This window comes from Pseudomonas parasichuanensis, assembly GCF_021601385.1.
Classification (GTDB): domain Bacteria; phylum Pseudomonadota; class Gammaproteobacteria; order Pseudomonadales; family Pseudomonadaceae; genus Aquipseudomonas; species Aquipseudomonas parasichuanensis.
The window spans coordinates 56,538-111,340 of sequence record NZ_BQHO01000018.1; the positions used below are offsets into that span (position 1 = coordinate 56,538).

General features: G+C 64.5%; 58 protein-coding genes (2 of these 58 cut by a window edge). 25 read left to right on the forward strand and 33 right to left on the reverse strand.

Annotation, left to right across the window (positions count from 1 at the left end):
* The 3 genes in view from L6D77_RS15570 to L6D77_RS15580 are tightly spaced (at most 9 nt apart) and all read right to left on the reverse strand, a layout consistent with a single transcriptional unit that may run on beyond the window.
* Positions 1-498, reverse strand: partial view of a COX15/CtaA family protein gene (locus L6D77_RS15570; protein ID WP_232884371.1) — the start only. It extends 576 nt beyond the left edge of the window; the window shows 498 of its 1,074 coding nt (coding positions 1-498); it begins with the start codon at positions 496-498; its stop codon lies off the left edge, out of view.
* Positions 499-507: 9 nt separating this feature from the next.
* Positions 508-1,086, reverse strand: a complete 579-nt coding sequence (locus L6D77_RS15575; RefSeq protein WP_232884370.1) for a hypothetical protein — start codon at positions 1,084-1,086, stop codon at positions 508-510.
* The gene (locus tag L6D77_RS15580) at positions 1,052-1,795 is read right to left on the reverse strand and encodes an SURF1 family protein (protein WP_232884369.1); all 744 of its coding nucleotides are present in this window, start codon (positions 1,793-1,795) and stop codon (positions 1,052-1,054) included. The genes L6D77_RS15575 and L6D77_RS15580 overlap by 35 nt, the downstream gene beginning before the upstream one ends.
* Positions 1,796-1,858: 63 nt before the next feature.
* Between L6D77_RS15580 and L6D77_RS15585 the strand changes: the two genes are divergently transcribed.
* Positions 1,859-2,062, forward strand: a complete 204-nt coding sequence (locus L6D77_RS15585) for a twin transmembrane helix small protein (RefSeq protein ID WP_232884368.1) — start codon at positions 1,859-1,861, stop codon at positions 2,060-2,062.
* Positions 2,063-2,167: 105 nt separating this feature from the next.
* Here the strand turns inward: L6D77_RS15585 and L6D77_RS15590 are convergent, their stop codons facing one another.
* From L6D77_RS15590 to coxB, 4 genes are read right to left on the reverse strand one after another with little or no spacing between them, the layout of a single operon-like run.
* Positions 2,168-3,055 carry a cytochrome c oxidase subunit 3 gene (locus L6D77_RS15590; RefSeq protein ID WP_232884367.1) on the reverse strand — a complete coding sequence of 296 codons (888 nt, stop codon included), beginning with the start codon at positions 3,053-3,055 and terminating at the stop codon, positions 2,168-2,170.
* Positions 3,056-3,071: 16 nt separating this feature from the next.
* Positions 3,072-3,629: a cytochrome c oxidase assembly protein gene (locus L6D77_RS15595; protein WP_110995002.1), complete on the reverse strand. Its 558-nt coding sequence runs from the start codon at positions 3,627-3,629 to the stop codon at positions 3,072-3,074.
* Positions 3,630-3,639: 10 nt separating this feature from the next.
* Positions 3,640-5,229: a cytochrome c oxidase subunit I gene (gene ctaD / locus L6D77_RS15600; RefSeq protein ID WP_110995001.1), complete on the reverse strand. Its 1,590-nt coding sequence runs from the start codon at positions 5,227-5,229 to the stop codon at positions 3,640-3,642.
* Between the two features lie 43 nt (positions 5,230-5,272).
* Entirely contained in the window at positions 5,273-6,400 is a 1,128-nt protein-coding gene (gene coxB, locus L6D77_RS15605; protein WP_125857012.1) for a cytochrome c oxidase subunit II, read from the reverse strand.
* 380 nt (positions 6,401-6,780) lie between these two features.
* On the opposite strand from coxB, the gene L6D77_RS15610 reads away from it, so the two are divergent.
* Positions 6,781-7,422, forward strand: a complete 642-nt coding sequence (locus L6D77_RS15610) for a hypothetical protein (RefSeq protein ID WP_232884366.1) — start codon at positions 6,781-6,783, stop codon at positions 7,420-7,422.
* 129 nt (positions 7,423-7,551) lie between these two features.
* Here L6D77_RS15610 and L6D77_RS15615 read toward each other — a convergent pair whose 3' ends face one another.
* From L6D77_RS15615 to prlC, 5 genes are all read right to left on the reverse strand, one after another.
* On the reverse strand, positions 7,552-9,087 hold the full coding sequence (locus L6D77_RS15615; RefSeq protein WP_232884365.1) for a SulP family inorganic anion transporter: 1,536 nt from the start codon (positions 9,085-9,087) through the stop codon (positions 7,552-7,554).
* 188 nt (positions 9,088-9,275) lie between these two features.
* Complete coding sequence (locus tag L6D77_RS15620; RefSeq protein WP_232884364.1) at positions 9,276-9,995, reverse strand: carbonic anhydrase; 720 nt, start codon at positions 9,993-9,995, stop codon at positions 9,276-9,278.
* A gap of 388 nt (positions 9,996-10,383) precedes the next feature.
* Entirely contained in the window at positions 10,384-11,439 is a 1,056-nt protein-coding gene (locus tag L6D77_RS15625) for a PA0069 family radical SAM protein (RefSeq protein ID WP_269807615.1), read from the reverse strand.
* A 199-nt stretch (positions 11,440-11,638) separates the two neighbouring features.
* Positions 11,639-11,923 (reverse strand): YheV family putative zinc ribbon protein, encoded by a 285-nt coding sequence (locus tag L6D77_RS15630; protein WP_217867787.1) that lies wholly within the window; start codon positions 11,921-11,923, stop codon positions 11,639-11,641.
* On the reverse strand, positions 11,920-13,971 hold the full coding sequence (gene prlC, locus L6D77_RS15635; protein WP_236170090.1) for an oligopeptidase A: 2,052 nt from the start codon (positions 13,969-13,971) through the stop codon (positions 11,920-11,922). Before prlC ends, L6D77_RS15630 begins: the two co-directional genes overlap by 4 nt.
* 102 nt (positions 13,972-14,073) lie before the next feature.
* Here prlC and L6D77_RS15640 point away from each other — a divergent pair, with 102 nt between their 5' ends.
* Together L6D77_RS15640 and L6D77_RS15645 are read left to right on the forward strand one after the other, a co-directional pair.
* Positions 14,074-14,622 carry a gamma carbonic anhydrase family protein gene (locus L6D77_RS15640; protein WP_232884362.1) on the forward strand — a complete coding sequence of 183 codons (549 nt, stop codon included), beginning with the start codon at positions 14,074-14,076 and terminating at the stop codon, positions 14,620-14,622.
* Positions 14,623-14,685: 63 nt separating this feature from the next.
* Complete coding sequence (locus tag L6D77_RS15645) at positions 14,686-15,333, forward strand: HAD family hydrolase (RefSeq protein ID WP_232884361.1); 648 nt, start codon at positions 14,686-14,688, stop codon at positions 15,331-15,333.
* Positions 15,334-15,448: 115 nt separating this feature from the next.
* Here the strand turns inward: L6D77_RS15645 and L6D77_RS15650 are convergent, their stop codons facing one another.
* Positions 15,449-16,540: an aminopeptidase gene (locus L6D77_RS15650; RefSeq protein ID WP_232884360.1), complete on the reverse strand. Its 1,092-nt coding sequence runs from the start codon at positions 16,538-16,540 to the stop codon at positions 15,449-15,451.
* A gap of 67 nt (positions 16,541-16,607) precedes the next feature.
* Between L6D77_RS15650 and L6D77_RS15655 the strand changes: the two genes are divergently transcribed.
* Positions 16,608-17,021, forward strand: coding sequence for a PA0061/PA0062 family lipoprotein (locus L6D77_RS15655; protein ID WP_232884359.1), 414 nt, complete (start codon positions 16,608-16,610; stop codon positions 17,019-17,021).
* Between the two features lie 55 nt (positions 17,022-17,076).
* Positions 17,077-17,490 carry a PA0061/PA0062 family lipoprotein gene (locus L6D77_RS15660; protein ID WP_232884358.1) on the forward strand — a complete coding sequence of 138 codons (414 nt, stop codon included), beginning with the start codon at positions 17,077-17,079 and terminating at the stop codon, positions 17,488-17,490.
* A 32-nt stretch (positions 17,491-17,522) separates the two neighbouring features.
* On the opposite strand, the gene L6D77_RS15665 is transcribed toward L6D77_RS15660, so the two are convergent.
* Together L6D77_RS15665 and L6D77_RS15670 are read right to left on the reverse strand one after the other, a co-directional pair.
* A complete protein-coding gene (locus L6D77_RS15665) occupies positions 17,523-17,756 on the reverse strand; it encodes a DUF1161 domain-containing protein (protein WP_153789030.1) in 234 nt (77 codons plus the stop codon).
* 74 nt (positions 17,757-17,830) lie between these two features.
* Entirely contained in the window at positions 17,831-18,256 is a 426-nt protein-coding gene (locus L6D77_RS15670) for an OsmC family protein (protein WP_125462052.1), read from the reverse strand.
* A gap of 154 nt (positions 18,257-18,410) precedes the next feature.
* On the opposite strand from L6D77_RS15670, the gene L6D77_RS15675 reads away from it, so the two are divergent.
* Positions 18,411-19,415, forward strand: coding sequence for an LLM class flavin-dependent oxidoreductase (locus L6D77_RS15675; protein WP_232884357.1), 1,005 nt, complete (start codon positions 18,411-18,413; stop codon positions 19,413-19,415).
* Between the two features lie 80 nt (positions 19,416-19,495).
* Here L6D77_RS15675 and L6D77_RS15680 read toward each other — a convergent pair whose 3' ends face one another.
* On the reverse strand, positions 19,496-19,717 hold the full coding sequence (locus L6D77_RS15680; RefSeq protein ID WP_153789033.1) for a DUF1161 domain-containing protein: 222 nt from the start codon (positions 19,715-19,717) through the stop codon (positions 19,496-19,498).
* Between the two features lie 101 nt (positions 19,718-19,818).
* On the reverse strand, positions 19,819-20,034 hold the full coding sequence (locus tag L6D77_RS15685; RefSeq protein WP_003253076.1) for a dodecin: 216 nt from the start codon (positions 20,032-20,034) through the stop codon (positions 19,819-19,821).
* 152 nt (positions 20,035-20,186) lie between these two features.
* Here L6D77_RS15685 and L6D77_RS15690 point away from each other — a divergent pair, with 152 nt between their 5' ends.
* Positions 20,187-20,510, forward strand: a complete 324-nt coding sequence (locus L6D77_RS15690; RefSeq protein WP_232884356.1) for an ElaB/YgaM/YqjD family protein — start codon at positions 20,187-20,189, stop codon at positions 20,508-20,510.
* On the opposite strand, the gene L6D77_RS15695 is transcribed toward L6D77_RS15690, so the two are convergent.
* Positions 20,507-21,403: a LysR family transcriptional regulator gene (locus L6D77_RS15695; protein ID WP_232884355.1), complete on the reverse strand. Its 897-nt coding sequence runs from the start codon at positions 21,401-21,403 to the stop codon at positions 20,507-20,509. The genes L6D77_RS15690 and L6D77_RS15695 overlap by 4 nt on opposite strands.
* 206 nt (positions 21,404-21,609) lie before the next feature.
* On the opposite strand from L6D77_RS15695, the gene trpB reads away from it, so the two are divergent.
* Positions 21,610-22,827: a tryptophan synthase subunit beta gene (trpB, locus tag L6D77_RS15700; RefSeq protein WP_232884354.1), complete on the forward strand. Its 1,218-nt coding sequence runs from the start codon at positions 21,610-21,612 to the stop codon at positions 22,825-22,827.
* Positions 22,824-23,633: a tryptophan synthase subunit alpha gene (gene trpA / locus L6D77_RS15705; protein WP_232884353.1), complete on the forward strand. Its 810-nt coding sequence runs from the start codon at positions 22,824-22,826 to the stop codon at positions 23,631-23,633. Before trpB ends, trpA begins: the two co-directional genes overlap by 4 nt.
* A 99-nt stretch (positions 23,634-23,732) precedes the next feature.
* Here the strand turns inward: trpA and L6D77_RS15710 are convergent, their stop codons facing one another.
* Positions 23,733-24,065, reverse strand: coding sequence for a DOPA 4,5-dioxygenase family protein (locus L6D77_RS15710; RefSeq protein WP_232884352.1), 333 nt, complete (start codon positions 24,063-24,065; stop codon positions 23,733-23,735).
* Positions 24,066-24,237: 172 nt separating this feature from the next.
* Positions 24,238-25,137 (reverse strand): choline sulfate utilization transcriptional regulator, encoded by a 900-nt coding sequence (locus L6D77_RS15715; protein ID WP_232884351.1) that lies wholly within the window; start codon positions 25,135-25,137, stop codon positions 24,238-24,240.
* Between the two features lie 109 nt (positions 25,138-25,246).
* On the opposite strand from L6D77_RS15715, the gene betC reads away from it, so the two are divergent.
* From betC to L6D77_RS15730, 3 genes are all read left to right on the forward strand, one after another.
* Positions 25,247-26,764, forward strand: a complete 1,518-nt coding sequence (betC, locus tag L6D77_RS15720) for a choline-sulfatase (protein WP_232884350.1) — start codon at positions 25,247-25,249, stop codon at positions 26,762-26,764.
* A 14-nt stretch (positions 26,765-26,778) separates the two neighbouring features.
* Positions 26,779-27,702, forward strand: a complete 924-nt coding sequence (gene choX / locus L6D77_RS15725) for a choline ABC transporter substrate-binding protein (RefSeq protein ID WP_232884349.1) — start codon at positions 26,779-26,781, stop codon at positions 27,700-27,702.
* 155 nt (positions 27,703-27,857) lie between these two features.
* Complete coding sequence (locus L6D77_RS15730) at positions 27,858-29,423, forward strand: SulP family inorganic anion transporter (RefSeq protein WP_232884348.1); 1,566 nt, start codon at positions 27,858-27,860, stop codon at positions 29,421-29,423.
* A 127-nt stretch (positions 29,424-29,550) separates the two neighbouring features.
* Here the strand turns inward: L6D77_RS15730 and aroE are convergent, their stop codons facing one another.
* Both aroE and hemF read right to left on the reverse strand, forming a co-directional pair.
* Positions 29,551-30,375 (reverse strand): shikimate dehydrogenase, encoded by an 825-nt coding sequence (aroE, locus tag L6D77_RS15735; RefSeq protein WP_232884347.1) that lies wholly within the window; start codon positions 30,373-30,375, stop codon positions 29,551-29,553.
* A 25-nt stretch (positions 30,376-30,400) separates the two neighbouring features.
* Positions 30,401-31,312: an oxygen-dependent coproporphyrinogen oxidase gene (gene hemF, locus L6D77_RS15740; RefSeq protein ID WP_232884346.1), complete on the reverse strand. Its 912-nt coding sequence runs from the start codon at positions 31,310-31,312 to the stop codon at positions 30,401-30,403.
* A gap of 132 nt (positions 31,313-31,444) precedes the next feature.
* On the opposite strand from hemF, the gene L6D77_RS15745 reads away from it, so the two are divergent.
* Positions 31,445-32,422, forward strand: a complete 978-nt coding sequence (locus L6D77_RS15745; RefSeq protein WP_232884345.1) for an NADPH:quinone reductase — start codon at positions 31,445-31,447, stop codon at positions 32,420-32,422.
* 116 nt (positions 32,423-32,538) lie between these two features.
* On the opposite strand, the gene L6D77_RS15750 is transcribed toward L6D77_RS15745, so the two are convergent.
* From L6D77_RS15750 to dprA, 4 genes are all read right to left on the reverse strand, one after another.
* On the reverse strand, positions 32,539-32,850 hold the full coding sequence (locus tag L6D77_RS15750) for a DUF3077 domain-containing protein (protein WP_232884344.1): 312 nt from the start codon (positions 32,848-32,850) through the stop codon (positions 32,539-32,541).
* Positions 32,851-33,323: 473 nt separating this feature from the next.
* Positions 33,324-33,800, reverse strand: a complete 477-nt coding sequence (locus tag L6D77_RS15755) for a hypothetical protein (RefSeq protein WP_232884414.1) — start codon at positions 33,798-33,800, stop codon at positions 33,324-33,326.
* Positions 33,801-34,073: 273 nt separating this feature from the next.
* The gene (gene tsaC / locus L6D77_RS15760; RefSeq protein WP_232884343.1) at positions 34,074-34,631 is read right to left on the reverse strand and encodes an L-threonylcarbamoyladenylate synthase type 1 TsaC; all 558 of its coding nucleotides are present in this window, start codon (positions 34,629-34,631) and stop codon (positions 34,074-34,076) included.
* 39 nt (positions 34,632-34,670) lie between these two features.
* Positions 34,671-35,768, reverse strand: a complete 1,098-nt coding sequence (gene dprA / locus L6D77_RS15765) for a DNA-processing protein DprA (RefSeq protein ID WP_236170091.1) — start codon at positions 35,766-35,768, stop codon at positions 34,671-34,673.
* Positions 35,769-35,977: 209 nt separating this feature from the next.
* Between dprA and def the strand changes: the two genes are divergently transcribed.
* The 5 genes from def to L6D77_RS15790 are packed head-to-tail and all read left to right on the forward strand — an operon-like array spanning position 35,978 to position 40,499.
* Complete coding sequence (def, locus tag L6D77_RS15770) at positions 35,978-36,484, forward strand: peptide deformylase (RefSeq protein ID WP_110994080.1); 507 nt, start codon at positions 35,978-35,980, stop codon at positions 36,482-36,484.
* A gap of 60 nt (positions 36,485-36,544) precedes the next feature.
* Entirely contained in the window at positions 36,545-37,477 is a 933-nt protein-coding gene (fmt, locus tag L6D77_RS15775; RefSeq protein WP_232884341.1) for a methionyl-tRNA formyltransferase, read from the forward strand.
* The gene (rsmB, locus tag L6D77_RS15780; RefSeq protein ID WP_194788617.1) at positions 37,474-38,781 is read left to right on the forward strand and encodes a 16S rRNA (cytosine(967)-C(5))-methyltransferase RsmB; all 1,308 of its coding nucleotides are present in this window, start codon (positions 37,474-37,476) and stop codon (positions 38,779-38,781) included. Before fmt ends, rsmB begins: the two co-directional genes overlap by 4 nt.
* 24 nt (positions 38,782-38,805) lie before the next feature.
* Complete coding sequence (gene trkA / locus L6D77_RS15785) at positions 38,806-40,179, forward strand: Trk system potassium transporter TrkA (RefSeq protein ID WP_110994077.1); 1,374 nt, start codon at positions 38,806-38,808, stop codon at positions 40,177-40,179.
* Positions 40,180-40,190: 11 nt separating this feature from the next.
* A complete protein-coding gene (locus L6D77_RS15790) occupies positions 40,191-40,499 on the forward strand; it encodes a tetratricopeptide repeat protein (protein WP_151030133.1) in 309 nt (102 codons plus the stop codon).
* Between the two features lie 119 nt (positions 40,500-40,618).
* Here L6D77_RS15790 and L6D77_RS15795 read toward each other — a convergent pair whose 3' ends face one another.
* Positions 40,619-41,506: a lysophospholipid acyltransferase gene (locus tag L6D77_RS15795; protein ID WP_023629851.1), complete on the reverse strand. Its 888-nt coding sequence runs from the start codon at positions 41,504-41,506 to the stop codon at positions 40,619-40,621.
* Between the two features lie 41 nt (positions 41,507-41,547).
* Positions 41,548-42,099 carry a DNA-3-methyladenine glycosylase I gene (locus L6D77_RS15800; protein WP_232884340.1) on the reverse strand — a complete coding sequence of 184 codons (552 nt, stop codon included), beginning with the start codon at positions 42,097-42,099 and terminating at the stop codon, positions 41,548-41,550.
* An 83-nt stretch (positions 42,100-42,182) separates the two neighbouring features.
* Between L6D77_RS15800 and glyQ the strand changes: the two genes are divergently transcribed.
* The 4 genes from glyQ (at position 42,183) to L6D77_RS15820 (ending at position 46,543) form a co-directional block, all read left to right on the forward strand.
* Positions 42,183-43,130, forward strand: coding sequence for a glycine--tRNA ligase subunit alpha (gene glyQ / locus L6D77_RS15805; RefSeq protein WP_060507781.1), 948 nt, complete (start codon positions 42,183-42,185; stop codon positions 43,128-43,130).
* On the forward strand, positions 43,127-45,178 hold the full coding sequence (gene glyS, locus L6D77_RS15810; RefSeq protein WP_232884339.1) for a glycine--tRNA ligase subunit beta: 2,052 nt from the start codon (positions 43,127-43,129) through the stop codon (positions 45,176-45,178). Before glyQ ends, glyS begins: the two co-directional genes overlap by 4 nt.
* A gap of 3 nt (positions 45,179-45,181) precedes the next feature.
* Entirely contained in the window at positions 45,182-45,709 is a 528-nt protein-coding gene (gmhB, locus tag L6D77_RS15815; protein ID WP_232884338.1) for a D-glycero-beta-D-manno-heptose 1,7-bisphosphate 7-phosphatase, read from the forward strand.
* A gap of 63 nt (positions 45,710-45,772) precedes the next feature.
* Positions 45,773-46,543 carry a lysophospholipid acyltransferase family protein gene (locus L6D77_RS15820; RefSeq protein ID WP_232884337.1) on the forward strand — a complete coding sequence of 257 codons (771 nt, stop codon included), beginning with the start codon at positions 45,773-45,775 and terminating at the stop codon, positions 46,541-46,543.
* A gap of 218 nt (positions 46,544-46,761) precedes the next feature.
* On the opposite strand, the gene L6D77_RS15825 is transcribed toward L6D77_RS15820, so the two are convergent.
* On the reverse strand, positions 46,762-48,381 hold the full coding sequence (locus L6D77_RS15825) for an MFS transporter (RefSeq protein WP_232884336.1): 1,620 nt from the start codon (positions 48,379-48,381) through the stop codon (positions 46,762-46,764).
* A 97-nt stretch (positions 48,382-48,478) separates the two neighbouring features.
* Entirely contained in the window at positions 48,479-50,128 is a 1,650-nt protein-coding gene (locus L6D77_RS15830) for a GMC family oxidoreductase (RefSeq protein WP_232884335.1), read from the reverse strand.
* A 239-nt stretch (positions 50,129-50,367) separates the two neighbouring features.
* Between L6D77_RS15830 and L6D77_RS15835 the strand changes: the two genes are divergently transcribed.
* Positions 50,368-51,255, forward strand: coding sequence for a LysR family transcriptional regulator (locus tag L6D77_RS15835; protein ID WP_125462026.1), 888 nt, complete (start codon positions 50,368-50,370; stop codon positions 51,253-51,255).
* On the opposite strand, the gene L6D77_RS15840 is transcribed toward L6D77_RS15835, so the two are convergent.
* From L6D77_RS15840 to L6D77_RS15850, 3 genes are read right to left on the reverse strand one after another with little or no spacing between them, the layout of a single operon-like run.
* On the reverse strand, positions 51,244-52,062 hold the full coding sequence (locus tag L6D77_RS15840; RefSeq protein WP_232884334.1) for a sulfite exporter TauE/SafE family protein: 819 nt from the start codon (positions 52,060-52,062) through the stop codon (positions 51,244-51,246). The two genes, L6D77_RS15835 and L6D77_RS15840, sit on opposite strands and share 12 nt — an antisense overlap.
* On the reverse strand, positions 52,059-53,339 hold the full coding sequence (locus L6D77_RS15845; RefSeq protein WP_232884333.1) for an NAD(P)/FAD-dependent oxidoreductase: 1,281 nt from the start codon (positions 53,337-53,339) through the stop codon (positions 52,059-52,061). The genes L6D77_RS15840 and L6D77_RS15845 overlap by 4 nt, the downstream gene beginning before the upstream one ends.
* Before the next feature lie 40 nt (positions 53,340-53,379).
* On the reverse strand, positions 53,380-54,264 hold the full coding sequence (locus L6D77_RS15850) for an MBL fold metallo-hydrolase (RefSeq protein WP_232884332.1): 885 nt from the start codon (positions 54,262-54,264) through the stop codon (positions 53,380-53,382).
* Between the two features lie 245 nt (positions 54,265-54,509).
* Here L6D77_RS15850 and L6D77_RS15855 point away from each other — a divergent pair, with 245 nt between their 5' ends.
* On the forward strand, positions 54,510-54,803 hold the start of the coding sequence (locus tag L6D77_RS15855; RefSeq protein WP_232884413.1) for a sigma-54 interaction domain-containing protein. The gene runs 1,005 nt beyond the window's last position; 294 of the gene's 1,299 nt are visible here — the first part of the coding sequence; it begins with the start codon at positions 54,510-54,512; its stop codon lies off the right edge, out of view.

Below are 54,803 nucleotides of genomic sequence, written 5' to 3' on the forward strand. Positions count from 1 at the left end.
TTTAGGGAGTGGCGCAAAGGCCCGGGATAGACGCAGGGATAACAGGAAAAGCAGGCTCAGGGTGGTGAACCCGCCGAGCAGGTGCGCGGTGACCACCTGCGGCCACAGCTTGAGCGTCACCGTCCACATGCCGAAGGCCGCCTGAGCCAGTACGACGCCCAGCAGCAAGACCGGCAAGCGATAGGGCTGGCCATCCCGGGCATGCCGGCGCACGGCCTGGAAGGCGAGCAGGGCGATCACCAGCGCCAGGCTGCCGGCGAAGTAACGGTGGGTCATTTCAGCCCAGCCCTTGGCCTCTTCCACCGGATGTTCGGGGAAATGCAGCTCGGCATGGGCCAGCTGTGCCTCGCTCTTGGGCACGCCGATAAAGCCGTAGCAACCCGGCCAATCGGGGCAACCAAGGCCGGCGTGGGTCAGGCGGGTATAGGCGCCGAGCAGCACCACCAGCAACGCCAGCAGGGTGGCGAACACGGCAAGGCGAAATCCTGGTCTGGCCATGGCAGGCTCCTAGCCAATATTGGACAGCTTGAGCAGGTGGCGCAGGTCGTCCAGCACATGCTTGCCGTTGACCTTGGCGTCGTAGCGCAACACCAGGTTGCCGTGGGGGTCGACGATCCACAGCTGCGGGCCGGGTTCGCCGACCTGCTGCTGGTAGCGCTGGGCATCCAGCGGGTAGCGTTGCAGCTGTGGATATTCGCGACCGAGCACGGCCTGGTAGTCCGCATCAAGCGGCTGCGCGGCAGCCAGGGCATGGCTGGCGCGGCTGGCATCGCGGCCCAGGCCCACCTGGATCTGCCGGGCCAGGTACACCAACTGCCGGCAGTCCTCGGCGCAGGCTTGCGGGGCGCTGACCAGCAGCTGCCAGCGCTTGTCCTGGGCATCGATCCCAATGTCGGCGCGGCTCTGGCCATTGCCGATCATCACCCCATGAAAGCTGCGCCCCTCCGGCACCCAGAACTGCAGCTTGTACATGCTGGTGGCAAGGATGATCGGCCCCAGTACGACGAGCAGGATCAGCAACAGTTGCAAGCGCCCGCGGGCCTTGCGGCCTTCAGGCACGTTCAGTGGACTCGTGGTGGCGGCCATGGCGGTTCTCCTTGTTGTGGTTGTGCCAGCCGAAATACAGGTAGAGCAGCACCAGCGTGGTGGCCAGGGCAAACCACTGCACGGCATAGCCCAGGTGCTTTTCCGGGCCCATGGCGACCACCGGCCAGCCCAGTCGGTAACTGGCCGGACCAGGCGCCAGGCGCAGCTCGTGGGCGAAACCTTCACGCCCCAGCAGCTGCCAGAGCCCGGCCGGGTCGACGGCGGTCAGCAGATGCGGCCACTGGCCGCCGGCGGGGTCGGGGTGCAGCTGGAAGGTCTTGCCGGGCGCCACGTAGACCGAGGCATCCAGCGCCAGGGGCTGGTCGGGCGTATCGAAGCGAACCGGCACCCGGCGATCGGGCCAGGGCAACCAGCCGCGATTGACCAGCAGCCACTGGCCGCTGGCCTGGTCGTGGAAGGGTTGCAGCAGTTCGACGCCGGCCTGGCCATCGCGCATCTGGTTGTCCAGCAGCAGGCTGTGCCGGGCGTCGAAACGGCCATAAAGGTGCACGCGATAGAAGGCAGGGTCCGGCAACTGGGCCAGCTGGGCGGCGGCCAGCGGTGCCTCCACCTGGCGTTCGGCGTAGCTGTCCATCAGGGCACGTTTGTCGTCGGCCCGGCCCAGCTGCCAGAACCCAAGCGCGATCAGCCCCGGCAGCAGCGCAAGCACCACCAGGGTCGGGATCCAGCCGGGGCGAAACGGCTTCACCGTGGCCCCGCAAGGTCGAACGCTATACTTGCACTCATCACTGCATCCCCCCGGAGTTTCGCCATGCTCAAGGCCGCGATTGTCCTGATGCTGCTGGCCACCGTCGCCAGCCTGTTCAGTGGCCTGTTCTTTCTGGTCAAGGACGACGACCAGTCGACCCGGCTGCTAAAAGCCCTCACCGTGCGTGTCACCCTGGCGGCCCTGACTGTCGGGCTGGTGGCCTGGGGTTTTATCAGTGGGCAGTTGGTTTCCCACGCGCCGTTCTGAAGTGCTCATCCACCCCTGTGGGAGCGGGCTCGCCCGCGAATGCGTAGGCACATCCAACATCGCATTCGCGGGCAAGCCCGCTCCCACAGGGTGCTTTACCAGGCTTCAGAGCACATACACAAAGATGAACAACCCCACCCAGACCACATCGACGAAGTGCCAGTACCAGCTGGCCGCCTCGAAGCCGAAGTGCTTGTCCGGGTCGAAATGCCCGCGCAGCACCCGGCAGAACATCACAATCAGAATCAGCGTCCCCAAGGTCACGTGCGCGCCATGGAACCCGGTGAGCATGAAGAAGGTCGCGCCATAGATGCCCGAGCCCAGTGTCAGCCCCAGCTTGTTATAAGCCTCGTGGTACTCGTAGGCCTGCAACGCCAGGAACGACAGCCCCAGCAAAATGGTCAGCCCCAGCCACAGCTTGAGCGTGCCGCGATGCCCCTTGCGCAGGGCGTGGTGGGCAATGGTCACGGTCACGCTGGAGCTCACCAGCAAAATGGTGTTGATCAGCGGCAGGTGCCACGGGTCGATGACCTCTTTAGGCGGCGGGAACAGCTTCGGGTCTGGCGTGTGCAGCAGCGGCCAGGCGAACTCGAAACTGGGCCAGAGCATGTGCGCCACGCCCTTGGCCCCTTCGCCGCCCAGCCACGGCCCGGCCAGCACGCGCACGTAGAACAGCGCGCCGAAGAAGGCCATGAAGAACATCACCTCGGAAAAGATGAACCAGCTCATGCCCCAGCGGAACGAGCGGTCCATCTGCGCACTGTACAACCCGGCATGGCTCTCCTTGACCACCGCGCCGAACCAGCCGAACAGCATGTACGCCAGGAACAACGCGCCGACGAAGAAGATCAGCGGCCCGTGGGATTCCGGGTGGCCGGCCTTCAGGTCGTTGAACCAGGTGCCCAGGCCGAACACCGTGATGAACATGCCGATCGTTGCGATGATCGGCCACTTGCTCTGCGCCGGTACGTAGTAGTGCTCGTGGCTTGCCATGACGTATCTCCTTCCCTCAACGGGCGCCCTCGGTCGCGGCTTGGGCGACCGGGGGGTGGCGAGCGGTGATGTCGAACAGTGTGTAGGCCAGGGTCAGGTGTTTCACCGAGTCCGGCAGGTCGCGGTCGACGATGAAGCGCACCGGCATCTCGATGCGCTCGCCGGGCTGCAGCACCTGCTGGGTAAAGCAGAAGCACTCGGTCTTGTGGAAGTACGCCGCCGCCTCGGCCGGGGTGATGCTGGGGATGGCCTGGGCGCTCATGGGGTGCTTGGTCGGGTTGCGGGCGATGAAGATCATCTGGTTCACCGCCCCGGGGTTGACCTCGATCTGGTCGGCGCTGGAGTGGAACTCCCAGCTCATGTCGCCGGCATTGGTCGACATGAACTGCACCCGCACCGAGCGGGTCGGGTCGCTGACCTGGCTACCTTCGTACTGCCCGCCGGTCTTGCCGTTGATGCCGAAGGCCTTGCACATCACGTCGTAGATCGGCACCAGGGCAAAGCCAAAGGCGAACATCACCACGGTCAGCATGACCAGGCGGGTGACCAGGCGGCGCAGCGACAGGCCGTCCATGGGCGCGCTCCTACTTCACTTCCGGCGGGGTCTGGAAGGTGTGGTAGGGCGCCGGCGACGGTATCGACCACTCCAGCCCCTCGGCACCGTCCCATGGCTTGGCCGGCGCCGGGGCGCCGCCACGGATGCACTTGATGACGATGAACAGGAAGAAGATCTGCGTGGCGCCGAACATGAACGCGCCGATCGACGAGACCATGTTGAAGTCGGCGAACTGCAGGTTGTAGTCGGGGATCCGCCGGGGCATGCCGGCCAGGCCGACGAAGTGCATGGGGAAGAAGGCCATGTTCATGCCGATGAACGACAGCCAGAAGTGCAACTTGCCCAAGGTCTCGTCATACATGTGCCCGGTCCACTTCGGCAGCCAGTAGTAGGCCGAGGCGAAGATGCCGAAGATCGCCCCGGGCACTAGCACGTAATGGAAATGCGCCACCACGAAGTAGGTGTCGTGGTACTGGAAGTCCGCCGGCGCGATGGCCAGCATCAGCCCGGAGAAGCCACCGATGGTGAACAGGATGACAAAGGCGATGGCGAACAGCATCGGCGTCTCGAAGGTCAGCGAACCTTCCCACATGGTGCTGACCCAGTTGAACACCTTCACCCCGGTGGGCACGGCGATCAGCATGGTCGCGTACATGAAGAACAGCTCGCCCACCACCGGGATGCCGACCACGAACATGTGGTGGGCCCAGACGATGAACGACAGGAAGGCGATCGCCCCGGTGGCGTAGACCATCGAGGTGTAGCCGAACAACGGCTTGCGCGAGAACGCCGGGATGATCGAGCTGACCGCGCCGAACGCCGGCAGGATCATGATGTACACCTCGGGGTGGCCGAAGAACCAGAACACGTGCTGGAACAACACCGGGTCGCCACCGCCGGCGGCGCTGAAGAAGCTGGTGCCGAAGTGGATGTCCATCAGCATCATGGTTACCACACCGGCCAGCACCGGCATCACCGCGATCAGCAGGAACGCGGTGATCAACCAGGTCCAGACGAACAGCGGCATCTTCATCAAGGTCATGCCCGGGGCGCGCAGGTTGAGGATGGTGGCGATCACGTTGATCGCGCCCATGATCGAGCTGATGCCCATCAGGTGGATGGCGAAGATGAAGAAGGTCACGCTGGCCGGGGCGTAGGTGGTCGACAGCGGGGCGTAGAAGGTCCAGCCGAAGTTCGGCCCGCCGCCGGGGCTGAACAGGGTCGAGACCAGCAGCAGGAAGGCCGCCGGCAGCAGCCAGAAGCTGAAGTTGTTCATCCTCGGCAGGGCCATGTCCGGCGCGCCGATCATCAGCGGGATCATCCAGTTGGCCAGGCCGACGAAGGCCGGCATCACCGCACCGAACACCATGATCAACCCGTGCATGGTGGTCATCTGGTTGAAGAACGCCGGTTCCACGATCTGCAAGCCCGGCTGGAACAGCTCGGCGCGGATCACCATGGCGAACGAGCCGCCGAGCAGGAACATGGTGAAGGCGAACCACAGGTACATCGTGCCGATGTCCTTGTGGTTGGTGGTCAGTACCCAGCGCATCAGGCCCTTGGCCGGGCCGTGGGCGTGGTCATGGCCGTGGGCGTGGTCGTCGATCACTGCACTCATGTCCTGTCTCCTGCAATCCACTGGCTACCGCGAGTTACCCGGTTCATTGCGCTTCGGCCTGCTTGAGCGCCAGCACGTCCTTCGGCGTGACCATGTCGCCCTTGTTGTTGCCCCAGGCGTTGCGCTCGTAGGTGACCACGGCGGCGATATCGACTTCCGAGAGCTGCTTGCCGAACGCCGCCATGGCGGTGCCGGGCTTGCCGTGGAAGACGATGCTCAGGTGGCCTTCCTTGGGCCCGGTGGCGATCTTCGAGCCCTTGAGCGCCGGGAACATCGGCGGCAGGCCCTGGCCCTCGGCCTGGTGACAGGCCACGCAGGTGGTGTGGTAGACCTTGTCGCCACGCGCCACCAGCTCTTCGAGGGTCCATTCCTTGCTGGTCAGCTCCTTGAGCTTGGCCGCCTCGGCCTTGCGCTCGCCGAGCCAGGTGTCGTAGTCGGCCTTGGACTTCACCTCGACCACCACCGGCATGAAGCCGTGGTCCTTGCCGCACAGCTCGGTGCACTGGCCGCGGTAAATGCCGGGTTTCTCGATGCGGGTCCAGGCCTCGTTGACGAAACCGGGTATGGCGTCGCGCTTGACCGCGAAGGCCGGCACCCACCAGGAGTGGATCACGTCGGCGGCAGTCACCAGGAAACGCACCTTGGCCCCCACCGGCAGCACCAGCGGCTGGTCGACTTCGAGCAGGTAGTGCTCGTCCTTGGGCGCCTTGTTGTGGATCTGGTCGGCGGGGGTGGCCAGGTTGCTGAAGAACTCGACGTCCTGGCCCAGGTATTTGTAGTGCCACTTCCACTGGTAACCGGTGACCTGGATATCGATGTCCGAGTCGGTGGCGTCGTAGATGTCGATCAGGGTCTTGGTGGCCGGGATGGCCATGGCCACCAGGATCAGGAAGGGGACGACCGTCCAGAGAATCTCCACCCAGGTGTGCTCGTGGAAATGCGCGGGCTGTTGGCCGGTGGAGCGGCGGTGGATGACCATCGACCAGAACATCGCGCCGAACACCACGATGCCGATGATCACGCAGATCCAGAAGATGGTCATGTGCAGGTCGAAGACGGCGTGGGAGACCTCCGTCGCCCCAGGCGCCATGTTCACGGTCCATGCAGCCTGTGCCTGACCAAACACCGACCACAGCAGGAGGCCCATCCAGACATGTGGATGTCGCATCATTGCGGGTTCCCCTTATCGTTCTTGTAGTCCCGGAGGCGTGGACGACCTGCTACGACAAAGAAGGGTACGGCGGTCAAGACTGCTGACTTCGACGACCGAGCCCCCTGCTAAAGGCAGTCGGGCCTCATCAACGAATCACGTTTCATCGGGAGTATAGACAGCGACCAATGGCGCGCAATGAAGGGTGTGAAATGAACTTCATACAACCAAACGTTTGCGCTGAAAGCCCCATGAATGCTGGGCTGGGGCACAATGATGGCATATTGATATAGCCAATTTCCTACACGTGTCTCAGTGATATAACAAATGCGTCTTAGCCAATCTCTCAAGCGAGCTAACTTAGTGTCTTCCGTTTGTAACGCCTTGTCCCTGGAGTTGTCATGAACATCGCTGCTGTACGCGAGCAGATCGAAAATGCCCATCAACACGAGAGCCGCACAGGCCAACTGAAAACCCGCCTCGAACTGCAACTGCCGCACCTGCATCCCTCGATCCAACTACCCCAGCAGGACGCACAGGGTACTTTGGCGCGCTTCGTCGGCGCCTATATCAACGAAGTGCCGGAATTGCTCGAGGCCGCCCACAGCGTGGCCCGCGAGGCTGGCATCGAGTCGCAGATCAAACCGGTGCTGAAAATCGCCGAGGCCTACTTCCTGCAGCCACCCAGCGTGATGGCCGGGCATGTCGGTCTCGACTGCCTGCTGGACGAGGCCTACCTGGCGCATCGCCTGGTGGAGGAGGTCAACGACCTGTATATCCGCCATTTCCAGCAGCCGCTGATTCCGGTGGATACCACGGTGGCCAACGTGATCGCCCATCAACTGATTGGCGAAACCTTTGCCAACCAGCTGGATGAGGTGGTGCACCACTCGGTGGATGAAATGCTCAACGAAGAGAGCTTTGCCGTGGAGTCGGTGGAGCGCTATCGCGACAAGCTGTCGAGCCCTGAGACCGGGGAGGCGTGGAAGCGCTGGCCGTGCCTGTCGCGCCAGCTGGGCGTCGAGCTGGGCCAGTCGGCCTGAGTTCTGTTCAAGATCGGCGGGGCCGCGCTGCGGCCCTTTCGCGGCACAAGGCCGCTCCTACAGGAGGTCGCGGTCACCTGTAGGAGCGGCCTTGTGCCGCGAAAGGGCTGCAAAGCAGCCCCAAAGGAACTACGCCCCAACTCCGGCCGTAGTGCGCAACCGCCCCTCGACCCGCCGCTTCAACCGCCGCCGCTCCAGCACCAACCGCGTCCCCTTGGCCGCACTGCTGCGCCCCCAATCCTCCAGCAGTTCCAGGCAGGAATGGTCGATGTAGCTCAGGTTACCCAGCGGCACATGCAAGGTCGTCCCTTCCGGCACGGTGTCCAGCACCTGAGTCAGCGCCGGTACCTTGAGAAAGGTCGCCGCCCCGCTCAGACGCAGCTCCATGTGCCCCGGTTTGGCCAGCGCCACCAGGTTGATCTTCAGCCGCGCCGCCTTCAGTGCCAGCTTCAGCAACGTCAGCGCGAAGCCCAGCAACACACCCGTGAGCAGGTCGGTGAAGACGATCGCCAGTGCCGTCGCGACATAGGTGAACATCGGCATCCGCCCATAACGGCTCAACCCTCTGAACGCCTTGAAATCCACCAGTTTCACACCGGTGTACACCAGCACGCCCGCCAGGCTGGCCACCGGGATCTGCTGCAACACACTGCTCAGTGCAACGACGAACGCCAACAACCACACACCATGAAGAATCGCCGAAGCGCGGGTTTGCGCACCGGCCTGCACGTTGGCCGAGCTGCGCACGATCACCCCGGTCATCGGCAGCGCACCGAGCACCCCGCAGAGCATGTTGCCGACCCCTTGCGCCGACAGCTCACGGTCGAAGTCCGAACGCTGGCCGCTGTGCATGCGGTCCACCGCCGCCGCCGAAAGCAACGTTTCGGCACTGGCGATGAAGGCCAGGGCGAAGGCCGCCACCAGCAGGGTCGGGTCTGCCAGCTTGAGCAGGTCGTCCGGGCGCAGCCAGTCGATGGCTTCGGACAGGTCCGCCGGCACTTGCACCCGGTTCACCGGCAGCGCCAGCCACAGGCTGATGGCGGTCATCGCCGCCACCCCCAGCAATGCGCCGGGGATGAAGCGCAGGCGTTGCGGGCGCAAGCGCTCCCACCCCCACATGACGGCGATGGTTCCCAGGCCCAGCGCGCCGGCCTGCCAGCCGTTGCCTGCGCTTTCCAGCGGCAGCGCCGCGGCCAGCGTGGCCGGGAAGCCCAGCAGGTTATCCACACCCGACGGCTGGGGCGCCGCGTCGAACATCACATGCACCTGGGACAACACGATCAGCACGCCGATACCGGCGAGCATGCCGTACACCACCGCCGGCGCCGTGACGCGGAACCAGCAGCCCAGGCGCAAACGCCCGGCCAGCAGCTGCAGCAGGCCGGCCAGCAGCAGGATCGGCCCCAGCATGGCCACGCCATGCTGGCGCACCAGCTCGAACACCAGCACCGCCAGGCCGGCGGCGGGCCCGCTGACCTGCAGCGGTGAACCGGCGATAAAGCCAACCACGATGCCGCCGATGATGCCGGTGATCAGGCCCTTGGACGGTGGCAAGCCAGAGGCGATGGCAATGCCCATGCACAGCGGCAGGGCCACCAGGAACACCACCACCGAGGCCAGCAACTCACGCGGCAATGCCGCTTTGATCTGTGTCTTGTTCACCATGACGCTCCTTTCTCGATTCACGGCCATTCCTCTGGCCGCGAGCACTGTGAACCCCGAATTGCGCGCAGGCGCGGGCCGCCAGCAGGTTTGCCGGCAAGGCGTTCGGGGGAATTCAAGGCAGGCGAAGGCCGCGCCGCACCCGTGGGGTGCAGCCGGCTATCAAGGTTTTTTCAGCGTGACGGGGTCGCTTAGTAGCGGCCTCTCGGAGTGGCGCTAGGGATCGGCTGGCCTGCGGTCAGCGGCAGGAAACGGTCGCTGGCGGCATCGTAGGCTTCGATCTGGCTGGTCTCGATGTCGTACAGCCAGCCATGGATGTGCAGCTGGCCCGCGGCCAGGCGCGAGGCCACCGACGGGTGAGTGCGCAGGTGGTGCAGCTGGGCGATGACGTTTTCCTTGGTCACCAGCTGCATGCTTTCGTGCGGGGTGCCGCAGGAGCAGTTGTCTTCGACCACGGTACGCGCCACCTCGGCGTGGCGCAGCCAGGCCGCGACGGTCGGCATCTTGTCCAGCGAGTGCGGGTTGAGCACCGCGCGCATAGCGCCGCAGTCGGAGTGGCCGCAGACGATGATGTGGTGCACGCCCAGCGCCAGCACCGCGTATTCGATGGCACTGGAAACGCCACCGTTCATCTGGCCATACGGCGGTACCACGTTGCCGACGTTACGGGTCACGAACAGGTCGCCCGGCGAGCTCTGGGTGATCAGCTCGGGGACGATGCGCGAGTCGGCACAGGTGATGAACATCGCGCGGGGCTTTTGCGCGGTAGCCAGCTTCTTGAACAGCTCTTGCTGTTCAGGGAAGACCTCAGTGTGGAACCGCAGGAAGCCGTCGACGATATGCTTCAGGGCGGCATCGGCGCTTTCGGCGGGTGCGGCCGGGACAACCTTGGATGGGTCCTTGATGGGCATGATTCATCCTCTATGACGGTTTGAAGGTGAGTTCCATGTTACCGGGGAAAGATTGTGGCTATGCGGGGATTTAGATGACGCGCACAGGTAATTAATCACAGTCCCGGTGGGCTGATTCCTACGCTAGCGAAGAAAACTTAACTGAAACTTAATTTGGACAGCTCTAGAACGGGCGTTCCAGAGGTTTTAGGCGGGCTCTGGATAATAGCAAAAAAGCATCAGTTGCCAATAGCCACGACTGATTTTAGTACCTTGCATTAGCCACACTGGGGATAGCTGTTTCGTGGCAAACACCTACCTTGTGGGAGCGGCTTCAGCCGCCAAGCAGGCAGCACGGTGTAGGCACCGGCTACGCCGGTGTTCGCGGCTAAAGCCGCTCCCACAGGCATCAGAACAACGCCATCTGCCCGCCCGGCGGGCAGAACGCCGTGCAATCCAGCGCCAGCTCCTCCCGCCCCTCAAACCCCAGGCGCTTGGCCGCCTTGCGAAACCGTTGAGCCAGCAGCTCGGCGAACACGCCTTCACCGCGCATCCGCGCGCCAAACCGGCTGTCGTACAGCTCGCCACCCCGACTCTGGCGGATCAGGCTCAGCACATGGTCGGCGCGTTGCGGGTAATGATCGCGCAGCCACTGTTCGAACAGCGGCGCCACCTCCAGCGGCAGGCGCAGCATCATGTACGCCGCGCTTTGGGCGCCGGCTTGCTTCGCCGCCTCCAGCAGGCGCTCCAGCTCACTGTCGTTGATCATCGGGATCATCGGCGAACACAGTACCCCCACTGGCACGCCGGCCTCGCGCAAGACCCGAATCGCGCGCAAACGCGCCTTGGGCGCGGCTGCCCTGGGTTCCAGCGTGCGCTTGAGCTCATCATCCAGGGTGGTGAGGCTGATCATCACCCGTGCCAGGCGCTGGCTGGCCAGTTCGCTGATCAGGTCGAGATCGCGCAGGATCAGCGAGCCCTTGGTGACGATCGTCACCGGGTGGCGGTAGCGCAGCAGCACCTCCAGCAGGCGCCGGGTGAGTTGCTGCTCGCGCTCGATGGGCTGGTAGGGGTCGGTGTTGGAACCCAGGTTGATCGGCGCGCAGACGTAGCCCGGCTTGCTCAATTGCTGTTCGAGCACCTCGGCGGCGTTGGTCTTGGCGATCAGCTTGGTTTCGAAGTCCAGGCCGGGGGAGAGGTCCCAGTAGGCGTGGCTGGGGCGGGCGTAGCAGTAGATGCAGCCGTGTTCGCAGCCGCGGTAGGGGTTGATGGAGCGGTCGAAGGGCAGGTCGGGGGAGGTGTTGCGGGCGATGATGGTCTTGGCCAGCTCGATTCGCACCTCGGTGCCTTGGGTGAGCGGGACTTCCTGGTACCAGCCGTCGTCCTCGGCCACCGAAATGCTCGGGGCGAAGCGGTTGTGGGGGTTGGTGGTGGTGCCGCGGCCACGGAGGGGGCTTGGCTTCATGATGAAAAACCCGGATTACTGTATACGCATACAGTAATCCGGGTTTTCCTTAAGTACCAGTGCCGTCAGGCGGATTGCAAAGGGCTGCTGCGCAGCCCATCGCCGGCAAGCCGGCTCCCACAGAAGAGCGCGATACCCTGTGGGAGCCGGCTTGTCGTGGCGACGAACCGCGGCGATGGGCCGCAAGGCGGCCCCAGTCTCACTCAGGCTTCTTGAGCTTCGGATTGGGGAAGAACTGCACCGTCTGCACCTGCACCTTCACAGGCGCCGCTTTCGGCGCCAGCTGGTTGACCCGGGTGCCAAGCTCGGAAGGCACCGACAACCCCTGTTCATTCAAGGTATCGGTGAACCCGCAGCCCACACACTCGCGGTGCGGCACGCCATCCACGCTCCACATCATCAGCTTGTCCATCTCGCTGCACGCCGGGCACACGGCCCCGGCAATAAAGCGTCGCTTGGTTATGCTCACAGCTACCTCACTCATGCCGCTGCGTCCTCGCTCAGGCCGCAGTGGCGCAGCAGTGCATCGATGGAAGGCTCACGGCCACGGAAGTCGACGAACAACACCATCGGCTCGCGGGAACCGCCCCGGGCCAGGATCGCCTCGCGGAACGCGCGGCCGGTCTCGGCATTGAGCACGCCTTCTTCTTCGAAACGCGAGAAGGCGTCGGCCGACAGCACTTCGGCCCATTTGTAGCTGTAGTAGCCCGCCGCGTAACCGCCGGCAAAGATGTGCGCGAAGCTGTTGGGGAAGCGGTTGTACGCCGGTGGGCGCATCACCGTGACTTCGTCGCGCACGCCTTCGAGTACCTGCAGCACACTGCGGCCATCACCGTGGGTGGCGTGCAGTTCGAAGTCGAACAGCGAGAATTCCAGCTGGCGCACCATCATCATGCCGGACTGGAAGTTCTTCGCCGCCAGCATCTTGTCCAGCAGGTCCTGGGGCAGCGGCTCGCCGGTTTCGTAGTGACCGGAGATCAGCGCCAGGCCCTCGGGCTCCCAGCACCAGTTCTCCATGAACTGGCTCGGCAGTTCCACTGCGTCCCAGGCCACGCCGTTGATGCCGGACACACCGGCATGCTCGATGCGGGTCAGCAGGTGGTGCAGGCCATGGCCGAACTCGTGGAACAGCGTGGTGACTTCATCGTGGGTCAGCAGCGCAGGCTTGCCGGGCGCGGCCGGGGTGAAGTTGCACACCAGGTTGGCCACCGGGCTCTGCAGGCTGCCGGCCGCGGTGCGGCGACGGTCGCGGGCGCCGTCCATCCAGGCACCGCCGCGCTTGTTGGCGCGGGCGTAGAGGTCGAAGAAGAAGCGGCCGACGTGCTGGCCGTTCTCTTTGATCTCGAACAGGCGCACGTCCGGGTGCCAGGCGTCGAAGCCCTTGAGCTCGGCGATCTCGATGCCGTACAAGCGCTGGACGATGGCGAACAGGCCGGTCAGCACCTTGTCGATCGGGAAGTAGGCGCGCAGGGCTTCCTGCGACACGCTGTAGCGCTGCTCACGCAGCTTCTCGCCGAAGTAACCGGCATCCCAGCTGGCCAGTTCCGGGGTGCCCTGCTCGGCGGCGTAGGCCTTGAGCTGGGCAAGGTCCTGGGCGGCGAACGGCTTGGAACGCTTGGCCAGGTCTCGCAGGAAGCTCAGCACCTGGTCGCTGGACTCGGCCATCTTGGTGGCCAGGCTCAGTTCGGCGAAGTTCGGGTAGCCCAGCAGCTTGGCCAGTTCCTGGCGCAGGTCGAGGATCTGTTCCATCACCGGGCCGTTGTCGAACTGGCCGGCATTCGGGCCCTGGTCGGAGGCGCGGGTGCAGTAGGCGGCGTACAGCTCTTCGCGCAGGGCGCGGTCGCTGGCGTAGGTCATCACCGCGTAGTAGCTGGGGAATTCGAGGGTGATCAGCCAGCCATCGAGGCCTTTGGCCTGGGCGGCGGCAGCCATCTGTGCCTTGGCCGAGTCGGTCAGGCCGGCCAGCGCGGCTTCGTCGGTGACGTGCTTGGTCCAGGCCTGGGTGGCATCGAGCAGCTGGTTGGAGAAGCGGCTGCCCAGTTCGCTGAGCGTGCTCTGCACTTCGGCGTAGCGCTGCTGCTGTTCGGCCGGCAGGTCGATGCCCGACAGGCGGAAATCGCGCAGGGCGTGGTCGATGATGGTTTTTTGCGCCACATCGAAGCTCGCAGCCTCTGGGCTGTTGGCCAGGGCTTGATAGGCGTCGAACAGGGCGCGGTTCTGGCCCAGTTCGGTGGAGTAGGCGCTCAGGGCCGGCAGGCAGGACTCATAGGCCTCGCGCAGCTCCTGGCTGTTGCACACCGCGTTCAGGTGGCTGACCGGGCTCCAGGCGGCGCCCAGGCGGTCGTTCAGTTCGTCCATGGCCAGCACCAGGCCGGCCCAGGTCGGGTTGTTGCCCTGCTTCTCGAGGATGTCGGCGATGGCCTTGCGGTTGTCGGCAAGGATCTGCTCGATCGCCGGCAGCACATGCTCGGCGCGGATGGCCGAGAAGGGCGGCAGATCATGGGACTGCAGCAGCGGGTTGTTCGCACTCACGGTTCGGGTACCTTGGCAGGAGAAACACGGGACCATCTTAATTACAATCGACGCCGACCGCAGCAGGCAGCCTGCCTATCGGCATTGCAGAGGAACACTATCATGGCCCTCCGGACCTTCCAGGAACACACGCCGAAAGTGGGAGCACGGGCCTTCGTCGACCGCTCGGCGGTGGTCATCGGCGACGTCGAGATCGGCGAAGACAGCTCGATCTGGCCACTGACAGTAGTGCGCGGCGACATGCACCGCATCCGCATCGGCGCGCGCACCAGCGTGCAGGATGGCAGCGTGTTGCACATCACCCACGCCGGCCCGTTCAACCCGGATGGCTTCCCGCTGGTGATCGGCGACGAAGTAACCATTGGTCACAAAGTCATGCTGCATGGCTGTACCCTGGGCAATCGCATCCTGGTGGGCATGGGCAGCACCGTGATGGACGGCGCCATCGTCGAGGACGAGGTGATCATCGGTGCCGGCAGCCTGGTGCCATCGGGCAAGCGCCTGGTCAGCGGCTACCTGTACGTGGGCAGCCCGGTGAAGCAGGCGCGCCTGCTCACCGACCAGGAGCACGCCTTCTTTGCCTACAGCGCCAGCAACTACGTCAAGCTCAAGGACCAGCACCTGGCCGAAGGCTACGACCAACCGGAATGACTGCTTCGCCGCTGCGATTTACCCGCGAAGAAGTCGACGCAAGATTTGAGTGGAACCCACTACATGCATCAACAAAACATCCTCTTCGACCTCGACGGCACCCTGACCGACCCGCGCCTGGGCATCACCCGCTCGATCCAGTACGCGCTGGCCAAACTGGGCATCGACGAGCCGGACCTTGCCCGCCTCGAACACTTCATCGGCCCGCCCCTGCTGCAGGCGTTCATGCAGTTCTACCACTTCGACGAAGCCAAGGCCTGGGACGCGGTGAACTTCTACCGCGAGCGTTTCAAGGTGACCGGGCTGTACGAAAATCGGGTGTTCGACGGCGTGCCGGCGCTGCTGCAGGCGCTCAACAATCAAGGCCGCACGCTGTATATCGCCACCTCCAAACCGTGGGAGTTCGCCCGCGAGATCGCCCGGCATTTTGAGTTCGATCATCACTTCAAGGTGATCTATGGCAGCGAGCTGGATGGCACGCGCACCAACAAGGTCGAGTTGATCCGTCATCTGCTTGACGAGGAAGGGTTGGACCCGGCGCAGACGCTGATGATCGGTGACCGCAAGCACGACCTGATCGGCGCGCGCAGCAATGGCTTGCAGGCGGTGGCGGTGGGGTATGGGTTTGGGAGCCGTGAAGAACTGGAGGCTGAAGCGCCGGCGTTCCATTTCGAGACACTGGCTCAGATGCACCAGGCGTTTCTCGGCTGAAGTCCTGGGGCCGCTTTGCGGCCCATTCGCGGCACAAGGCCGCTCCTACAGGGGGTCGCGATGTCCTGCAGGAGCGGCCTTGTGCCGCGAAGGGCTGCAACGCAGCCCCAAAATCTCAAGGGTTAGCCATCAACCTTGCAAGCGCCAGCTTACGCTCCTCGACCGGCATCCGCCCCAGGTCTTCGACCCGGCCATAGAACCTCAACCAATCCCCACCAACCTCCTTGAACAGCTGCGAAAACGCCGGCACCCACTGGTCATACAGCCCAAACGGCAACAACTTCGCATTGTTCATCGGCCCGTACATCCAGGCATCGAAACGCCGGTCCCCCGCCCACTCGCGATCCCGCACCTCGCGGTACTCGCGTCGCAACCGTTCGAACTCCGCCTGCTTGGCCGCCCGCTTGCCCGCCTCATCCAGCGGCCCGGCATAGATCGCCTGCAAGCGCTCGCGGCTGGCCAGTACCAGACGTATGAAGGCATCGCGTTGCCCAGCCCCACGCTCCTCGACCGCTGCCAGCCCACGCGCCGCGCGCCATTGCCGGGTGCCTTCCTGCTCGACGAAGGAGGCGAACGACTCGTTGAACTCGGTATCGTCCTGCACATAGAAGCGCTGATGCGCCAGCTCATGGAAGATCACCGTGGCCAGGCGCTCGTCGCCCCAACCGGCCATGCTGGAAAGGATCGGGTCGTCGAACCAGCCCAGCGTCGAATAGGCTTCCACACCCCCGACATAGACATCCAGGCCCTCCTGGCGCATCAGCGCCGCCGCGCCTCGGGCCGCGCCCTGCTGGTAGTAGCCGCGATACGCCACACAGCCGGCAATGGGGAAGCAATGGGTAACTGGCTGCAGCGACAGCTCAGGGGTGGCGAACACGTTCCACACCACATAAGGCCGGCCCAGCTCGGCATACACCCGGTAACTGCCGTTGTCCGGCAGTTTCAGCTGCTCACTGGCAAACACCCGGGCCTGCTGGGCGAACTGCAGGCGCTGGCGCAGCTCCGGGCGGGTGGCGGGGTCGTCGATCACCTGCGCCACGGGCTGGCGGGCGCGCAACAGCTGCCATTGCCCTTCGGCCAACTGGCCGTAGTAACCCAGGCTGGAACAACCGCTCAGCAGAACGCCGAGCACGGCGGGAACCAAGCGGGTGAAAACGCGGTCCAGACCCCGACGGCTGCAGCGCGTGAAAAGAAAAAGTCCAAACATCGAGGCTGTCTATCTCGCTCGTCGGCCGAATGCGACCAAGACTATCTTGCCAAGGGGGAGCTTCGCCATGCGTACTCGGTTTGCCGTGGGCACACTCATGCTGCTGTCCGGCTGTGCCACTTTGCCCGACCCGGACCCGAACCAGGCCTGGATCGACCTGGCCCCGCACGACAACGCCTCGCTGCATGCCGTGCAGGTGGATGAGCGGGCCTGGGCCGACAACCGCTATTTCGAGGTGCAGCCCGGCAATCACGAGCTGACCGTGCGCTACCAGTTCGCCGTGACGCCCAGCAACATCGGCCCGGTGGACGAGCCGCTGTGGCGCGACTGCCAGCTGAACCTCACGTACAAGGACTTCACCGCCGGCCAGCGTTACCAGGTGCAGGCCGGCAGCATTGGTTTTCGCCCCTGGATCAAGCTGTATGACCAACAGCAAAAATTGATTGGCCAGGGTGAACCGGCAGGCTGTCAGCGCACCTGAAGGCCGCGAACGGCGCTATGCTTGTAGCCTGTAAATCGCGAGCGGGAGTTTCGCCATGCGCCAGCCCATGATGCTGTTCGCCATCAGCGCACTGGGGGCTTGCGCCAGCCCCTTGCCGCCAGTCGACCCAGGCAAGGCCTGGATCGACATGTACACCGTCACCCCCGGCCGCACCCTCATGGCCGACCGCCTGGACGGCAAGCGGCTCGAGGATGGCCGCTACTTCCAGGTGACGCCGGGCAAGCATGAGCTGGTGGTGCGCTTCGACTACGAGGTGCACTCCGGCGGCTTCAGTACCGACCCCACCGAGCGAACCTGCTACCTCACCGTGCGCTACAACGATTTCAAGGCGGGCGAACGTTATCGCCTGGAGGCCCGAGCGCCAGTCATGCAGCCGCAGATACTGATGTACGACGCCAACCGCAAGGTGGTGGTGAATGAGCCGAGCAATGTGGTCTGCATTCCCTGAAGGTAACGCGGGGCCGCAATGCGGCCCCAGCGTTATCGATCATTCTTCTGATAAATGATCTTCTTGGTCCCACCCTCACAGCTCCCCACGACCATGCTCTGATCATGGACTTCGCTGTTCGGCACGATCTCCAGCGTGTAGGAGGTCACCCCGCGCGCCTGGATCTTCGCCTCGATCTCAGCCTTGAGTTCCTCGCACGGCTTGACTGCGGCCAGTGCGCCCGTGGCCATCAGGGAGGCCAGCACGGCAATTGCTACGCGGATCATCGAACCACTCCTCAAAGGGCAGGCGGGCTGCCGATGCTGGTTAGACTACCGCAAACCGCCGCCGTTGCGCCGGCCTAGGTCAGCAGGGTCGCATCCAGGCTGATGGTCGCATTCAGCACCTTGGACACCGGGCAACCGGCCTTGGCCTTGTTGGCGATCTCCTGGAACTGCGCCTCGCTGGCCCCAGGCACTTTCGCCTTGAGCGTCAGGTGCACCGCGGTGATGGCGAAGCCGTCGGCCTGCTTGTCCAGGCTCACTTCGGCAAAGGTGTCGATGCGCTCCGGGGTCAGGCCAGCCTCGCCCAGCATCATCGACAGGGCCATGGAGAAACACCCGGCATGGGCCGCGCCAATCAACTCTTCGGGGTTGGTCCCCGGGATGCCTTCAAAGCGGGTGTTGAAGCCGTAGGGGTTTTGCTTGAGCGCGCCGCTTTCGGTGGACAACAGACCGTGGCCATCCTTCAGGCCACCTTGCCAGATTGCCGATGCTGTCTTTTTCATGCTGCCTCCAGGACATAGGGTGGGGTGTTTATGGTTCTGAGGACCCTGCCCACGCCAAGTTCAGATCAATCCACCGGCAGGCATTGAATCCTTCGAATGTGCCCATACAGAGTCTGCAAGGCCTATGGCCAACCACCTGCTGCGGAGGCTTTCGATGACGCACCTGCGAGACCTGAAATATTCCACCCTCGACCTGGTGCCCGTGCGCGCCGACGGTGGCCCGGCGCAAGCGCTGCGCAACTCGCTGGACCTGGCGCAACACGCCGAACGCTTCGGTTACCACCGCTTCTGGGTGGCCGAACACCACAACATGGACGGCATCGCCAGCTCGGCCACCGCCGTGCTGATCGGCTACCTGGCCGGCGGCACCTCGACCATTCGCGTAGGCTCCGGCGGGGTGATGCTGCCCAACCACGCACCGCTGGTGGTCGCCGAACAGTTCGGCACCCTCGCCAGCCTGTACCCGGGCCGCATCGACCTGGGCCTGGGCCGCGCCCCCGGCTCCGACCAGATGACCGCCCGCGCCTTGCGCCGCGAGCGCTCCGGCAGTGCCGATGATTTCCCGGATGACGTCGAGGAGTTGTCGCGCTACCTCGGCCCGCGCACCGACGACCAGAAGGTCATCGCCGTGCCCGGCCACGACACCGAGGTGCCGATGTGGCTGCTGGGCTCCAGCCTGTTCAGCGCCCAGCTGGCCGGCATGCGCGGCATGCCCTATGCCTTCGCCTCGCACTTCGCGCCGCGCTACATGCACGAGGCGATCCGCATCTACCGCGACCACTTCAAGCCCTCCACCACGCTGGCCAAGCCCTACGTGATGCTCGGGGTGCCGATGGTGGTGGCCGAAACCGACGAGAAGGCCGAATACCTGGCCACCTCGGTGTACCAGCGCATCCTGGCGTTGATCCGTGGCCAGAGCCTGATGCAGCGCCCGCCCGTCGAGAGCATGAACGGCCTGTGGCTGCCCCATGAACGCGACGCGGTGAGCAGTTTCCTGGGCCTGGCAATGATCGGCAGCCCGCAGAAGGTACGGGCCAAGGTGGAGGTGCTGCTGGAGCAGACCGGTGCGGATGAGCTGATCTTTACCAGCGACCTGTATGAGCATGCAGACCGGATCCGGTCTTATGAATTGATGGCGCAAGCTTTGAAAACCGAGTGAAGTTCATCGCTGGCAAGCCAGCTCCCACAAGTACAGCGCTACCCATGTGGGAGCTGGCTTGCCAGCGATGAGTCCGGTGCTCAACCACGCCGGTAGACAATCTCTTTGGCTCCGCCCTCGCAGGTACCCACCACCTTGCCCGCCGGGTCGCCCTTGTTGACGATCTCCAGCGAATAACCCTTCACGCCCTTGGCATCCAGCTTGGCGGCAATCTCTGCCTTGAGTTCTTCGCACGGCTTGCCCGCCGCCATCGCACCGCCGGCCAGCACCATCAGGCCTACTGCCACAATCAACTTCTTCATCTATCGCATTCCTTGTACAGATCAAAGTCGAAAAGGGCGCAGCCTGTGCGCCCTGCAAACCTATTACCGCATCATGCCGGGCTTGGCCAGCCCGGGAGCAGTCAGCTGTTGGCGATGCGAAAGCCCACCTTCAACGTCACCTGGAAATGCGCGGCCTTGTTGTCACGGATGTGGCCGCGGGTATCGACCACTTCGAACCATTCCAGGTGCTTGATGCTCTTGCCGGCCTCGGCCAGGGCATTGTTGATCGCTTCTTCGATGCTGGTGGGCGAGGACCCGACCAGTTCGATCTTCTTGTAGGTGTGATGATCGGTCATGAGCGCGCTCCTTCGGTGAAGTGTCCGTTCAGCCTAGCAGTGCCGGCCTGGTTTACCTGCGAGCCGATGTCGCAGGTGAAAGTTCGATCGCACTTTCAGCCCGCCGCGCAGTCGCACCCTGTACACCACATCCACCGCGAAGGAGAGTCACCATGGCCCACAACTCGCTGCGCAAAGCGTCGCTGGAAAGCATGGAAGCCGAGATCGAGAGCCTGCTCAAGACCTTGGAACACCTCAAGCACGATGCCTCGGAAGAATCGCAGAAAACCATGAAGGCGCTGCGCGGCAGTGCCGAAAGCGCCCTCAAGCACTCGCGCAGCCTGCTCAGCGATGCCTATGCGGATGTTAAAACCCGCACCCGCGAAACCGGTATCGCCACCCGCGACTATGCCCAGCAACACCCCTGGACCACTGCCGGTGTGGCCGTTGGCGCCCTTGGCCTGCTGGCCGCCTACCTGATGTGCCGCCGCAACTAACCCGCCTGCCGTTGCAGCTCCTGGCGCAGCCACTGCGCCAGTTGTTCGGCGCGCCCGTCATCGGCGCGCCGCGGTACCCACAGGGCCAGGGCCGCACGGGTGGGGGAAAAGCCCCAGGGTGCTGCCAGCCGCCCGGCTTTCAGGTCGTCCGCTACCAGTGGCTGGGGTGCGATGGCCACTCCCAGCCCGGCTACCGCCGCCTCCAGCAAGTAGTACAGGTGCTCGAAGGCCTGGCCGTAATTCAAGGCTTCAGGCGCCAGGCCCTGCTGTTCCGCCCACGTCGGCCAAGCCTGCGGGCGCGAGGTGGTGTGAAGCACTGCCTCTCGTTGCAAAGCCACGGCTGGCGCGGCTTTCAAACGATCGAAGCCTTCGAAGTGAGGGCTCAGCACCGGGCCGATCCGCTCTTCAGCAAGCACATGCACCTGCATGTCCGCAGGCCACGGCGGCTCGGCATACACCAGCAGCGCGTCCAACCCCGGGCGCCGCGGGTCAAGGTCGCCTTCACCGGCTGACAGGTGCAAACGCAGCTCCGGCAGGTCCGCTTTCAAACGCCCAAGGCGCGGGATGAACCAGCGCGCCAGCAGGCTGCCCGAGCAGCCGAGCACGAACGGCGCTTCGTCTGCCGTGCGCGAAAGCTCGGCACACACGCCGCGCAGGCGGTCGAACGCCTCGAAGCTGGCATCGCGCAGGCGCACACCGGCATCTGTGAGTTTGACGCCGCGCCCGTCCTTGACGAACAGCGCCACCCCAAGGTGCTCTTCAAGCACCTTGATCTGCCGACTGACTGCGCCATGGGTCACATGCAGCGCTTCGGCTGCCTGGCTGACGCTGTTGAGCCGGGCGGTGGCCTCGAAGGCGCGCAGGGCGTTGAGCGGGGGGAGGTCATGGGCCATATGACTTGTGAGATTTCCTGACAGGTTTGCGCAATCTTATCGGTTTTCAGCGGCGTGCGCCGTGAGTAGAGTAAAGCCCATCGACCGATGTGGCTTCTTCGCGGGTAAACCCGCTCCCACAGGTTCGGTGTCATCCCTGTGGAAGCGGGTTTACCCGCGAAGAAGCGCACACGATCCCAACCTTCACACCGCCTATGGAGCGCCCCATGTCCCAGTCCCAATACCGCCCCGGCCCCGACGCCAACGGCCTGTTCGGCTCGTTCGGCGGCCGCTACGTGGCCGAAACCCTGATGCCGCTGGTGCTCGACCTGGCCCGCGAATACGAAGCCGCCAAGGCCGACCCCAAGTTCCTCGAAGACCTGGCCTACTTCCAGCGCGACTACATCGGCCGCCCCAACCCGCTGTACTTCGCCGAACGCCTGACCGAGCACTGCGGCGGCGCCAAGATCTACTTCAAGCGTGAAGAGCTCAACCACACCGGCGCGCACAAGGTGAACAACTGCATCGGCCAGGTGCTGCTGGCCAAGCGCATGGGCAAGAAACGCCTGATCGCCGAGACCGGCGCCGGCATGCACGGCGTGGCCACCGCCACCGTCGCCGCGCGTTTCGGCCTGCCCTGCGTGATCTACATGGGCGCCACCGACATCGAGCGCCAGCAGGCCAACGTGTTCCGCATGAAGCTCTTGGGCGCCGAGATCGTCCCGGTCACCGCCGGTACCGGCACCCTGAAAGACGCCATGAACGAGGCCCTGCGCGACTGGGTCACCAACGTCGACGACACCTTCTACCTGATCGGCACCGTGGCCGGCCCGCACCCGTACCCGGCGATGGTCCGCGACTTCCAGTCGATCATCGGCAAAGAAACCCGCGCCCAGCTGCACGAGAAGGAAGGGCGCCTGCCCGACAGCCTGATCGCCTGCGTCGGCGGCGGCTCCAACGCCATGGGCCTGTTCCACGACTTCCTCGAAGATGAAAGCGTCAAGATCATCGGCGTCGAAGCCGGCGGCCACGGCGTGCACACCGACAAGCACGCGGCCAGCCTCAACGGCGGCGTGCCGGGCGTGCTGCACGGCAACCGCACCTACCTGCTGCAGGATGCCGACGGCCAGATCACCGACGCCCACTCGATTTCCGCAGGCCTGGACTACCCTGGCATCGGCCCGGAACACGCCTACCTGCATGAAGTGAAACGCGTGGAATACGTGAGCATCACCGACGACGAAGCCCTCGACGCCTTCCACATCAGCTGCCGCCTCGAAGGCATCATCCCGGCGCTGGAAAGCTCCCACGCCCTGGCCGAGGCGATCAAGCGCGCCCCGACCCTGCCCAAAGACCACCTGATGGTGATCTGCCTGTCCGGTCGTGGCGACAAGGACATGCAAACCGTGATGAACCATATGGCCGCCCAGGAGAAACAGGCATGAGCCGTCTCGAACAACGCTTCGCCGAACTCAAGGCCGAAGGCCGCGCCGCCCTGGTCACCTTCGTCACCGCCGGCGACCCTGGCTACGACGCCTCGCTGAAGATCCTCAAGGGCCTGCCGGCCGCCGGCGCCGACGTGATCGAGCTGGGCATGCCGTTCACCGACCCGATGGCCGATGGCGTGGCCATCCAGCTCGCCACCCTGCGCGCCCTGGAAGCCGGCCAGACCCTGGCCAAGACCCTGCAGATGGTGCGCGAATTCCGCGTGGACAACCAAACCACGCCAATCGTGCTGATGGGTTACTACAACCCGATCCACCGCTTCGGTGTGGACACGTTCGTCGCCGAGGCTAAAGAGGCCGGCGTCGATGGCCTGATCATCGTCGACCTGCCGCCTGAGCACGACGCCGAGCTGGCCACCCCGGCCCAGGCCGCGGGCATCGACTTCATCCGCCTGACCACCCCGACCACCGACGACGTGCGCCTGCCGCGCGTGCTGGAGCGCAGCTCCGGGTTCGTCTACTACGTGTCGGTGGCCGGTGTGACCGGTGCGGGCTCGGCGACCACCGAGCATGTGACCGAGGCCGTGGCACGCCTGCGCCGGCATACCGACCTGCCGATCAGCGTTGGTTTCGGTATTCGTACGCCGGAGCAGGCTGCGGCTATCGCCCGCCTGGCCGATGGCGTGGTGGTAGGCTCGGCGCTGGTCGACAAGATCGCCCAGGCCAAGGATGCCGACCAGGCCGTGAATGACGTGCTGAGCCTGTGCTCGGCGCTGGCTGAAGGGGTGCGCGGCGCCCGTCGCTGAACCACGTCGCCTGCTTCGCGGGTAAACCCGCTCCCACAGGGTTTGCGGTGCCTGTGGGAGCGGGTTTACCCGCGAAGAGGCCAGCACAGGCTTACAGGACTAGTCACCAAAGATCGACAGATCCAACGGCCTGATCGCTCCCATCCAGATCGCATGATCGCGGTGATCCGCCAGCTCGTCCCCGGTCTCCGGGTGCAGGAACACCACCAACCCCTTGCGGTACAGCGCCAGCCACGGCAGCACCACCCCCACCACCTCCGGCCCGAACGCCAGTTGGCAGCTCCAGTCCGGGTGCGGCCCGACCGGCTTCTGGTGCATGCGCCCCATGGTGACGGGGAACAGCCGCGTCGCCTCTTCGCACAGCTCGCGGGCCTGCTCCAGGGTCGATGCGTCGTAGTACACGTGGGCGTGGTAACCCTTGATCCTTTGCACGGTGGCTCCTGGTTGCGTTGAATACCTGAAGTCTACGCCATCCCTGTAGGAGCGGCCTTGTGCCGCGAAAGGGCCGCAGAGCGGCCCCGGCAATTTTGATGGTAACGCTGAAGCCCGGGGGCTGCGTTGCAGCCCTTTCGCGGCACAAGGCCGCTCCTACAGGTGAACGATTTCACAGGCTGCGCTCCTGCTCCAGCCAATCCACAAACCGCTCGATCAATGCCCCACGCCGCTTGCGCGGCGGCAGCACCACGTAATACCCGCGCTTCGAGCGCAAACTCCCCTCCAACGGCCGACACAGCAAGCCTTGCTCCACCAGCCCGTCCACCAGGTGCCCCCAGCCGATCGCCACCCCCTGGCCGGCAATCGCCGCCTGGATCAGCAGGGTGTAATTGTCGAACCGCAGCTGCCCGGCCGGTGGCGGGCTGTCCACGCCAAACCCGCGAAACACCCCCGCCCAGTCGAACCAGCGGCTGGCCTGCTCACCCCGTAAATGGAGCAGGGGCAATCGTTGCAAAGCCACGGCTGACAAGGGTTTGCCATGAATCAGCCGAGGGCTGCACACCGGGAAGACTTCCTCGTCGAACAGCCAGCGGCTCTCGCCCTGGTGGAAGCGGCCATCGCCGAACAGCACCGCCACATCGATGTCCGGGCGCAGCATCGCCTGGCTGCGCTCGCCGGTCACCAGGCTCACGTCCACTTGTGGATAAGCCGCGTGGAAACGCTGCAAGCGCGGCATCAGCCAGAACGCCGCAAAGGCGAAGTCGGTCGCCACCTGCAGCACCTCGCGCTGGCCGCGCCCACTGGCTTGGGCAACGCCATCGTCCATCGCCTGCAAGCCCTGGTGCACCTGCTCGAACAACAGCAACCCCGCCTCGGTCAGCTCGATGCCGCGGTAAATCCGGTCGAACAACCGCGTGCCCAGCTGCGCCTCAAGGCGCTTCATCTGCTGACTCACCGCCGGCTGAGTGGTGCCCAGCTCCACGGCGGCAGCGGTGAAGCTGCGCAGGCGGGCGGCGGCCTCGAACACGCGCAAGGTGTCGAGGGGCAGGTCGGCAAGGTGCTCAAACATAAGCTTGGCTAATCCCAGTCATTGCCCGGCATGGGCTTTACCCCTGTTATCCACAGCCGCATGCTGGATTGCAAGTGGTACCCATAACCCTTGACGATGGAAGGCACCCATGAAGCGACCCAACATCCTGTTCATCATGGCCGATCAGATGGCTGCGCCCTTGCTGCCGATCTACAACCCATCGTCGATCAAGATGCCCCACCTGGCCCGCCTCGCCGAACAGGCCGTGGTGTTCGACAGTGCCTACTGCAACAGCCCGCTGTGCGCACCGTCGCGCTTCACCCTGGTCAGCGGCCAGTTGCCCAGCCGCATCGGCGCCTACGACAACGCCGCCGACTTCCCCGCCGACGTGCCTACCTACGCCCACTACCTGCGCCGCCTTGGCTACCGCACCGCGCTGTCGGGCAAGATGCACTTCTGCGGCCCCGACCAGTTGCACGGCTACGAAGAGCGCCTGACCAGCGATATCTACCCGGCCGACTACGGCTGGGCGGTGAACTGGGATGAACCGGATGTGCGCCCGAGCTGGTACCACAACATGTCTTCGGTGCTGCAAGCCGGGCCCTGTGTGCGCACCAACCAGCTGGATTTCGACGAAGAGGTGGTGTTCAAGGCGCGCCAGTACCTCTACGACCATGTGCGCGAGGATGACGGCCGGCCGTTCTGCCTGACCGTCTCCATGACCCACCCCCACGACCCGTACACCATCCCCAGGCACTACTGGGATCTGTACGAGGCTGTGGATATCCTGCTGCCACGCGAGGAAATTGATCAGGCTGAGCAGGACCCCCACTCGCAACGCCTGCTCAAGGTCTACGACCTGTGGAACAAGCCGCTGCCCGTGGACAAGATCCGCGACGCCCGCCGCGCCTACTTCGGCGCCTGCAGCTACATCGACGACAACATCGGCAAGCTGCTGCAAACCCTTGAAGACTGCGGCCTGGCCGACGACACCCTGATCGTGTTCTCGGGCGACCACGGCGACATGCTTGGCGAGCGTGGGCTCTGGTACAAGATGCACTGGTTCGAGATGTCGGCGCGGGTGCCGCTGCTGATCCATGCGCCCAAGCGCTTCGGGCCGGCCCGCGTCAGCGCCAGCGTATCCACCTGCGACCTGCTGCCAACCCTGATCGAACTGGCCGGCGGCGTTGTGGATAACCAGTTGCACCTGGATGGCCGCTCGCTGCTCGGCCACCTGCAAGGGCAGGGCGGGCATGACGAGGTGATCGGCGAATACATGGCCGAAGGCACGGTCGGCCCGCTGATGATGATCCGCCGTGGCCCCTACAAGTTCGTGTACAGCGAAGACGACCCATGGCTACTCTACGACCTGAGCCGCGACCCGCACGAGCGGGAGAACCTCACCGGCAGCCCGGACCACCAGGCGCTGCTGCAGGCATTTGCCGATGAAGCCAAACAGCGCTGGGATATCCCGGCCCTGCGCCAGCAGGTGCTGGCCAGCCAGCGGCGCCGCCGCCTCGTGGCCGAGGCGCTGGCCATCGGCAAGCTGAAAAGCTGGGACCACCAACCGCTGGTGGACGCCAGCCAACAGTACATGCGCAACCATATCGATCTCGACGACCTCGAGCGCAAGGCACGTTATCCACAGCCCGCACCCCTGGATTGAGAAGAGAGGCCGCCATGCAGAAGTTCTCCACCGCCGTGCTCGCCCTGGCCCTGGGCCTGGGCACGGCCCACGCCGCCGACAGCGACGCGCAATGCAGCACCGTGAAACTGGCCGACCCCGGCTGGAGCGATATCGCCAGCACCAACGCCCTGGCCCGGCTGCTGCTGGAAAGCCTGGGTTACCAGGTGAAGATCGACAGCCTGGCCGTGCCGATCATCTACGGCGGCCTCAAGGATGGCCGGGTGGATGCCTTCCTCGGCAACTGGATGCCGGCGCAGCAGGGCTTCCATGACAAGTTCATCGCCAACGGCGATGTGCAACAACTGGCGAAGAACCTGGAAGGCACCGAGTTCACCCTGGCTGTGCCCGACTACGTGTGGAACGCAGGTGTGAAGGACTTCGCCGACCTGCAAAAGCATGCCGAGCAGTTCGACAAGAAGCTCTACGGCATTGGATCGGGCGCGCCGGCCAACCTGTCGCTGAAAGCGATCATCGACAAGAACGAGTTCGATCTGGGGCAGTGGAAGCTGGTCGAGTCCAGCGAGCAGGCAATGCTGGCGCAGGTGGACCGGGCGGTGAAGAAGCAGCAGTTCATCACCTTCCTCGGTTGGACCCCGCACCCGATGAACGTGAAGCTGAAGATGCATTACCTCACGGGTGGGGAGAAATGGTTCGGCAGCAAGGGCGATGTTTACACCCTGACCCGCAAGGGGTATCCACAGGCGTGCCCGAATGCGGCGAAGCTGCTGGGGAACTTGAAGTTCTCGCTGGAGATGGAGAACAGCATCATGGCCGAGGTTGTGGATAAGAAAGTGAGCTTCGATGAGGCGGCCAAGGCTTGGGTTAAGGCCCATCCAGAGCTGCTGGAAGGGTGGTTGGCTGGAGTGACCACCAAAGCCGGTGGCAGCGCCCAAGAGGCCGTAACAGGCAGACTCTAGAGCCTTGCAGCCAGTTCCGGCCTCATCGCTGGCAAGCCAGCTCCCACACAGGTACAGCGACAGTCTTGAGGCTTGTGGTATCACTGTGGGAGCCGGCTTGCCGGCGATGAGGCCGGCAAGGCCAACACAAGATCGGATCCTAAGCGAGTTGCCCCATGCCCCGCCTTATCCACCTGCTGCCCTTCCTCACCTGGCTGCCCCACCAATCGGGCCGCAGCCTGCGCCAGGACCTGCTGGTGGGCCTGAGCGGCGCCATCCTCGCCCTGCCGCAGTCCATCGCCTACGCCCTGATCGCCGGGCTGCCCGCCGAGTACGGCCTGTACGCCGCCATCGTCCCCGTGCTGATCGCCTGCCTGTGGGGCTCGTCCTGGCACCTGATCTGCGGCCCTACCGCCGCCATCTCCATCGTCCTCTACGCCAGCATCAGCCCGCTGGCCGTGGCCGGCAGCGCCGACTACGTGACCCTGGTACTGCTGCTGACTTTCCTTGGCGGTGTCTTCCAGTTGCTGCTGGGGCTGTTGCGCTTCGGGGCGCTGGTCAATTTCGTTTCCCACTCGGTGGTGCTGGGCTTCACCCTCGGCGCCGCCATCGTCATCGCCCTTGGGCAGCTGCCGAACCTGCTGGGGATGGACCTGCCGAGCCAGGCCACGGCGTTGAAGACTGTGCAGGACCTGGCTGGGCACATGGGCGAAGTGGATCTGCCATCGCTGGCCCTGGGCCTGGCCACGCTGGTCATCGGTATTGCCCTGAAACTGTGGCGCCCGCGCTGGCCAAGCCTGTTGATAAGCCTGCTGCTGGTCAGCCTGGTGGCCTGGCTGTTACCCGGCGTGTTCGGCCACGTGCCCAGGGTGGCTGCGTTTGCCGGGCAACTCCCGCCCTTCAGCCCGCTGCCGCTGCTGGACGTGGAACTGATGCTGCGCCTGCTGCCCAGCGCTGTGGCGGTGGGCATGCTGGGGCTGGTCACCAGCCTGTCGATTGCCCGCTCGTTGTCGGCACGTTCGGAGCAACTGATCGACCCTGACCAGGAGATCCGCGCACAGGGCCTGTCCAACATCGGCGGCGCGTTTTTTTCCGGTTACCTGTCCGCGGGTTCCTTCACTCGCTCGGGCCTGAGCTACGACGCTGGCGCCCGCTCGCCACTGGCCGGGGTGTTCTCGGCCTTGTGGGTGGCGCTGTTCGCCGTGACCGGCGCCGGGCTGATCGCCCACCTGCCGATCCCGGCGATGGCGGGGAGCATCCTGCTGATCTGCTGGGGGCTGGTGGACCATCGCGGCATTCGCGCGCTGTTCCGGGTCAGCCGTTCGGAGTTCCTGGTGATGGCGCTGACAGCGGCGGCGACGCTGCTGTTGGAGTTGCAGACGGCGATCTATGCCGGGGTGTTGGCGTCGCTGTTCTTCTACCTCAAGCGCACCTCGCGGCCACGGGTGCAGCAAAGCCGGGAAGGGGAGGCGGACATCTTGCGGGTTGGCGGGTCGATTTTTTTCGGCGCGGCGCATTATCTGCAGGTGCGCCTTCAGCGCTGCCAGGGACCACACGTGGTGATCGATGCGCGGCAGGTGAACTTCATCGACTATTCGGGTGTGGATATGTTGCACCGCGAGGCGCGGCGGTTGATGCGCAGTGGCGGGAGCCTGACGTTGCAGCGGGCAAGGCCGCAGGTGATGGAGGAGTTGCAGAAGCTGGAAGGGGTTGAACTGTGCCCCATCCGGTTTGAGGAGTGACCATCAGATGCTGGGGCTGCTGCGCAGCCCTTTCACGGCACGAGGCCGCTCCTACAGGTGATCGCGTTCCTTGTAGGAGCGGCCTTGTGCCGCGAAAGGGCCGCAAAGCGGCCCCAAAATCTCGCACTTAGCCGCGGGCCAACTGCCGACGCAGCTCATCCAGCACCGGCCCGGTCTCAGGCCGAACCCCACGCCAGATAAAGAACGCCTCGGCGGCCTGCTCCGCCAGCATCCCCAACCCATCCAGCACCTTCGCCGCACCCAGCTTGCTGGCCCACTGGCAGAACGGCGTCGGTTCCTTGCCATACATCATGTCGTAGCACACGGTACGCCCCGCCTCGACCAGGCTCTCGGCAATCGGCGGCAGCTCGCCAGCCAGGCTCGCCGAGGTGGCGTTGATGATCACGTCCACCGGCTCGTGCAACCAGGCAAAACCGCTGGCCACCACCGGCCCCAGCTCATCGAACTCACGGGCCAGCTGCTCGGCCTTCTCCACCGTGCGGTTGGCGATCACCAGCGATTGCGGGTTGTGCGCCAGGATCGGCTCCAGCACACCGCGCACCGCACCGCCGGCACCGAGGATGAGGATGCGCTTGCCGGCCAGCTCGACCCCAGCGTTGACGGTGAGGTCACGCACCAGCCCGGCGCCATCGGTGTTGTCGCCTTGCAATGTGCCGTCGGCCAGCTTGCTCAAGGTGTTCACCGCGCCTGCACGCTGGGCACGCGGGGTGAGGCTGTCGCACAGGCGGTAAGCCTCTTCCTTGAACGGCACGGTGACGTTGGCGCCGCTGCCTTGCTTGAAGAAGCCACGGGCGCAGTCGCTGAACTCGTCCAGCGGCGCCAGCAGCGTGTTGTACTCCAGGTCCTGGCCGGTCTGGTCGGCGAACAGGCGGTGGATCAGCGGCGACTTGCTGTGGCCGATGGGGTTACCGAAAACGACGTACTGGTCCATGGGTGATCCTCGGGTTTCCACAGGCTTACTGGGCGAGCCAGTCGCGGTCTTGCAGGAAGTACTCGGTCAGGCGCGCTTCTTCGCTGCCCGGCACGGCTTTCCAGTCGTAGCCCCAGCGCACTTGCGGAGGCAGCGACATCAGGATCGACTCGGTGCGGCCACCGGACTGCAGGCCGAACAGGGTGCCACGGTCGTAGACCAGGTTGAACTCCACGTAGCGGCCACGGCGGTATTCCTGGAATTCACGCTGCGCCGGGGTGTACGGGGTGCCCTTGCGGCGCTGCACGATCGGCAGGTAAGCCTCGACGTAGGCATCACCGATGGCGCGGATGAAGGCGAAGCAGGTGTCGAAGTCCCACTCGTTCAGGTCATCGAAGAACAGGCCGCCGATGCCACGCGGCTCGCCACGGTGCTTTAGGTGGAAGTAGCGGTCGCACCAGGCCTTGTAGCGCGGGTACACGTCGGCGCCGAACGGCGCGCAGGCCTGCTCGGCCACGCGGTGCCAGTGCACGCAGTCTTCTTCATTGCCGTAGTAGGGGGTCAGGTCGAAGCCACCGCCGAACCACCACACCGCCTCTTCGCCCTCTTTTTCGGCGATGAAGAACCGCACGTTGGCGTGGGACGTCGGCACATGGGGGTTGTGCGGGTGGATCACCAGCGACACGCCCAGCGCCTCGAAACCACGGCCCGCCAGCTCCGGGCGGTGGGCACTGGCCGACGGCGGCAGGCCGCTGCCGAACACGTGGGAGAAGTTGACGCCGCCTTTCTCGATCACCTTGCCGTCGCCGATCACCCGCGTGCGACCGCCGCCGCCGGCATCGCGCACCCAGGCATCCTCGACGAAGCGGGCGCCGCCGTCTTCGTTCTCGAGGGCAGTGCAGATGCGGTCTTGCAGGTCGAGCAGGTAGGCTTTCACGGCCTCGGTGCGGCTGGTCATCGGGTCACCTGGAAGGAGCGGGGAAAATTCGCCGCGTAGCATACCACCGGCAAACCCCGCGCCGCAGTTGACGGCGATCAAGCAAAGGCGTCCGATAGAAGGCCTTTGCAGCCCCAATGACAGGAGTGTGTGATGGCCAAGCGTATCCAGTTCAGCCAGCATGGCGGCCCGGAAGTGTTGCAGCTGGTGGAATTCGACCCGGCCCCGCCCGGCCCGCAGCAGGTGCGCGTACGCAACCATGCGATCGGCCTGAACTTCATCGACACCTATTTCCGTGGCGGGCTGTATGCACCGCCGTCGCTGCCTTCCGGGCTGGGCACCGAAGCGGCGGGGGTGGTCGAGGCGGTGGGCGAGGGCGTCAGCCGGATCAAGGTCGGCGACCGCGTGGCCTATGCCGGCGGGCCGCTGGGGGCCTACAGCGAGGTGCATACGCTGCCGGAGGCCAACCTGGTCAAGCTGCCGGATGCGATCAGCTTCGAGCAGGCCGCGGCGGTGATGCTCAAGGGGCTGACCACGCAGTATCTGCTCAAGCAGACCTATGCCGTGCAGCCGGGGGATTTCGTGCTGTTCCATGCGGCTGCCGGTGGGGTGGGTTCGCTGGCTTGCCAGTGGGCCAAAGCGCTGGGGGCCAAGCTGATCGGCACTGTCAGCTCCGCCGAGAAGGCCGAACGGGCCAAGGCGCTCGGGGCCTGGGCCACCATCGACTACAGCCGTGAAGACGTAGCCCAGCGCGTGCTGGAACTGACCGACGGTCAGAAATGCCCGGTGGTGTATGACGGCGTGGGGGCGGATACCTGGCTGACTTCGCTGGATTGCCTGAAGCCGCGTGGGTTGATGGTGAGCTTCGGCAATGCGTCCGGCGCGGTGACCGGGGTGAACCTGGGGATCTTGTCGCAGAAGGGGTCGCTGTATGTCACCCGGCCAACGCTGGCGAGCTATGCCAACAATGCCGAGAACACCCAGGCCATGGCCGATGACCTGTTCGCGATGATCGCCAGTGGCAAGCTGGTGGTGGATATCCAGCAGCGGTATCCGTTGAGCGAGGCGGCCAAGGCACAGAGTGAGTTGTCGGCGCGGCGCACAGTGGGTTCGACTGTGCTTTTGCCTTGAGATCCTGGGGCCGCTTTGCGGCCCATTCGCTGGCAAGCCAGCTCCCACAGGGACCGCGCAAACCTCCTGGATGACGCTGTACCTGTGGGAGCCGGCTTGCCGGCGATGGCGTCAGTTCAGCCAGCGGGCCTTTCGGCTGCTGGCGCCGACTCGATGCCCTCAAGCATCGCCTCCACCAACCCCTCCGCCATTTCCAGCGAATGCAGGCTGGACCAGAACATTCCCCGCCCCTCGTCCCGCAGATGGTCGAGCGCCTTGATGCCCGTGTCGTAGGCGCAGCGCAAGTAGAGCGCTACATGCACCAGGGCGTCGTGTGGGGAGACATCAGGGTTCACGGAAAAGAGGGGCGGATGGCCGGCATCGCAGCGGCCGAAGGGGTGGGCGGAAGTATTGGGGAGGGGTGGATCGGGGACGATCTTTTTCATCATGAGATCTCGCATCTAGGCCGACACGCATCCGTTACCACACGGATGGGTGGCAGCTGCATACGGGGTGGTAAACCGGGAGAGATCTCAAAACCCGGCAGGCACGAGGCCTCCCGCATGCAGCCACCATAGACTGCCAAGATCTCTCCCTGCTCGGGTTACCACACCCGATCGCCAAGTTATTCGGCGACGGTCTGGAGCCTAGAGGCAAGAGTTCCCACTGAGAAGGTAATGGCAGTCGACAGGCTGCGTAGGATATTTCTCTGAATTCAAGATGGGCAACCTTGGGAGGAAAAATCAGAAAGTCCTGAGGGTGCAGAGAATCCCTGTAGGAGCGACACGCGAGAGAAAGGGCCTCGCTTGACCGTGCCGACTCTGAGGCGTAGCCTTTCTGCCTGAGGTTGTGCTGGTGCGCCGGTTGAGTTTCAAGTTATCCGGGCGAGTGCATCCTTACCCTTTGGCCGCCTACGCGGCCATTATTTTTTGGGCTTGTTTCTATCCCCTTTAGGCACGATGGAATAGAGCTCCGCCTTGGGCTTGCGGGCCGTCAGTTCAAAAATCGCCTCATCATAGATTTCATTGCCATAGCCATCGTTTCGGCCGATTGTGCTGCGAAGGGCAGTCATGTGCGTGGCTCTCTTCCAGACCGATGTCGCTGCCAGCGCTGCCTTGATTTGCAGAACCATGTCATCAATGGTGTATCCGTCCCGTACCACCCGGCTTCTGTAGGCATGACTGCCAATAAATACGATGCCCGGATCCTCAAGCTGGGGTAAATCCTGCCCTTTTTTCTGCCTGTTGATCGCTTCGAACTGATCTGCGGTAAATCTGCCTATTTCCACCGCCCTGACCCGATGGTTGGACGCTAGCTGCTCCAGATTCGCCCTTATCAGGTACTCGGCATTTTCGAATAGCGGCATTTTTCCGGATGCTCCCGCCGATTTGCGACGCACGGCGAGCAAGCTAGATGCAGGGGTTCCTGTAATGAAGGTGACGACTTGGGACGGGGGAAGTAGGACCTTTCCCAATTGGTTTACCGGGCAACCATTTGTGAGAAAGCCTGGAGAATCTGGGCGGTTTCTGGGGCCGCTTCGCGGTCCTTTCCGACCGGTCCGCCGCCTCGGCAAGGCCGCTCCCACAGGTTACAACGCCAAGCCCGAGAACTGCTCTGTACTGTAGGAGCGGCCTTGTGCCGCGAAACGAGGGCGAAGCCCTCGCCAGCGGTATCACCCCGGACGAACGATCTCGCCGGTCGCCAGATCTCTAATCACACTCGGATTCTTCCGCCCCCCCAACGCCCCACCCAGCACCATGTCCAGCTGCTTGTGGAAATACTGCTCCACCCGCAACCGGCTCTTGGCCGCCGGGCGCCCGGCCGGGTTGCAGGACGTGGAAATCAACGGCCCGACAAACGCACACAGCTCCCGCACCTGCGGATGATCGCTGACCCGCAGCGCCACGCTGTCATGCTGCCCGGTCACCCACTCGGGCAACAGGTCCTGGTGCGGCACCAGCCAGGTGTTCGGCCCCGGCCAGGTGGCGGCCATGCGGTCGATCCAGTCCTGGGGGAAGTCTTCGAACAGGAAGTCGAACTGGTGGATGCTGTCGGCGACCAGGATCAGGCCTTTATCCACAGGCCGCGACTTGAGCGCCAGCAGGCGATACACCGCATCTTCGTTCCATGGGTCGCAGCCCAGGCCCCAGACCGCTTCGGTTGGATAGGCGATCACCGCACCCGCCTTGATCTCACGCGCGGCTTGTTGCACACGCCAACTGCTCACCATTTGTTGTCTCTCCGCCTATAAGCCTTGTGCGCAGTGTACTTAGGCCGACCTTGCAAACCAACGCCCGGCTTCATTGCTGACCCGGCCCTCAAGCTCCAGCTCGGTGAGGCTGGCCAGCACCTGGGCCAGCGGCTGGCCGCTGCTGTGTGCCAGGCCTTCGGTGGTGTGGGGCGCGGCGTGGAGCAAGGCCAGCAAAGGATGGTCGGATTTGTCCACAGGCGCCGCAGGCAGGTTCTGCCAACCGCGCAGGCTGTCGAGGATCTGTTCCACACTCTCCACCAGCAGCGCGCCGTCGCGGATCAGCTGGTGGCAGCCCTTGGCGCCGGGATGGTGGATGGAGCCCGGGATGGCATACACCTCGCGCCCTTGTTCGGCGGCAAGCCGGGCGGTGATCAACGAGCCGCTGGCAATACTCGCCTCGACCACCAGCACACCCAGCGACATTCCACTGATGATCCGGTTGCGTCGGGGGAAGTTGCCGGCCAGCGGCCCGGCATCCAGCGGGTACTCGGAAACCAGCGCGCTACCGCTGTCGAGCATCGCCCGGGCGAGGTCGCGGTGGCGCTGTGGATAAAGTTTTTGCAACCCTGTGCCGAGCACCCCGATGGTGTGCCCACCGGCGTTCAGCGCGACCCGATGAGCGGCACCGTCAACGCCCAGCGCCAGCCCGCTGGTGATGGTGAAACCGGCCTGCGCAAGGCAACGCGAGAACGCAGCTGCGGTATCCAGCGCTGGCGGTGAAGCACGCCTGCTGCCCACAATTGCCAGCTGCGGCTGCTCCAGCAAAGCAGGGTCGCCGGCGACGAACAGCAGCGGCGGCGGGTCGTCGATTTCACCCAGCAACGCGGGATAGCCAGGACCGTCCCACATCAGCAAATGCTGGCCCGGGCGCTCTATCCAGGCCATTGCAGCCAACGCACCGTCACGCACTTCGGGGCTACGCCGGGCATCGATGCTGGCGGCCGACAGCCCCAGCGCACGCCAGGCACTGGCCGGCGCACTGAGTGCCGAAGAGGCATTGCCAAAGGCTTCGATGAGGGTATGGAAACGGCGCAGGCCGGTGTCGGGGAGTCGATGCAGACGCAGCCGCGCCTCCAGCTCGGCAGGCGGGAAAGGCGACGAACGGGGTGTAGTCATAGGGGATCATCCTTGATCAAAAAGGGGCCATCGGCGTGGCACAAGCTGTGGATAACTTTGTGGGTAATACTTTGAAAAGCTGTCCATTAATTGGCAGCTATCCACCCCATAGAGACCCTAGCCGAGCTTTCACAGGTGCCTTGGCCACCTTTTCCCTTTATTATGTGTGCTCAGTTTTCAACCGACCGCACAGTGACTGCCTGACCCCTATGGCCATTTTGAACATTCTCGAATTCCCCGATCCGCGCCTGCGTACCATTGCCAAACCGGTAACGGTGTTCGACGACGCCCTGCGTCAGCTGATCGACGACATGTTCGAAACCATGTACGAGGCCCCAGGCATCGGCCTGGCGGCGACCCAGGTCAACGTGCACCAGCAAGTCGTGGTGATGGACCTGAGCGAAGATCGCAGCGAACCGCGCGTGTTCATCAACCCCAGCGTCGAAGAGCTGACCCACGACATGGGCCAGTACCAGGAAGGCTGCCTGTCGGTGCCGGGCTTCTACGAGAACGTCGACCGCCCGCTGCGCGTCCGGGTCAAGGCCCAGGACCGCGACGGCAAGCCCTACGAGCTCGAAGCCGAAGGCCTGCTGGCGGTGTGCGTGCAGCACGAATTCGATCACCTCAACGGCAAGCTGTTCGTCGACTACCTGTCGCAGCTCAAACGTGACCGGATCAAGAAGAAGCTGGAAAAGCAGCACCGCCAGCAAGCCTGATCCCTCCCTTCCAGAAGGCTTGCTCCGGCAAGCCTTTTTCTTTTTTGCAGCGAGAACACCATGCGCATCGTCTTTGCTGGCACCCCAGAGTTTGCCGCCGAACACCTCAAGGCCCTGCTCGACAGCCCGTACGAGATCGTGGCCGTCTACACCCAGCCGGACCGCCCCGCCGGCCGTGGCCAGAAGCTCATGCCGAGCGCGGTCAAGGCCCTGGCCGTGGCCCATGACATCCCGGTGTACCAGCCGCAGACCCTGCGCAACGCCGAGGCGCAAGCCGAACTCGCCGCGCTGAAGCCGGACCTGATGGTGGTGGTCGCCTACGGCCTGATCCTGCCCCAGGCGGTGTTGGATATCCCGCGCCTGGGTTGCATCAACAGCCACGCCTCGCTGCTGCCGCGCTGGCGCGGTGCGGCGCCGATCCAGCGCGCCGTGGAGGCGGGTGACGCCGAGAGCGGCGTGACCGTGATGCGCATGGAAGCTGGCCTGGACACCGGCCCGATGCTGCTCAAAGTGGTGACGCCGATCAGCGCCGACGACACCGGCGGCACCCTGCACGACCGCCTCGCCGAAATGGGCCCGCCTGCGGTGATCCAGGCCATCGCCGGCCTGGCCGATGGCAGCCTGCAAGGCGAAGTGCAGGACGATGCCCTGGCCACCTACGCCCACAAGCTGAACAAAGACGAAGCGCGCATCGACTGGAGCCGCCCGGCGGTGGAGCTTGAGCGCCTGATCCGCGCCTTCAACCCCTGGCCGGTGTGCCACAGCACCCTGGACGGCGAAAGCGTGAAGGTGCTGGCCGCCAAGTTGTCCACAGCCCAGGGCGCCCCCGGCGAAATCCTGTCGGCCAGCAAGGACGGCCTAGTGGTCGCCTGCGGTGACCAGGCCCTGAGCCTGACCCGCCTGCAACTGCCGGGTGGCAAGGCCCTCAACTTCGCCGACCTGTTCAACAGCCGCCGCGAGAAATTCGCCAGCGGCAAGGTGCTCGGCCAATGAATCCACGCCTGGCTGCCGCCCGTGCCTTGGCCGCTGTGCTCAGCGGCAAGGCTTCGCTGAACAGCTCGCTGCCGGCGCAACTGGACAAGGTCGATGAGCGCGACCGTGGCCTGACCCAGGACCTGGCCTTCGGCACCGCCCGTTGGCAGCCGCGCCTGGACCTGCTGGCCGCGCAGCTGCTGCAGAAGCCGTTCAAGGCCGCCGACGCCGATGTGCAGGCGCTGCTGCTGGTCGGCCTGTACCAGCTGTTCTACACCCGCATCCCGGCCCACGCCGCCATCGGTGAGACCGTGGGTTGCGCCGACAAGCTGAAGAAGCCGTGGGCCAAGGCCCTGCTCAATGCCGTGCTGCGCCGCGCCCAGCGCGAAGGCGAGGCCCTGCTGGCCGGCATGGAACGCGACCCGGTGGTGCGCACCGCCCACCCGCGCTGGCTGCAAAAGGCGCTCAAGGCCTTCTGGCCGGAGCAGTGGGAAGCCATCTGCGCCGCCAACAACGCCCACCCGCCGATGATCCTGCGCATCAACCGCCGCCACCACAGCCGCGACGCTTACCTCGCGTTGCTGGCCGAGGCCGGCATCGGCGCCAGCGCCTGCCAGTACAGCCGTGACGGCATCGTGCTGGCCGAAGCCTGCGACGTGCGCGGCCTGCCGGGCTTCGCCGAGGGTTGGGTCAGCGTGCAGGACGAAGCCGCGCAGCTGTCCGCCGACCTGCTGGAGCTGGCCCCCGGCCAACGTGTGCTCGACGCCTGCTGCGCCCCGGGCGGCAAGACCTGCCACCTGCTTGAAGCCGAGCCGGGCTTGGCGCACATGGTCGCCATCGACCTCGAGGCCAAGCGCCTGACCCGCGTGCGCGAGAACCTCGACCGCCTCAAGCTCGACGCCGAGCTGATCGCCTGCGACGCCCGCGACACCGCCAGCTGGTGGGACGGCAAGCAGTTCCAGCGCATCCTGCTCGACGCCCCCTGCTCGGCCACCGGCGTGATCCGCCGCCACCCGGACATCAAGCTGACCCGCCAGGCCGACGACATCCCGGCCCTGGCCGCGCTGCAAGGCGAGCTGCTCGATGCCCTGTGGCCGACCCTGGAAGTGGGCGGCATGCTGCTGTACGCCACCTGCTCGAGCCTGCCCACCGAGAACACCGAAGTGATCGACGCCTTCCTCGCCCGCACCCCGGGTGCCCGCGAACTGGACCTGGCGACCGAGGCCGGCCTGCGCCAGCCCCACGGGCGCCAGCTGCTGGCCCAGGAAGGCGGCCACGACGGTTTCTACTATGCCAAGCTGATCAAGATCGCCGCCTCGCGGTAAGCACAAGAACGTAGGGAGTAGTGGATGAAGATCATCATCCTCGGCGCGGGGCAGGTAGGCGGTACGCTGGCGGAACACCTGGCCAGCGAAGCCAACGACATTACCGTGGTCGACACCGACAGCGAGCGCCTGCGCGACCTCGGCGACCGCCTGGACATCCGCACCGTGCAAGGCCGCGCCTCGCTGCCGACGGTGCTGCGCCAGGCCGGCGCCGACGACGCCGACATGCTGGTGGCAGTGACCAACAGCGACGAGACCAACATGGTCGCGTGCCAGGTGGCCTACTCGCTGTTCCACACCCCGACCAAGATCGCCCGGGTGCGCGAATCGGCCTACCTCACCCGCGAAGAGCTGTTCGACAACGACCACATCCCGGTGGACGTGCTGATCAGCCCCGAGCAAGTGGTGACCAACTACATCAAGCGCCTGATCGAACACCCAGGCTCGCTGCAGGTGATCGACTTCGCCGAGGGCAAGGCCCAGCTGGTGGCCGTCAGGGCCTATTACGGTGGGCCGCTGGTAGGCCAGCAACTGCGCCAGATCCGCGCCCACATGCCCAACGTCGACACCCGCGTGGCGGCGATCTTCCGCCGCGACCGGCCGATCACGCCGAGGGGCGACACAGTGATCGAAGCCGACGACGAAGTGTTCTTCATTGCCGCGAAGAAGGACATCCGCGCGGTGATGGGCGAGCTGCGCCGCATCGACGAAACCAACAAGCGCGTGGTGATCGCCGGTGGCGGGCAGATCGGCGAGCGCCTGGCCGAGGCCATCGAAAGCCGCTACCAGGTGAAGATCATCGAGATGAACCCGGCGCGCTGCCGGCACCTTTCCGACACCCTGGAAAGCACCGTGGTGCTGCAGGGCAGTGCTTCGGACAAGGACCTGATGCTGGAAGAGAACATCGCCGACGCCGACATCTTCCTGGCCCTGACCAACGACGACGAGGCCAACATCATGGCGTCGCTCCTGGCCAAGCGCCTGGGCGCGCGCAAGGTGATGACCATCATCAACAACCCGGCCTATGTCGACCTGGTGCAGGGCGGCGACATCGACATCGCCATCAGCCCGCAGCTGGCCACCATCGGCACGCTGCTGGCCCACGTGCGCCGCGGCGACATCGTCAGCGTGCACTCGCTGCGCCGTGGCGCGGCCGAGGCCATCGAGGCCGTGGCCCATGGCGACGCGAAGTCGAGCAAGGTGGTGGGCAAGGCCATCGAGGACATCGCCCTGCCGCCGGGCACCACCATCGGCGCGATCATCCGCGACGAGGAAGTGCTGATCGCCCATGACGACACGGTGATCGAGTCAGGCGACCATGTGATCCTGTTCGTTGTGGATAAAAAGCATATTCGGGACGTGGAAAAGCTGTTCCATGTTGGCTTGAGTTTCTTCTAAAGGAGCAGGGCATGCGCGAATCGCTGGAGAAGATGCTGGCCAAGGGTGTGGATAACCCGCTGCTGCGCTTCGGCCTGGGCAAGGCCTGGCTGGATGAGGGCAATGGCACTGAGGCGGCGGTGCACCTGGCCAGTTGCGTGAAGCAGGACCCCAAGTATTCGGCGGCGTGGAAGCTGCTGGGCAAGGCCTATCAGCTGCAGGGTGACCTGGCTGGAGCACGCAAGGCCTGGGAGGAGGGGATCGAGGCGGCGCAGGCCCATGGGGACAAGCAGGCCGAGAAAGAGATGACGGTGTTCTTGAAGAAGTTGAACAAAATCTGAGATTGCCGGGGGCTGCTTTGCAGCCCTTTCGCGGCACAAGGCCGCTCCTACAGTTGACCGCGATCCCCTTTAGGAGCGGCCTTGTGCCGCGAAAGGGGCGCAAAGCGCCCCCAAAAATCTCAATACCAACGCGCCTCGCCCGCCGGGCGCTTCTTGAAGCGCTTCATGCTCCACATGTACTGGCTCGGGTACTCGCGCACATAGCGCTCGACCACCTTGCTCATGGCCGCCGCCGATTCATTCACATCGGTGCTGTACATGGCCTCTGGCGCCGCTTCCAGGAACACCTTGAAGCCTGAACCATCCGGCAGGCGCAGGGCATGCAGGAACACCCCGACCGCCTTGCCACCCGCCAGCATGTTCGGCACGAACTTGCTGGTCAGCGCCTGGGTGCCGAGGAACGGCACGAACACACCCGCCGACTCGGCCGGCTCCGGATCGGCCGGAATCCCCACCTGGCCACCCCGGCGTACTTCCTTGATCACACTCAGAATGCCTTCCTTGGTCGAAGGCGCCACGCGGTTGCCCATCTGCACGCGCTGCTCACGCAGCAGGTCATCCACCGCCTTCAGCTTGGGTGGGCGATAGAAGATGATCGGTTTGCACTGGTTGCAATAGAAGTGGTTGAGCACTTCCCAGTTGCCCAGGTGGCTGGTGATGCCGACCACGCCCTTGCCCGAGGCCAGGGCCTGCTCCAGCACTTCCAGGCCGTGCACTTCCTTGACCAGGTCGAGCGAGCGTTGCGGCGGCCAGATCCAGGCACAGGCACTTTCGACGAACGACTTGCCGATGTCTTTCAGCGCGCGGCCCACCAGCTGCTCACGCTCGGCCGGGTCCATCTCCGGGAAGCACTTGGCCAGGTTGATGCGCACCACGTTGCGCGAGCCGTTGGGGATTTTCCACATCAGCCAGCCGATGCCGGCGCCAACGCGCTGCACCGCGCCCCAGGGCAACTTGGCGAACAGTCGCAGCACCCCGACCATCAGGGCGCCCTTGAACTTTTCCACAGGCGAATTCCTTATTTCAGCAAGGCGCGCATTGTACCCCGTCAGCGCACCAGCGCGGCGTAGCGATCGCAGTCGGTGGTGTGGTCCATGACCATGCCGGTGGCCTGCATGAAGGCGTAGCAGATGGTCGGGCCAACGAAGGTGAAGCCGGCCTTCTGCAGGGCCTTGCTCATGGCCTTGGCTTCATCGGTCACGGCCGGGACATCGCCGCGCCCCTGGAAGTGGTTGATCTTCGGCTCGCCGCCCACGAACGACCACAGCCACTCGGCCGGGTTATCCACAGCCAGCCAGGCCAGCGCATTACGGCGCACGGCCTTGAGCTTGAGGCGGTTGCGGATGATGCCGGCATCGAGCATCAGTTCCTCGATACGCTCATCGCTGAGTTGCGACAGTTTCAGCGGATCGAAGCCGTGCAACACCTCGCGATAACGCTCGCGCTTCTTCAATACCGTGATCCATGACAAACCCGCCTGGAACCCTTCGAGCAAAAGCATCTCGAACAGCAACGCCGGGTCACGCTGCGGCGTTCCCCACTCCTGATCGTGGTAGGCCTGGTACAACGGGTCGTCGGAACACCAAAAGCAGCGTGGCATAAGGCTCCAATGAGTAGAGGGCGAGGCGAAACGGGTTATACTCCCGCTCTTTACATCCGCATCCCCAGATACAGGTGAATTTCGTGAGCCAGCCTACGCCAGCCGTGCGTACCTTCCAAGACCTGATCCTCGCCCTGCAGAACTACTGGGCAGCTCAAGGTTGTGTGGTGCTTCAGCCCTACGATATGGAAGTAGGCGCCGGCACTTTCCATACCGCCACGTTCCTGCGCGCCGTCGGCCCGGAAACCTGGAACGCCGCCTATGTGCAGCCTAGCCGTCGCCCTGCCGACGGACGGTATGGCGAAAACCCCAACCGCCTGCAGCACTACTACCAGTTCCAGGTGGTGCTCAAGCCGAACCCGGCGAACTTCCAGGAGCTCTACCTGGGCTCGCTGAAAGCCATCGGTATCGACCCACTGGTTCACGACATTCGCTTCGTCGAAGACAACTGGGAATCGCCAACCCTCGGCGCCTGGGGCCTGGGCTGGGAAATCTGGCTGAACGGCATGGAGGTGACCCAGTTCACCTACTTCCAGCAGGTCGGCGGCATCGAGTGCTACCCGGTCACTGGTGAAATCACCTACGGCCTGGAGCGCCTGGCCATGTACATCCAGGGCGTGGACTCGGTCTACGACCTGGTATGGGCCGACGGCCCGTTCGGCAAGGTCACCTACGGCGACGTGTTCCACCAGAACGAAGTGGAGCAGTCGACCTACAACTTCGAGCACGCCAACGTCGAGAAGCTGTTCGAACTGTTCGACTTCTACGAAAGCGAAGCGAACCGCCTGATCAAGCTGGAGCTGCCGCTGCCGACCTATGAAATGGTCCTGAAGGCCTCGCACACCTTCAACCTGCTGGACGCCCGCCGCGCCATCTCGGTGACCGAGCGCCAGCGCTACATCCTGCGTGTGCGCACGCTCGCCCGTGACGTGGCGCAAAGCTATCTGCAAGCCCGCGCACGCCTGGGCTTCCCGATGGCCACCCCTGAACTGCGTGACGAAGTGTTGGCTAAGCTGGAGGCTGCACAATGAGTGCTCAAGATTTCCTGGTTGAACTGGGCACCGAAGAGCTGCCACCCAAGGCCCTCGCCTCGCTGGGCGACGCCTTCCTCGCCGGTATCGAGAAAGGCCTGCAGGCCGCCGGCCTGAACTACACCGCCAAGCACGTCTATGCCGCGCCGCGCCGCCTGGCCGTGCTGATTCGCCAGCTCGACGTGCAGCAGCCGGACCGCAGCATCAACATCGACGGCCCGCCCATGCAGGCTGCCTTCAAAGACGGCGAGCCGACCCAGGCTGCCCTGGGCTTCGCCAAGAAGTGCGGTGTTGAGCTGTCGGACATCGACCAGAGCGGCGCCAAGCTGCGCTTCTCCCAGCACATCCCGGGCAAGGCGACCGCCAGCCTGCTGCCGACCATCATCGAAGACTCGCTCAACGACCTGCCGATCCCCAAGCGCATGCGCTGGGGCGCCAGCCGTGAAGAGTTCGTGCGCCCGACCCAGTGGCTGGTGATGCTGCTTGGCGACCAGGTCGTCGACTGCACCATCCTCGCCCAGAAGGCCGGCCGTGAGTCCCGTGGCCACCGCTTCCACCACCCGGAAAACGTGGTGATCACCACCCCGGCCAACTACGTCGAAGACCTGCGCAAAGCCTACGTGCTGGCCGACTTCGCCGAGCGTCGCGAGCTGATCAGCAAGCGCACCGCGGAACTGGCCATGCAGCAGGAAGGCACCGCGATCGTGCCGCCGGCGCTGCTGGACGAAGTGACCGCGCTGGTCGAGTGGCCGGTGCCGCTGGTGTGCTCGTTCGAGGAGCGTTTCCTCGAGGTGCCGCAGGAAGCCCTGATCACCACCATGCAGGACAACCAGAAGTACTTCTGCCTGCTGGACAACGAAGGCAAGCTGCTGCCGCGCTTCATCACCGTGGCCAACGTCGAGAGCCGCGACCCGAAGCAGATCGTGCAGGGCAACGAAAAGGTCGTGCGCCCGCGCCTGACCGATGCCGAGTTCTTCTTCAAGCAGGACAAGAAGCAGCCGCTGGAAAGCTTCAACGAGCGCCTGAAGAACGTGGTGTTCCAGGCTCAGCTGGGCACCGTGTTCGAAAAGGCCGAGCGCGTCTCCAAGCTGGCCGCCTTCATTGCCCCGTACCTCGGTGGCAGCGCCGCCAACGCCGGCCGTGCCGGCCTGCTGTCCAAGTGCGACCTGGCCTCGGAAATGGTCGGCGAGTTCCCTGAGATGCAGGGCATCGCCGGCTACTACTACGCCCTCAACGATGGCGAGCCAGAAGACGTCGCCCTGGCGCTGAACGAGCAGTACATGCCACGCGGTGCTGGCGCCGAGCTGCCGCAGACCCTCACCGGTGCTGCCGTGGCCATCGCCGACAAGCTCGACACCCTGGTCGGCATCTTCGGCATCGGCATGCTGCCTACCGGCAGCAAAGACCCGTACGCCCTGCGCCGTGCCGCCCTCGGCGTGCTGCGTATCCTGATCGACAAGCAGCTGGACCTGGACCTGACCCTTGCGGTCGAGTTCGCGGTCAAGCAGTTCGGCGCCAAGGTGAAAGCCGCCGGCCTGTCCGAGCAGGTGCTGGAATTCATCTTCGACCGCCTGCGTGCGCGTTACGAAGACGAAGGCATCGACGTGGCCACCTACCTGTCGGTGCGTGCCCTGAAGCCAGGTTCTGCCCTGGACTTCGACCAGCGCGTGCAGGCCGTGCAGGCGTTCCGCAAGCTGCCGGAAGCCGGTGCCCTGGCCGCGGCCAACAAGCGTGTATCGAACCTGCTGAGCAAGGCCGAAGGCGCCATTGCCGACCAGGTCGAGCCGAAGTACTTCGACAACGCCAACGAGTTCTCGCTGTACTCGGCCATCCAGCAGGCCGACCAGGCCGTGCAACCGATGGCCGCCGCGCGTCAGTACAACGAAGCGCTGGCCCGCCTGGCCGCCCTGCGCGACCCGGTGGACGCCTTCTTCGAGGCGGTGCTGGTCAACGCCGAGGACGCCAAGGTGCGCGCCAACCGTTATGCCTTGCTCAGCCGCCTGCGCGGCCTGTTCCTGGGCGTGGCCGACATTTCGCTGCTGGGGTAAGCCTTGAAACTGCTGATTCTCGATCGTGACGGAGTGATCAATCACGACTCCGACGCCTACATCAAGTCGCTGGACGAGTGGATCCCCATCCCCGGCTCGATCGAGGCCATCGCGCAGTTGAGCAAGGCCGGCTGGACGGTGGCCGTGGCCACCAACCAGTCCGGCATTGCCCGCGGCTATTACTCGCTGGCAACCCTCGAGGCCATGCATGCGCGCCTGCGCGCGCTGGTGGCCGAGCAGGGTGGCGAGGTGGGCTACATCGTGCATTGCCCGCATGGGCCGGACGAGGGCTGCGAATGCCGCAAGCCCAAGCCCGGCATGCTGCGGGCGATTGCCGAGCACTACCAGGTGCCGCTGACCGGCGTGTGGTTCGTCGGTGACAGCAAAGGTGACCTGGAGGCGGCGCTGGCCGTCGATGCACAACCCGTGTTGGTGAAAACCGGCAAGGGTGAGCGGATGCTCGAAAAGGGCATCCCGCAGAACACACTGATTTTTGACGATCTGGCCGCCATCGCCAGACAACTCATTTAAATAGCGCGCCCCGGTGGCGCGCTGTTCCTTAGGCGGGCCTGCCCCGCAACGGTACATGCCACTATGTCGATCCTGCAGGCGATCAGAATCTTTCTTTTTTACCTGCTGTTGGGCACCAGTTCGCTGCTGTGGTGCTCGCTGAGCTTCTTTGTTGCACCGTTCTTGCCGTTCGCCAAGCGCTATCGGTTCATCAACGTGTACTGGTGCCGCTGCGCGCTGTTCCTGGTGCGCACGATCCTGGGCATCGATTACAAGATCACCGGTGCCGAGCACGTACCGAAAGTGCCCTGCGTGATCTTGTCGAACCACCAGAGCACCTGGGAGACGTTCTTCCTGTCGGCCTATTTCTCGCCGCTGAGCCAGGTGCTCAAGCGCGAGCTGCTGTACGTACCGTTCTTCGGCTGGGCCATGGCCATGCTGCGACCGATCGCCATTGACCGGAAAAACCCGAAAGAGGCCCTGCGCCAGGTTGCCAGCCAGGGCGACGAGCTGCTCAAGCAGGGCACCTGGGTGCTGATCTTCCCCGAAGGCACCCGCGTGCCCCACGGCCAGATCGGCAAGTTCTCCCGCGGTGGTACCGCGCTTGCGGTGAACGCGGGCCTGCCGGTGCTGCCGATTGCCCACAACGCCGGCAAGTTCTGGCCCCGTGAGGGCTGGGGCAAGCGCTCGGGCACCATCGAGGTGGTGATCGGTGAACCGATGTATGCGGTAGGCACCGGGCCACGCGCCATTGCCGAGCTCAACGACCGTGCCCAGGCCTGGAACGAAGCGGCCCAGCGGGCCATGGGTTCGCTGCCGCCGGTGGCTGAAAACCCTGAGCAGCAGCCGGCCTGACGATCTGTGGATAACTTGTTAGCAAGTTTTGCATGAGTCGTCTGAAATAGATGCTAAGTGATTGAATTAGCTATTTATTTCTCTGTATGACGTTTTTGCGAAAATCGTGCATAAGTTTTTTCGCGCTATAAAAAAACCGGCTTTTACGCCGGTTTTTTTGTGCCTCGAGATCGGAGCTGGGGCCTTCGCGGGTAAACCCGCGAAAGGGTCCGCACTATTCACACCTTATCGATATCCACATCCTTGGTTTCTTTCAGGCAGAAGATCCCCACCACCAGGCTCACCCCAGTGATCAACACCGGGTACCACAGTCCGTAGAAGATATCCCCGGTGTACACCACCAACGCGAACGACACCGTCGGCAGGAAGCCACCGAACCAGCCGTTGCCGATGTGGTAGGGCAGCGACATCGAGGTGTAGCGGATGCGTGTAGGAAACAGCTCGACCATCACCGCCGCCAGTGGCCCGTAGGTCATGGTGGCGATCAGGATCATGGCGACGATCAGCACCACCACCATCACCTGGTTCACCTGGGCGGGATCAGCTTTGGCCGGGTAGCCGGCCGCTTCGATGGCGCTACGCATGGCCGCTTCGTCGAAGCCATTGATGGTCTTGTCGCCGATGTTCACCGAAACGTCACTGCCCGTGACTGCAACCGAGCTGTAGGGCAGGCCCTGCTTGACCAGGAAGGTCTTGACCTTGTCGCACGGGCTGTCGAAACGCGCCTTGCCCACCGGGTCGAACTGGAAGGTGCAGCCCTGCGGGTTGGCACTCACCACGATCGGTGCCTGGCGGCTGGCGGCGTCGATCTGCGGGTTGGCGTAATGGCTCAGCGCCTTGAACATCGGGAAGTAGCACAGGGTGGCCAGCAGCAGGCCGAGCATCAGGATCGGCTTGCGCCCGACGCGGTCCGACAGCCAGCCGAAGAACACGAAGAACGGCGCGCCGATGATCACGCTGATGATCAACAGGGTGTTGGCTTGGGCCGGGTCCATCTTGAGCATCTGGGTCATGAAGAACAGCACGTAGAACTGTGCGGTATAGAAGGTCACCGCCTGCCCGGCGTTGATGCTGAACAGCGCGGTCAGCACCACCTTGAGGTTGGGCCACGAGGTGAACGACTCACGGATCGGCGACTTGCTCACCTTGCCCTGGGCCTTCATTTTCACGAAGGCCGGCGACTCGTGCATGCTCATGCGGATCCAGGTGGAGATCGCCAGCAGGAAGATCGACAGCAGGAACGGCAAGCGCCAGCCCCAGGCTTCGAACTGGTCGCCGCTGATGTAGCGGCTGGCCAGCACCACGGTCAGCGACAGCAAAAGGCCAAGGGTGGCGGTGGACTGGATGAAGCCGGTGTGGAAACCACGCTTGCCGTGGGGTGCGTGTTCGGCCACATAGGTGGCGGCGCCGCCATATTCACCGCCCAGGGCCAGGCCCTGGAGCATGCGCAGGATCACCAGGATGATGGGTGCGGCAATGCCGATGCTGGCGTAGGTGGGCAGCAGGCCGACCGCGAAGGTCGACAGGCCCATCAGTACGATGGTGACCAGGAAGGTGTACTTGCGCCCGATCATGTCACCGAGGCGGCCGAACACCAGGGCGCCGAACGGTCGCACCAAAAAGCCGGCGGCGAAGGCCATCAGGGCAAAGATGAAGGCGGTGGTGTCGTTGACCCCAGCGAAGAACTGCTTGCTGATGACCGCGGCCAGCGCGCCATAGAGAAAGAAGTCATACCACTCGAACACCGTCCCGAGGGATGACGCGAAAATGATCTTGCGTTCTTCACGACCGCTGGAGCTGCTGGCCGCCGCCCCCTGTTCCTGGATGTAATCCGACATCGTTGCTGTCCTCGGCCCGAGGGCCACAGTGATTATTCTTGTTGTTCCACTGCCGACGGCCTGCGACCACGCGCCGTCGCTGTTGCAAACACCCGGGTCAGGGCGTCGGTATCGCGCTGGTGTCGCTGAGGTTGGTCTGGGTAGGGGCCCCCTTGAGGATCAGTTGCGCCGCCTTCTCGGCGATCATCAACGTGGGTGAACAGGTATTGCCGGAGACGATCTGCGGCATGATCGAAGCGTCGGCCACGCGCAGGCCGGGAATGCCGTGCACGCGCAGCTGGTTATCCACAACGTCCAGCGCGCCATTGCCCATGCGGCAGGTGCCCACCGGGTGGAAGATGGTGGTGCCGATCTGGCCGGCGGCCTGGTGCAAGTCTTCTTCGCTTTGCAGGGCCGGGCCCGGCAGGTATTCGCGAGGGGCGAAGGCGGCCAGGGCAGGGGCCTGGACGATGCGCCGGGTCATGCGGATGGCGTCTGCCGCCACCTGCAGGTCTTCGGGCGCACTGAGGTAGTTGGGGTCGATCAGGGGTGTGGCGGTCATGTCCGCCGAGCGGATATCGATACGCCCACGGCTGACCGGGCGCAGGTTGCACACCGAGGCGGTGAAGGCCGGGAAGCGATGCAGCGGCTCGCCGAAGCGCTCCAGCGACAGGGGCTGCACGTGGTATTGCAGGTTGGCGGTGGCCTGCTGCGGGCTGGAACGCACGAAGGCCCCCAGCTGGCTCGGCGCCATGGCCAGCGGGCCGCTGCGGTCATAGGCGTAGCGCAGGCCCATGCCTAGCTTGCCCCACAGGCTGTTGGCCATCTGGTTGAGGGTGCGGGTGTTTTGGATCTGGTAGATCAGCCGTAGCTGCAGGTGGTCCTGCAGGTTGCCGCCGACGCCGGGCATGTCGTGCCGAACGCCGATACCCAGCCCTTCAAGCAACTTGCGTGGGCCGATGCCCGAACGTTGCAGGATGCCGGGCGAACCCACGGAACCGGCACAAAGAATGATCTCGCGGCGTGTACCGAACTCATGCCACGCGCCTTGCCAACGCGCTTTCACCGCCCGGGCGCGGGTGTTGTTGAGCAGCACCTGATCGACCTCGACGCCGGTCAGTACGGTCAGGTTGGGGCGTTTGAGAATGGGTTTGAGAAAGGCCTTGGCCGAATTCCAGCGCACACCGCGGCGTTGGTTGACCTGGAAGTATCCACAGCCGGCGTTGTCGCCGGTGTTGAAGTCGTCGACCTTGCCGATGCCACTCTGCTCGGCGGCATCGCGGAAGGCGTCGAGGATCGGCCAGCTGTAGCGTTGCTGCTCGACCCGCCATTCGCCTTCAGCACCGTGGCTGTCGCTGGCGCCGGCGAAGTGGTTTTCGCTTTGCTTGAACAACGGCAGCACGTCCTTCCATGCCCAGCCGTCGTTGCCAAGCTCTGCCCAACGGTCGTAGTCGGCGGCCTGGCCGCGCATGTAGATCATGCCGTTGATCGAAGAACAACCGCCGAGCACCTTGCCCCGTGGATAACCCAGGGCGCGGCCGTTAAGCCCGGGTTGGGCCTCGGTCTTGAAGCACCAGTCGGTGCGGGGGTTGCCGATGCAGTAGAGGTAACCGACGGGGATGTGGATCCAGGGATAGTTGTCGCGGCCACCGGCTTCCAGCAGCAGGACGCGGCAGGCAGGGTCGGCGGACAAACGATTGGCCAGCAGGCAACCGGCGGGCCCGGCACCCACGACCACGTAGTCGTAGACAGAATCGGCTGATGGCATGTGCAACCTCGCGCCTGATTATTATTCTTGTCCCGGTCCATCTTATTGATTAATTTCGCCGGGGAAACACGAGATTTTGCGCAGCCGTTGTGCGTTTTAGCACAGCGGTCAGCCTGTACCGGCCTCTTCGCGGGCAAGCCCGCTCCCACAGGGATCGCGCTGCTTTCGTAACAGCGACGAACCTGTGGGAGCGGGCTTGCCCGCGAAAAGGCCGGAACGAACTGCCAAAAAGGATCAGCATGTTCGACTGGAACGATCTGCGGTTTTTCCTCGAGTTGCAGCGTAGCGGCCGGTTGCTGACCGCCGCCAAGCGCCTCAATACCACCCACAGCACCGTGGCCCGGCATATCGAGAGCATCGAGAAAAGCCTGGGCACGGCGCTGTTCGTCCAGCACGCCCAGGGCTACGACCTCACCCCCTCCGGCCAGGCACTGCTCAAGCACGCCGAGGCCATGGAGAACGTCGCCCTGCTGGCGCAGGAAGAGATCACCCAGGCCATCACCCCGCTGGGCAAGATTCGCCTGGGGGTCACCGAAGGCATCGGCATCATGTTCTTCACCCCGCGGATGAACGCGCTGTTCGAGCGCTACCCGGGGCTGGAAGTGGAGCTGGTGGCGGTGCCGCGCTTCGTCAGCATCCTCAACCGCGAGGCCGAAATCAGCATCCACCTGGAGCGCCCCAACGCCGACCTGCTGATCACCCGCAAGCTCACCGACTACCGCCTGGCGCTGTATGCCAGCCAGGCGTACCTGGACCGCGCACCGCCGCTGCGTAACCGCGAGGACCTGGCCCGGCACAGCTGGATCGGTTACGTCGACGACCTGCTGTTCAGCCAGGAGCTGCTGTTCCTCAACAGCTTCTGCCGCTCACCCAGCGTGGCGTTTCGCAGCACCAGTGTGATCGCCCAGCAGCACGCCGCCCAGGCCGGGCTGGGCATTGCCGTGCTGCCCAACTACATGGCCCGCCACGACCCGAAGCTGGTGCGGGTGCTGCCCAGCGAAACCATCCAGCGCAGCTACTGGATCTGCACCCGCCGCGAACTGCACAAGTCGGTGCGCCTGCGGGTGGTGTGGGATTACCTGCTGGCGCTGTGCGCCGCCGAGCAGGATGAACTGCTAGCCGAGTAGCGCCTTGCCGGCCAACAGCACGGCGGCGCTGATACCGGCCACGGCGAACAGCTGCTGCAGGCGTGGGCCGGCGATGCGGGCGGCCAGCGGCCGCGCCAGCAGCAGGCCGACGACCGCGCCGATGGCGAAGGGCACGCCCACCTGCCAGTGCATGACACCCGCCACGCTGGCGCTCACCACACTACCGGTGGACACCAGGGCGATCACGGCCAACGAAGTGGCGACGATGCTTGTCATGCGCAGGTTGGTGTAGCGGTTCAACGCCGGGATGATCACGAAGCCACCGCCCACACCCAGCAGGCCGGACAGCAATCCCGACATCAAGCCGGTAAAGGCCAGGGCCCTGGCGCAGGGCAGGGTCCAGCGCAAACGGCCCTGCAAAGGGTTGAGCACGCAGGGCTCGATGAATCGATGGGCGTCATTGGCGTCGCCGCGCAGTTGCCTGGCCGCCTTGCGCCAGATGCGCAGGCAGGCGTAAACCAGCACCCCGGCGAACACCAGCGCCAAGGGTGTATTGGGCAATCGATGGGCGAGCATCAGGCCGAAGGGCGCGGCGGCGATGCCGATCAGGGCGATGAACAGGGCCGCGCGATAACGGACCAAGCCTTCACGCAGGCCGAGCACAGCGCCCACCGCCGCCGCCAGGCCCACGGCGAGCAGGCCGATCGGCGCCGCCTCGACCATGCTCAGGCCCAGGCCGAAGACCAGCAGTGGCACCGCGAGGATGCCACCGCCGGCACCGGTCAGTGCCAGCACCGCGCCAATGATCGCGCCGAGCCCGGCGCCCAGCAACTGATGTTCGATCACTGCTGCGCCTCGACCACCAGCGGCTGGGGCCGCGCCATCCATTCACGGCCCTTGAGCATGGCCTTCCAGTACAGCGGCGGCAGGATCTGCGCTTTCAACAGCCAGGCCAGGCGAGTCGGCTTGCGCCCGTCGAGCAGCCAGCGCGGGAAGCTCGGCGCGACTTTGCCACCATAGGTGAACTCGGCCAGGACGATCTTGCCGCGCTCCACCGTCAACGGGCAGGAGCCATAGCCGTCGTATTGCGCCAGGGTAGGTAGCCGGCCGAGCGCCACCAGCACGTTGTTGGCCACCACCGGCGCTTGTTTGCGCGCGGCGGCGGCAGTCTTGGCATTGCTGGTGTTGGCCACGTCACCCAGGGCGTGGATATTGCCGAACTGGCGGTGGCGCAACGTGTGCGGGTCGACATCGACCCAACCGGCGGCATCGGCCAGCGGGCTTTGGCGGATGAAATCCGGGGCCACTTGCGGCGGTACCACGTGCAGCATATCGAAGGCTTCGACGCGGGTTTCGCTGCTGCCGTCGGGCAGGGTGCGGACGAAGGTGGCGCGTTTGTTCGGGCCGTCCACGGCAGTGAGACGGTGTTGATAGTTGAGGTCGACGCCGTACTTGTCGATGTAGCTCATCAACGCTGGCACGTAGTCCGGCACGCCGAACAGCACGGCGCCTGCGTTGAAGAAGCTGGCCCGGACATCGCCAAGTCGGCCGTGGCGCAACCAGTGGTCGCACGACAGGTACAGCGCTTTCTGCGGTGCACCGGCACATTTGATCGGCATCGGCGGCTGGGTGAACAGGGCCCGGCCTTGCTTGAGGTTCTGCACCAGCTCCCAGGTGTAGGGCGCCAGGTCGTAGCGGTAGTTGGAGGTGACGCCGTTACGGCCGAGGGTTTCGCTCAGGCCGTCGATGGCGCTCCAGTCCAGCTTCAGCCCGGGGCACACCACCAGCTGTTCGTAACTGACGCCACGGCCATCGTCGAGGATCACCAGTTGCGCCTGGGGGTCGAAGCCGTCTACCCGGGCCTTGATCCAGCGCACGCCACGGGGCAGGGTGGCGGCCATGGTGTGGGCGGTGCTCGGTGCCTTGAACACACCGGCGCCGACCATGGTCCAGCCAGGCTGGTAGTAGTGCACATCGGCAGGGTCGACCAAGGCGATATCCAGTGACGGGTCACGGGCGATCAGGCTCGAGGCGGTGGCGATACCGGCGGCACCGGCACCGACGATCACCACTTTGTGGTGGTCGGCACAGGAGGAATCGGCAGGGGACAGCAAGGCAGGCATGGCGGTGTTCCTTTGAATCTCGTTATGTGGGTGATGCGCTTTACAGTTTGTTCAGCGGGATCTTCAGGTAGCTCACGCCGTTTTCCTCGGGCTCGGGATACTGGCCGCTGCGCATGTTGATCTGTACCGATGGCAGGATCAGCACGGGCATGTCCAGGGTCTTGTCACGGGCTTCGCGCATCGCCACGAAGCTGTCCTGGCTGACGCCTTCATGAATGTGAATGTTGTCGGCTCGTTGCTCGGCCACCGTGGTGACGTAGCGCAGCTCACGGCCGCCCGGCAGGTAGTCGTGGCACATGAACAACCGCGTCTGGTCGGGGAAGGCCAGCAGCCTGCGGATCGACTGGTACAGGGTTGTCGCGCTGGCGCCGGGGAAGTCGCAACGGGCAGTGCCGTAGTCGGGCGTGAACAGGGTGTCGCCGACGAACACGGCGGTCTCGCCGGCGTCCTGGACCATGTAGCTCATGCAGGCAGGGGTGTGCCCGGGGGTGTGCAGGGCACGGGCATGCAGGTTGCCGATACGAAAGCCTTCTTCATCGACGAACAGCACATCGAACTGGCTGCCGTCGCGGGCGAACCCGGGCTCGGCATTGAACAGCGTGCCGAACACTTTCTGCACCTGGGTGATCTGCGCACCAATGCCGGTATGGCCGCCGAGCTTTTCCTTGAGGTAGGCCGCCGCGGACAGGTGATCGGCATGCACGTGGGTTTCCAGGATCCACTGAACCTTGGCGCCCAACTCGTTCACGCGGCTAATCAGCTTGTCCGCCGAACCCGTGCAGGTGCGTCCGGACTTGGGGTCGTAGTCCAGCACGCTGTCGATCAACGCACACTGACGCGTCTCGCCGTCCATCACCAGGTAACTGATGGTCGAGGTGGTCTTGTCGAAGAATGCTTCAACATGAAGATTGTTGCCGATGATCATTACGCTCTCCAGTTATCCACCGTGCCTCCTTGAAGGCTTAGGCAGTCAACGGTGCTTTATCAAGATGCATGCCATGCCTTTCTGATGGACGCAGTGCCCGGAAGCTGCGGCTTTGCGCCGAGGCAGTCTGCGCTACGATCCCTTGCCCACCACCCAAGGTGACACTTACTGGCAGTCGACTGTCAGCCAATGGCAGTGATTGGCAGTCCTTGCTACGCTCGGCGGGTCTTTCATCTGGTGCTGTCATGCTTGCCGCTTCCCATCCCGCGATCCTCGCGCTGGTGTCTTACCTCGAACACGATGTGCTCCCAAGCATCATCCTCGACACCGACTACAACATCCTTGCCGCCAATGCTGCCTACCGCCGTCAGTTCGGCAACGACGATCATGCGCCTGTGGGCGAGAAATGCCACCGGGTCTCGCACCACTATGCGGTACCCTGCGACCAGGCCGGTGAGCACTGCCCGCTGCGCAAATCGCTGGACAGCAAAGTCCCCGAGCGTGTGCTGCATATCCACCACACACCTCGCGGCCCCGAG

Excerpts from the sequence above, each read along its gene's own strand:
- L6D77_RS15845 (WP_232884333.1), bottom strand. The coding sequence starts at position 53,339 with ATGCCTGCCTTGCTGTCCCCTGCCGATTCCTCCTGTGCCGACCACCAC.
- L6D77_RS15690 (WP_232884356.1), top strand. The coding sequence starts at position 20,187 with ATGGCCCACAACTCGCTGCGCAAAGCGTCGCTGGAAAGCATGGAAGCC.
- L6D77_RS15665 (WP_153789030.1), bottom strand. The coding sequence starts at position 17,756 with ATGATCCGCGTAGCAATTGCCGTGCTGGCCTCCCTGATGGCCACGGGC.
- L6D77_RS15660 (WP_232884358.1), top strand. The coding sequence starts at position 17,077 with ATGCGCCAGCCCATGATGCTGTTCGCCATCAGCGCACTGGGGGCTTGC.
- ctaD (WP_110995001.1), bottom strand. The coding sequence starts at position 5,229 with ATGAGTGCAGTGATCGACGACCACGCCCACGGCCATGACCACGCCCAC.
- L6D77_RS15750 (WP_232884344.1), bottom strand. The coding sequence starts at position 32,850 with ATGATGAAAAAGATCGTCCCCGATCCACCCCTCCCCAATACTTCCGCC.
- L6D77_RS15630 (WP_217867787.1), bottom strand. The coding sequence starts at position 11,923 with ATGAGTGAGGTAGCTGTGAGCATAACCAAGCGACGCTTTATTGCCGGG.
- L6D77_RS15620 (WP_232884364.1), bottom strand. The coding sequence starts at position 9,995 with ATGCCCATCAAGGACCCATCCAAGGTTGTCCCGGCCGCACCCGCCGAA.
- L6D77_RS15695 (WP_232884355.1), bottom strand. The coding sequence starts at position 21,403 with ATGGCCCATGACCTCCCCCCGCTCAACGCCCTGCGCGCCTTCGAGGCC.
- L6D77_RS15645 (WP_232884361.1), top strand. The coding sequence starts at position 14,686 with ATGCATCAACAAAACATCCTCTTCGACCTCGACGGCACCCTGACCGAC.
- trkA (WP_110994077.1), top strand. The coding sequence starts at position 38,806 with ATGAAGATCATCATCCTCGGCGCGGGGCAGGTAGGCGGTACGCTGGCG.
- def (WP_110994080.1), top strand. The coding sequence starts at position 35,978 with ATGGCCATTTTGAACATTCTCGAATTCCCCGATCCGCGCCTGCGTACC.
- rsmB (WP_194788617.1), top strand. The coding sequence starts at position 37,474 with ATGAATCCACGCCTGGCTGCCGCCCGTGCCTTGGCCGCTGTGCTCAGC.
- L6D77_RS15575 (WP_232884370.1), bottom strand. The coding sequence starts at position 1,086 with ATGGCCGCCACCACGAGTCCACTGAACGTGCCTGAAGGCCGCAAGGCC.
- L6D77_RS15610 (WP_232884366.1), top strand. The coding sequence starts at position 6,781 with ATGAACATCGCTGCTGTACGCGAGCAGATCGAAAATGCCCATCAACAC.
- L6D77_RS15850 (WP_232884332.1), bottom strand. The coding sequence starts at position 54,264 with ATGATCATCGGCAACAATCTTCATGTTGAAGCATTCTTCGACAAGACC.
- L6D77_RS15595 (WP_110995002.1), bottom strand. The coding sequence starts at position 3,629 with ATGGACGGCCTGTCGCTGCGCCGCCTGGTCACCCGCCTGGTCATGCTG.
- tsaC (WP_232884343.1), bottom strand. The coding sequence starts at position 34,631 with ATGGTGAGCAGTTGGCGTGTGCAACAAGCCGCGCGTGAGATCAAGGCG.
- L6D77_RS15825 (WP_232884336.1), bottom strand. The coding sequence starts at position 48,381 with ATGTCGGATTACATCCAGGAACAGGGGGCGGCGGCCAGCAGCTCCAGC.
- L6D77_RS15615 (WP_232884365.1), bottom strand. The coding sequence starts at position 9,087 with ATGGTGAACAAGACACAGATCAAAGCGGCATTGCCGCGTGAGTTGCTG.
- L6D77_RS15585 (WP_232884368.1), top strand. The coding sequence starts at position 1,859 with ATGCTCAAGGCCGCGATTGTCCTGATGCTGCTGGCCACCGTCGCCAGC.
- L6D77_RS15625 (WP_269807615.1), bottom strand. The coding sequence starts at position 11,439 with ATGAAGCCAAGCCCCCTCCGTGGCCGCGGCACCACCACCAACCCCCAC.
- L6D77_RS15800 (WP_232884340.1), bottom strand. The coding sequence starts at position 42,099 with ATGCCACGCTGCTTTTGGTGTTCCGACGACCCGTTGTACCAGGCCTAC.
- L6D77_RS15730 (WP_232884348.1), top strand. The coding sequence starts at position 27,858 with ATGCCCCGCCTTATCCACCTGCTGCCCTTCCTCACCTGGCTGCCCCAC.
- coxB (WP_125857012.1), bottom strand. The coding sequence starts at position 6,400 with ATGATGCGACATCCACATGTCTGGATGGGCCTCCTGCTGTGGTCGGTG.
- L6D77_RS15820 (WP_232884337.1), top strand. The coding sequence starts at position 45,773 with ATGTCGATCCTGCAGGCGATCAGAATCTTTCTTTTTTACCTGCTGTTG.
- trpB (WP_232884354.1), top strand. The coding sequence starts at position 21,610 with ATGTCCCAGTCCCAATACCGCCCCGGCCCCGACGCCAACGGCCTGTTC.
- betC (WP_232884350.1), top strand. The coding sequence starts at position 25,247 with ATGAAGCGACCCAACATCCTGTTCATCATGGCCGATCAGATGGCTGCG.
- glyS (WP_232884339.1), top strand. The coding sequence starts at position 43,127 with ATGAGTGCTCAAGATTTCCTGGTTGAACTGGGCACCGAAGAGCTGCCA.
- trpA (WP_232884353.1), top strand. The coding sequence starts at position 22,824 with ATGAGCCGTCTCGAACAACGCTTCGCCGAACTCAAGGCCGAAGGCCGC.
- L6D77_RS15670 (WP_125462052.1), bottom strand. The coding sequence starts at position 18,256 with ATGAAAAAGACAGCATCGGCAATCTGGCAAGGTGGCCTGAAGGATGGC.
- L6D77_RS15680 (WP_153789033.1), bottom strand. The coding sequence starts at position 19,717 with ATGAAGAAGTTGATTGTGGCAGTAGGCCTGATGGTGCTGGCCGGCGGT.
- fmt (WP_232884341.1), top strand. The coding sequence starts at position 36,545 with ATGCGCATCGTCTTTGCTGGCACCCCAGAGTTTGCCGCCGAACACCTC.
- L6D77_RS15715 (WP_232884351.1), bottom strand. The coding sequence starts at position 25,137 with ATGTTTGAGCACCTTGCCGACCTGCCCCTCGACACCTTGCGCGTGTTC.
- choX (WP_232884349.1), top strand. The coding sequence starts at position 26,779 with ATGCAGAAGTTCTCCACCGCCGTGCTCGCCCTGGCCCTGGGCCTGGGC.
- L6D77_RS15640 (WP_232884362.1), top strand. The coding sequence starts at position 14,074 with ATGGCCCTCCGGACCTTCCAGGAACACACGCCGAAAGTGGGAGCACGG.
- L6D77_RS15685 (WP_003253076.1), bottom strand. The coding sequence starts at position 20,034 with ATGACCGATCATCACACCTACAAGAAGATCGAACTGGTCGGGTCCTCG.
- L6D77_RS15790 (WP_151030133.1), top strand. The coding sequence starts at position 40,191 with ATGCGCGAATCGCTGGAGAAGATGCTGGCCAAGGGTGTGGATAACCCG.
- L6D77_RS15590 (WP_232884367.1), bottom strand. The coding sequence starts at position 3,055 with ATGGCAAGCCACGAGCACTACTACGTACCGGCGCAGAGCAAGTGGCCG.
- L6D77_RS15835 (WP_125462026.1), top strand. The coding sequence starts at position 50,368 with ATGTTCGACTGGAACGATCTGCGGTTTTTCCTCGAGTTGCAGCGTAGC.
- L6D77_RS15650 (WP_232884360.1), bottom strand. The coding sequence starts at position 16,540 with ATGTTTGGACTTTTTCTTTTCACGCGCTGCAGCCGTCGGGGTCTGGAC.
- dprA (WP_236170091.1), bottom strand. The coding sequence starts at position 35,768 with ATGACTACACCCCGTTCGTCGCCTTTCCCGCCTGCCGAGCTGGAGGCG.
- hemF (WP_232884346.1), bottom strand. The coding sequence starts at position 31,312 with ATGACCAGCCGCACCGAGGCCGTGAAAGCCTACCTGCTCGACCTGCAA.
- aroE (WP_232884347.1), bottom strand. The coding sequence starts at position 30,375 with ATGGACCAGTACGTCGTTTTCGGTAACCCCATCGGCCACAGCAAGTCG.
- L6D77_RS15655 (WP_232884359.1), top strand. The coding sequence starts at position 16,608 with ATGCGTACTCGGTTTGCCGTGGGCACACTCATGCTGCTGTCCGGCTGT.
- L6D77_RS15830 (WP_232884335.1), bottom strand. The coding sequence starts at position 50,128 with ATGCCATCAGCCGATTCTGTCTACGACTACGTGGTCGTGGGTGCCGGG.
- L6D77_RS15745 (WP_232884345.1), top strand. The coding sequence starts at position 31,445 with ATGGCCAAGCGTATCCAGTTCAGCCAGCATGGCGGCCCGGAAGTGTTG.
- L6D77_RS15675 (WP_232884357.1), top strand. The coding sequence starts at position 18,411 with ATGACGCACCTGCGAGACCTGAAATATTCCACCCTCGACCTGGTGCCC.